Origin of the sequence: Pseudomonas sp. GM21, from assembly GCF_000282215.1 — a bacterium.
In the GTDB taxonomy this organism is placed as follows: Bacteria; Pseudomonadota; Gammaproteobacteria; order Pseudomonadales; family Pseudomonadaceae; genus Aquipseudomonas.
In genome coordinates, this window is sequence record NZ_AKJS01000088.1 from 1 (window position 1) to 56,901 (window position 56,901).

Consider the following 56,901-nt stretch of genomic DNA (forward strand, 5'->3'; position numbering starts at 1 on the left):
TATCCTGACACCGGGGGATACCGTGCAGTCGCAAGATCTGACGGTTTCATTTCATAAGTGCGGGTTTGGCCGTCCTCGGGAATGTCGCCCGGCACATACAGATCAATTCCTTTGAACTCGTATGGCTGGGAGCCAAGCCGTTGAGTTGCACCCAAATACCAAAAGTCTTTGTCTTTGTACAACTGCATTTCTAGTGGGTCACCCACGAAATCACCATCGACGTCACTTTTGGCTGTAAACGTGCCGGTTGTAGAGTGTTTTGATGCATCAGGTTTTGTAGTAGGCATGATGCTGCTCCTTGGCTAATGGATTCGGCAGGAAAAGGTGTCCTGCCTGCCCAAACCGATGCCAAGCGCCATCGCTGCGTAACTGTCAAAGATGACAGGTCTAAAGGAATGGTCTGCTATCGCATTTCAAAATCAATCATCAGAAAAGCCCCGCAGCGATGTTGATCGAAAACCCGAGAATCGCTGTATTGAACACAAAGCCGATTAACGACTGCGCCAGCACAATCTTGCGCATCTCCGGCGTCGCCACGCTGACATCCGAGGTCTGCACTGCAACGCCGAGGGTGAAGGAGAAGTACAGGAAGTCCCAGTAATCAGGGTTTTCCAGGCCCTCCGGAAAGCGTAGCGCCAAGCCTTTGCCATCCCACGTGTAAAACAAACGGGCGTAATGCACGCTGAAAATCACCCCGATCAGTAGCCACGAACCGATGACGCTTAGTGCGGTAAAACCGTAATGCAGCCATTTGCGGGTGGTGTCCAGGTCTGTGTTGCCAGCCAGTTCGTAGGTGATGGTGGCCAGGCTGGCAAGCGCTGCGATGCACACCACAAACAGGACCAGCCCGGCGTTTTCGTCTTCGATCTCGGCGATGCGCTTCACGTCTGGCGCCTCGGAGCGGGCGGCGAGCCACAGCATCAGGATCAGATACGTCCAGACCCCGGCATTCCAGCCGACAAGAATTTTACCAACGACCGTATCGGCAGGAACCAGAATGGCTGTCGCCACGCCCAGGACGGTGGCGGCAGACAGGCGAGGGTGGGTGCGGGCGAGGAAAGGCATGGAGGCTCGATGCGTCAGGGCTTTGCAAATACCTTAGCCCAGTGCAGTCGGTTGTGACCACAAAGGTCAATGCAACACGACCCCATGTGGGAGCGAGCCTGCTCGCGATGAGGCCATCAGACTCACAATAATGTTGTCTGAAAGACCGCTATCGCGAGCAGGCTCGCTCCCACAGTTAGTCCGTGTGGTGGGTTACAGGTCCTTGTGCCGTTTGCGCACCAACTTCATTACCACCACAAAAAACACCGGCACAAACACCACCGCCATTGTTGCCGTGATCATTCCGCCAATCACCCCCGTACCAATCGCTTGCTGACTCGCCGAGCTGGCCCCGGTGGCCATTGCCAGCGGCACCACGCCGAGGATAAACGCCAGCGAGGTCATCACAATCGGTCGCAGTCGCAAGCGCGCGGCTTGCAGCGTTGCATCGATCAGGTCATGGCCTTCGTCGTACAGGCTCTTGGCGAATTCAATAATCAGGATCGCATTCTTCGCGGACAGGCCAATAATGGTGATCAGCCCGACTTTGAAAAACACATCATTGGGCATTCCGCGAAGGGTCACGGCCAATACCGCACCGAGCACACCCAGTGGCACCACCAGCAGCACCGAGGTCGGAATCGACCAACTCTCATACAGCGCCGCCAGGCACAAAAACACGATCAGCAGCGACAAGCCGAGCAGAATCGGCGCCTGACTGCCGGACAAGCGTTCCTGCAACGACAACCCCGTCCACTCCTGGCCCAATCCCGCCGGGCCCAGTGCGACCAGTCGCTCGATTTCAGCCATGGCTTCGCCGGTGCTGTGCCCCGGTGAGGGTTCACCTGAAATGGCGATGGCCGGGTAACCGTTGTAGCGGGTCAGTTGCGCCGGGCCCTGGGTCCATTTGGACTGGACAAAGGCCGACAGGGGCACCATTTTTTCGGCGTTGTTGCGCACGTGCATCTTCAACAGGTCGGCCACCTGGCTGCGTTGATCGCCTTCGGCCTGCACCACCACCCGCTGCATGCGCCCCTGATTGGGGAAGTCGTTGATGTAGGCCGAGCCGACGGCGGTGGACAGCACGTTACCGATGTCGGCAAAGGACACACCCAGCGCATTGGCTTGTTTGCGGTCGACTACCAATTGCACTTGCGGCGCTTCGGCCAGGGCGCTTTCGCGCACGTTCATCAGGATCGGGCTTTTCTCGGCAGCGGCGAGCAGTTCACTGCGTGCCTGCATTAGCGTGGCATGGCCGAGACCGCCTCGGTCCTGCAAGCGGAACTCGAAACCGCTGGATGTGCCGAGGCCGTCAACCGGAGGTGGCAGAACGGAGAAAACCACCGCGTCCTTGATCTGACTCAACGCGATGTTGGCCCGGTCGGCAATCGAACTGGCTGAATCGTCACTGCTGCGATCAGACCAATCCTTGAGGGTGGCAAACGACAGCGCGGCGTTCTGCCCGCTGCCGGAAAAGCTGAAACCGAGAATGATCGTGCTGTCGCCAATGCCCGGTTCCGTGGCGTTGTGCGCTTCAATCTGCTCAACCACCTGCACCGTGCGGTTCTTGCTTGCACCCGGTGGCAGTTGAATGTCGGTGATGGTGTAACCCTGGTCCTCGACCGGCAGGAACGAGGAGGGCAGGCGGCTGAAACACACCGCCAGTCCGATCAGCAGCACGCCATAGATCAGCAGGTAACGTCCGCTGCGTTTCAGCGCATAGGCGACCCAGTCTTGATAACGCTCGGTCAAACGGTCAAAGCCGCGATTGAACCAGCCGAAGAAACCGCTTTTCTCGTGGTGCTCACCCTTGGCAATCGGTTTGAGCAGCGTGGCGCACAACGCCGGGGTCAACGTCAGCGCAAGGAACGCCGAGAACAGGATCGAGGTGGCCATGGACAACGAGAACTGCCGATAAATCACTCCGACCGAACCCTGCATGAACGCCATCGGAATAAACACCGCCACCAGCACCAGCGTGATGCCGATGATCGCTCCGGTGATCTGCTTCATGGCCTTGCGCGTCGCCTCCTTGGGCGACAGCCCTTCGGTGGCCATGATTCGCTCGACGTTCTCCACCACGACAATGGCATCGTCCACCAGAATACCGATGGCCAGCACCATACCGAACATGGTCAGCACGTTGATCGAAAAGCCCAGCGCCAACATGGTCGCAAAGGTGCCCATCAGCGCCACCGGAACCACCAGTGTAGGGATCAGCGTGTAGCGGATGTTTTGCAGGAACAGGAACATCACTGCAAATACCAGCAGCATCGCCTCGCCAAGGGTGTAAACAACCTTGGTGATCGAGACCTTGACGAAGGGCGAGGTGTCGTAAGGGATTTTGTATTCCACGCCGGCCGGGAAGTAGCGCGACAGTTCGTCCATCTTCGCGCGCACCAGCGTGGCGGTGCTCAGGGCATTGGCACCCGGTGCCAGTTGTACGCTGACAGCCGTCGACGGTTTGCCGTTCAGGCGGGTAGAGAAGTTGTATTCCTGGCTGCCTATTTCGACCCGCGCGACATCGCCGATGCGCGCGGTAGCGCCATCGGGGCTGGCCTTGAGAACGATGTCGGCAAATTCTTGCGGCGTTGACAACTGGCCCTTCACCAAAATGGTCGCGGTGATTTCCTGGGTGGTACGGGTCGGCAGATCGCCGATGCTGCCGGCGGACACCTGAGCGTTTTGCGCGACGATGGCGGCGTTGACGTCGGCCGGGGTCAGGTTGAATCCGATCAGCTTCTGCGGGTCGATCCAGATGCGCATAGCCCGTTCGGCGCCATATAACTGCGCCTTGCCGACGCCGTCCAGGCGTTTGATCTCGTTCATCACGTTGCGTGCCAGGTAATCGCTGAGCGCTACGTCGTCGAGCTTGCCGTCGCTGGAAGTCAGGGTGACGAGCAGCAGGAAACCCGCGGAGACTTTTTCGACTTGCAGGCCTTGCTGAATGACTGCTTGCGGCAACCGTGACTCGACCACCTTGAGGCGGTTTTGCACATCGACCTGGGCCAATTCCGGGTCAGTGCCCGGTTGAAACGTGGCCTTGATGGTGGCGCTGCCAAGGCTGCTTTGCGACTCGAAGTACAGCAAATGATCGGCGCCGTTGAGTTCTTCCTCGATCAGGCTGACCACGCTCTCGTCCACGGTCTGCGCCGAAGCGCCCGGGTACACGGCGTAAATTTCGATTTGCGGCGGGGCGACGTCGGGGTACTGCGCCACCGGCAACTGCGGAATGGCCAAAGCACCCGCCAGCAGGATGAACAAGGCAACCACCCAGGCAAATACCGGGCGATCAATAAAGAACTGCGGCATAAAAAAGCGTCCTGCTTACTGACCAGAAACCTGGGCAAGTGGAAGAGGGGTACTGTCGATCTGGACCTGCTCACCGGGGCGCGCGTGTTGCAGGCCTTCGATGACAATGCGGTCGCCAGGCTTGAGGCCACCGGTGACGATCCAGCGATCATCCTGCACCGCGCCCAGTTCCACTGGTTGCAGGCCAACGCGCTCATCGGCGTCGAGTAGCAACACTTGCGCAATGCCAGCGCTGTCACGCTGGATCGCCCGTTGCGGCACGCTGATGCCTTGCTGGTTGACCGCTTGTTCCAGGCGTACACGGACGAAACTGCCGGGTAGCAGGTCGAGGTCCGGGTTGGGGAATTCGCTGCGCAGGACGATCTGGCCAGTGCCCGGATCCACGGTAATGTCGGTGAACAGCAGCTTGCCCGGTAGTGGATAGAGGCTGCCGTCATCCTGGATCAACGTTGCTCTGGCTTGACCCTGACCGACTTGCTGCAAGTGGCCGGAGCGGAAGGCCCGGCGCAGGTCGTTGAGTTCGCGGGTCGATTGGGTGAGGTCGGCATGGATGGGGTCCAGCTGTTGAATCAGCGCCAGTGGCGTGGTTTCGTTCTGGCCGACCAGCGCACCTTCGGTGACCAGTGCGCGGCCGATGCGGCCGGAAATCGGCGCGGTGACCGTGGCGTAACCGAGATTCAATTTCGCTCGCTCCACGGCCGCTTTGCTGGCGGCGACGTCGGCTGCGGTTTGCCGCACGTTGGCCCGGGCATTGTCGTAATCCTGGCCGCTGATGGCGTTGCCTTCGATCAACCGGGCATAACGCTGTTCTTGCAGCCACGCCTGGAACGCATTGGCCTCGGCCTTGCGCAACGCGGCTGCGGCGCTGTCCAGGTCGGCCTTGAACGGGGCCGGATCGATACGGAACAGTACGTCGCCTTTTTTCACATCGCTGCCTTCATTGAAGGTGCGTTGCAACACGACACCCGCGACACGGGCTCGGACTTCAGCCATCCGGGGCGCGGCAATCCGCCCGCTCAGTTCGCTGGTGATCGACAGTGGCCGTGCTTCGATGGTTTCGATGCGCACGGTGGCCGGAGGTGGCTGTTCTTCGGCGTGGGAGGACTTGTCACAGGCGCTCAGCGTCAGCGCCAGTGCAAGCAGGCCAAGCGCGGCAAGTAGATTCTTTGACATGGAAACACCCCAATATTGACCCCCCGCATCCTACGGGGAGCCGACGAGGGTAGCGGTGAAGCTTTGTTGGTGCTGTGTGAAATTGTGTAAGGGTTTTACTCAGGCGGGGGTGAGGGCGTATATCCTTTGCAGCTTGAAACTTTTTGCGACGGTCAGGCCGCTTTCGCGAGCAGGCTCGCTCCCACAGTAGTTTGGTGTGAGCACAGATTTTGTGAACACCACCGGCCACTGTGGGAGCAAGCCTGCTCGCGAAAGCGATCTATCGGTCGCCACTGCACTTTCTGGAAGCACCCATGCCCAACATCCTCCTGGTCGAAGACGACACCGCGCTCTCCGAACTGATCGCCAGCTACCTGGAACGCAATGGCTATTCGGTCAGCGTGATCAGCCGTGGCGACCACGTGCGCGAACGCGCGCGGGTCAATCCGCCGGACCTGGTGATCCTCGACCTGATGCTGCCGGGCCTCGACGGATTGCAAGTCTGCCGCTTGCTGCGGGCCGATTCGGCCACGCTGCCGATCCTGATGCTCACCGCCCGTGACGACAGCCACGATCAAGTCCTGGGCCTGGAAATGGGCGCCGATGATTACGTCACCAAGCCCTGCGAGCCCCGGGTTTTGCTGGCCCGCGTTCGCACGCTATTGCGCCGCAGCAGTCTTGGCGAGCCGCAGACCGTCAACGACCGCATTGTTATGGGCAACCTGTGCATCGACTTGTCCGAACGCACCGTGACCTGGCGCGAGCAATTGGTCGAACTGTCCAGCGGTGAATACAACCTGCTCGTGGTGTTGGCTCGACATGCCGGTGAAGTGCTGAGCCGCGACCAGATCCTGCAACGCCTGCGCGGCATCGAATTCAACGGCACCGACCGCTCGGTGGACGTAGCGATTTCCAAGCTGCGGCGTAAGTTCGACGACAATGCGGGCGAGGCGCGCAAGATCAAGACCGTATGGGGCAAGGGTTATCTGTTCAGCCGTTCCGAGTGGGAATGCTGAGACGATGTTCAGAATTCTGTTTCGCCTGTACCTGGTGACCATCGTCTCGTTCAGCGCGGCGATTTACCTGGTGCCAGACCTGGTGGTCAGGGTCTTCCACGAGCGCTTTGTCACCTACAACCTTGATTATTCACGCGGCTTGCAAACCCTGATCGTCAAGCAATTCCACGCCGTGCCCGAAGCACAATGGCCGGCAATGGCGGTTGAAATGGACAAGGAGTTCGCCCCGCTGCACATCGTGTTGACGCGCAACGACGATCCTGATTTCACCCTGTTCGAGCGCGAAAGCCTGCAGCGCGGCGAGAACGTGGTGCGCATCGGCGACTGGGGTTGGCGCACCTTGGCCGTAGCACCGCTCAATGAGCAAGCCGTGGTGAAAATGATCGTGCCACCGGACCCGATGGACGTCAGCCTGCTGTACTGGAGCATCAACGTGTTGATCGGTGCGACCATGCTCGCGTGTCTGCTGCTGTGGCTGCGCCCGCACTGGCGCGATCTGGAACGCCTTAAAGGTACCGCCGAGCGTTTCGGCAAAGGTTATCTGAGCGAGCGCACGCAGATTTCCCGACATTCCAACATCGGCAGCCTGGCCAACGTCTTCGACACCATGGCCGGCGACATCGAAAACCTGCTGAACCAGCAGCGCGACTTGCTCAACGCGGTGTCCCACGAACTGCGCACACCGCTGACCCGCCTGGACTTCGGCCTGGCCCTGGCACTCTCCGACGATTTGCCCGCAGGCAGTCGCGAGCGCTTGCAAGCGTTGGTCGCACACATCCGCGAACTCGATGAGTTGGTCCTGGAGTTGCTGTCCTACAGCCGCTTGCAAAACCCGGCTCAGTCGCCGGAGCAGGTTGAAGTGGCGCTGGATGAGTTTATCGACAGCATTCTGGGGAGCGTTGATGAAGAGCTGGAATCGCCGCACATCGTCATGGATGTGCGGCTTCACGGCCAACTCGAACGCTTCACGCTTGACCCGCGTCTGACCGCCCGCGCGATTCAGAACTTGTTGCGTAATGCCATGCGCTACTGCGAAAAGTGCATTCAGATTAGCGTGCAAGTGTCCGCGAAGGGCTGTGAGATCTGGGTGGATGACGATGGGATCGGTATTCCGGATGACGAACGGGAACGGATTTTCGAGCCGTTTTATCGGCTGGATCGCAGTCGGGATCGGGCAACGGGTGGTTTTGGCCTCGGACTGGCGATCAGTCGTCGGGCGCTGGAAGCACAAGGCGGCACGCTGACTGTCGAAACGTCACCGCTGGGCGGTGCACGGTTCCGTTTGTGGCTGCCCACCCAAACCTGACACGTTCTTTGTAGCAGCTGCCGAGCCTGCGAGGCTGCGTTCGAGGACGCAGTCCTCGCATGTTCGGAGGGCGTGGTTTTTCTGAAAGAACCGGTTGCCTGATTTTACGAGGACTGCGTCCTCGAACGCAGCCTCGCGGGCTCGGCAGCTGCTACAGAGCTAGGTGCTAACCCGGGTTCGTATCAATTTCGCCATGCCTTCGAGCTCTGCCACAGGGTTATGTCCGATCAACATCCACGCATGCTCCATGTCGGCCCAGTAGACAACATTCATTCCGTGCCGACGCTCATGGGCGAAATGTCGACTGCCGCTGTTGGAGCGCGTGACGCACAGGGCCATCGGGCCATGCGCCGGGTCGAGGTAGGTGATCTGGGCAATCGGTACGCCATCGTATTCGAGGATTTGCGCACGCTTGAATTCGGAGCGGGGCAAAGTCAGCTGTGCAGACGCAAGGTTCAGGCCCAGGCGCGCATCGATAACCCGCAGTTGGGCCCGTTGGCTGGCTTCATCGCTGGGCAGGTGCTCCAGGGTTTCTGGCACGTAGAGCGACATGTAATCCGCGACTAACCCACGCCAGTTGGGTTTTTGCTGACTCGATTGCCAACCGAGGAACAAACGGTCCGCCACCACGCTGCCGACCACCAAAGTGGCCGCGGCCGCGAGAAACCAGCGGCGATTCATTGATGGTCGTTCGGGGGAAGGCAAGGTGGCGAGCATGAACTGCAATCGGTCCAGGGGCGCCTGTTGGCCCATTTCGGCATAAGCCTCTTTGAACGGCAGGTTGCTGCGGGCCAGCCATTGCAGGCGCAGGTTTAGCGTCGAGTCTTCGGCGATGGCCGTGTCGATGCGGGTGCGTTGTTCGGCATCGAGTTGGTCGTCGAGATAGGCCACCAGTTGCTCGTCTGAGGGTGTGGCGCGATCGTTCATCGACGTTCTCCCGTGAAAGGGTTCGGTACAGCATGCAGCGGTGGGTATTCGGCCAGTTTTACCCGGGCAGCGGCCAGCCGGCTCATGACCGTGCCCATGGGCACTTGCAGTACTTCGGCGACTTCGCGGTACGACAAACCTTCGACGTACGCCAGATACACCGTTTCGCGTTGGGCTTCGGGCAACGCGTCGACACGCCGGATCACTTGAGCCGCCAGCACGTGGGTTTGCGCCGCGTGTTCGCCGTCAAACGACAACTGACTGTCGCCATCCACCAATCCCTGACCCTGGCGCACCCGCCGCGCACGCACCTCATTGAGCCAGATCGAGTGCAGTATGCTCAGCAGCCAGCGGTCCATGCGCGTGCCGGGAACAAACTGGCCTGCACGTTCAAGCGCCCGCACGCAGGTCGCCTGCACCAGGTCTTCGGCCACATGCCGTTGCCGGGACAACAACAAGCCGTAACGCCACAAACGCGCTAAATGCTGGCCCAGTTCGGCCCTGATTGTTTGATCGCTGGCGATGGCGACCTCCGTCTGTACAGGTGTCAGGTTTTCGATGAGTCGTTAATGGCTTCGGCCAGGTCCCGGTATTCCTCGCAGGTGCTGCCGCAGATCGATTTGATGTGCTGCAACTGTTCTTGCGCCAGGTCCAGTCTGCCTTTGATCACATACGCTTCACCGAGGTATTCGCGCACTTGCGCATACTGCGGGTCGAGTTTGACCGATTGCAGGTAATAACCAATGCCTTCGTCGGTACGCCCCAGCTTACGCGTGGCGTAACCGCGATAGTTTAAAGCTTTGGCCGTGTTCGGCTGCTTTAGCGTATCGAGCAGGGCCAAGGCTTCTTCGTAGCGATCGTCCTTCGCCAGGCGATAGGCATAATTGATACGGTCTTCGTCGGGCACCAGGCTATTGCTTTGCTTGAGGCATTTCTGCGATCTGGAATCGAAGACCTGGCCTTTGGGGCAGCTGGGTTTGGCGGGTGCATCATCGTCGCCATTGGCCTGGGCCAGCGAGCTGCTCAGTGCTGCCGCCAGACAACCGGCAAGCAGCAGCGGGGCGGTGAAAACAGCAAAACGCACGTTCATGGGCCAGGCTCCAAGGGTTGCGGGTTTCGGTTAAAACCACGATCGTTTTGGGTCATGAAATAAGAACACCGCAGCGTGCACAATTATTCATTTCTTTCTGGGGAACTTTTCAAAGAAAGTACAAACCTTGTGCTCTGTTGGAAATTCAAAAAAAGCCAGTCCCGTTTTTGGCCGAACCACTGCCTTACTCCCCCCACCCATGCCTTGTTATAGTCCGGGCCTCATTTTTTGCCCGGTAAAAGGATCACTGCCATGTCTCAGTACACCGCGTTCACCGTCGAACTCACCGACAACATCGCCCATGTGCAGATAAACCGTCCGGAAAAGATCAACTCGATGAACGCCGCGTTCTGGAGCGAGATCATTGAGATTTTCCAGTGGATCGACGACACCGATGAAGCTCGCGTCGTGGTCCTCAGTGGTGCCGGCAAGCATTTCTCCTCCGGCATCGACCTGATGATGCTGGCCGGTGTGGCCAATGAACTGGGCAAGGATGTCGGTCGCAACGCGCGCCTGCTGCGCCGCAAGATCCTCGCCCTGCAAGCGTCCTTCAATGCTGTCGACAATTGCCGCAAACCGGTGCTGGCGGCGATTCAGGGTTATTGCCTCGGCGGTGCCATCGACCTGATTGCCGCCTGCGACATGCGTTACGCCGCCGAAAACGCGCAATTCTCGATCAAGGAAATCGACATCGGCATGGCCGCCGATGTCGGCACGTTGCAACGCTTGCCGCGCATCGTCGGTGACGGCATGCTGCGTGAACTGGCTTACACTGGTCGCACGTTTGGCGCCGACGAAGCGCGCAACATCGGCCTGGTCAATCGCGTCTACAGCGACAGCGCGAGCCTGCTGGATGGCGTCATGGGGATTGCCCGCGAAATCGCCAGCAAATCGCCGATTGCGGTTACCGGCACCAAAGAAATGATCAGCTACATGCGCGACCATCGCATCGACGACGGCCTCGAATACGTCGCCACCTGGAACGCCGCCATGCTGCAATCCACTGACTTGCGCGTGGCCATGGCCGCCCATATGAGCAAACAGAAACCCGAATTTCTGGACTGATTAAACATGACTTCACGCTGGACCACCGCAGTACTGGACACCGATCAACCTGGGGGTTGGGCCGTGGCCCGCAGCCCGGACGGCTTCCTGTTCGATGACAATGGCGCGCTGTTCCCGCGTGAGTGGCTCAAGCGTCAGGATCTGCCGATTCTCGCCGAGCACGGCATCGGTCACCTTGATGGTGAGCCGGTGTATCTGCTGGAGCTGCGCAGTCCCGGTGAAGTGCCTGGTTGCAATTGGAAAGGTCTGCGGGCGTTCATGCTTGAGGGCGATCACACGGTGTACAAGGTGCTCGGCTATGCCGCGCAAATTGGCACCTGGTACCGAGAGCATCGCTTTTGTGGCAACTGTGGTCAGGCGGCAACGCAGATTCCACGCGAGCGGGCGATGTACTGCGAGCCGTGTAATTTGCGCTATTACCCACGGATTTCGCCGAGCATGATCGTGCTGGTCACCCGTGGCGATGAGATCCTGCTGGCCCGTTCGCCCCGTTTCGTCAGTGGGGTCTACAGCACATTGGCAGGGTTTGCCGAGCCGGGAGAGTCGGCCGAGGATTGCCTGATTCGCGAGGTTCGCGAGGAGGTGCAGATCGAGGTCAGGAACATCCAGTACCTGGGCAGCCAGTGCTGGCCGTTCCCGCACTCAATGATGCTCGGCTTCCATGCCGAGTACGCCGGTGGCGAGATTGTCTGTCAGGAAGACGAAATCGAAGACGCCCAGTGGTTCAGCGTTCATGCGCTGCCGCCGTTGCCGGCGTCACGCTCGATTGCCCGTTACCTGATCGACGTCTATGTGGCGCGGCGCTTAGGCCACGCTGAACCAGTGCTGCCAGGCTAACCGCACGGTCAAGCCCAGCACCACGGTGATGAATACCGGTCGAATGAACTTCGCACCGCCACTGATGGCGGTGCGTGCGCCAAAGAAAGCGCCGACCATCACCGACAGGCCCATGCTCAGGCCGATGATCCAGTCCACCTGCCCGGAAAATACAAACACCGACAGCGCCGCAATGTTGCTGACGAAGTTCATGCTGCGTGCCACGCCGCTGGCCTTCACCAGGTCGATGGGGTACATCAGCAACGTGCTGACGGTCCAGAACGCGCCCGTGCCGGGGCCGGCCACGCCGTCGTAGAAACCGAGGCTGAAGCCCTGGGTCGATTGCCACTTTTTCTTGATCGGCGCATCGCTGTCCAGTGGTGCCTTGGGCGTGCCGCCGAACAACAGGTACAGGCCGCAGGCGAAGACGATCACCGGAAGCATTTTATTCAGCCACTCGGCCGGCAAATAATGCGCGACCACCGCGCCGGTCAATGCGCCGACCAGTGTGCCAACGATGGCGTGCATCCACTGGCGGGGATGAAATAGCTTGCGACGGTAGAAGGTGAAACTGGCGGTGGCCGAGCCGAACGTCGAACTCAACTTGTTGGTGCCCAGTACCAGGTGCGGCGGCAAGCCGGCGGTGAGCAGGGCCGGGGTGGTCAGCAGACCGCCGCCACCGGCAATCGCGTCGATGAAACCGGCAATGAAGGCAACAACGGCCAGAATGGCCAGGGTGGTGAGGTCAACACTGAGTTCGAAAGGCATGGAATCGGCTTATTCGGCGGGGTGCAGGACAGGGCTGCGGGGAAGGGTCGGTATCTTACCTAGATCCAGACTTTGCGGCGACCCGTCTGGCCTCATCGCCAGCAGGCTCCCACATTGGATGTGCGTCGAACATAAGCCCCCTGTGGGAGCGAGCCTGCTCGCGATGGCTGAGTATCAGTCGATACATCCAGTGACTGTTACACCGCCATCGCCAGCAGGCTGGCTCCCACATTTTGGATTTAGGTGAATATTAGAGACCGAGGTCGGACAGCCCCGGGTGATCATCCGGGCGACGCCCCAGCGGCCAGTGGTACTTGCGCTCGCTTTCCTTGATCGGCAGGTCGTTGATGCTGGCAAACCGATTGGCCATCAGTCCGTTCTCGTCGAACTCCCAGTTTTCGTTGCCGTAGGAACGGAACCAGTTGCCCGAGTCGTCGTGCCATTCATAGGCATAACGCACGGCGATGCGGTTGCCGGTGAAGGCCCAGAGTTCCTTGATCAAGCGGTAATCCAGTTCCTTGGCCCATTTGCGGGTCAGGAACGCTTTGGCTTCTTCGCGGTTGTTTGCGAATTCGGCGCGGTTACGCCATCGGGTATCCAGTGTATAAGCCAGCGACACTCGCTCGGGGTCGCGAGAGTTCCAGCCGTCTTCGGCCAGGCGAACTTTTTCGATGGCAGATTCGCGGGTGAAGGGGGGCAATGGCGGACGAACTTCAGCGTTAGACATGTAAAGTCTCCCAGTAAAAGTACAGTTCAAACACGTAGCGGGTCATTTTGTTCGTGTTGCAAAACAGTAGAACGTTCGTTGTCCTTGGTCAGCAGAAGTTTTCTTCGCCTGTCATGCCGCCATCGCGAGCAGGAGACAGGTATACCAATGCGGTAACAAGACCCAAACCCATCCATGGTGTAAGCTCATGAATTCTTCGGATTCGACCCACTGCGAGCCCTATGCCGTCGCTTTTCAAACGCTCTCTGCTGCCCAAACTGCGCAGTTTTCCGCTGACCGCCGATGCCGTCACGATCCTTTCCGGTGCCGCCGAGTTTCGTCGTTGCCTGCTGGAGAAGATCGCCCAGGCCACGCACCGCATCTATATCGTTGCGCTGTACCTGCAACAGGATGAAGCCGGCCAGGAAATTCTCGATGCCTTGCACGCCGCCAAATTGGCGCGTCCGCAGCTGGACGTGGTCGTGGTGGTCGACTGGCTGCGCGCCCAGCGCGGCTTGATTGGTGCCGGCAAGCAACCGGGCAACTCGGCGTGGTATCAGGAAGCGACCCGCACCCACGCCAGTGAAGTGCCGGTGTATGGCGTACCGGTGCAGACGCGCGAACTGTTCGGCGTGCTGCATCTGAAGGGCTTTGTGATCGATGATTGCGTGATTTACAGCGGCGCGAGCCTGAACAATGTTTACCTGCACAAGTTCGACAAATACCGCTTCGACCGATACCACGTACTGCAGAACCAGGCGCTGGCCAATTCGATGCAGCACCTGATACAGCACGGTTTCCTTGAGTCCAAAGCCGTACACCGCCTCGATTTGCCGAACCTGCCGACCACCCGCAGCCTGCGCCATGACATCGGCGATTTGCGCAGCCGTCTCAAGCACGCGGCCTATGACACCACGGCGGGCAGCACGCTGAAGTCCGATCTGTCAGTCAGCCCGTTGCTCGGTGTCGGCAAGAACAACCCATTGAACAGGGTGATTTGCGAGTTGATCGCCAGCACCCGGCACCAACTGACGATCTGCACACCGTACTTCAACCTGCCACTGGCCGTGACCCGGGAAATCAACCGGGCGCTAGGGCGAGGGGTCAAGGTCGACATTGTAGTCGGCGACAAGACCGCCAACGATTTCTACATCCCGCCGAGCGAACCGTTCAAGGTGATCGCAGCGCTGCCTTACCTCTACGAGATCAGCCTGCGACGCTTTGCCAAAAAGCATCAGCACAGCATCGACAGCGGCAAACTGAACCTGCATTTGTGGCGTGATGGCGACAACACCTATCACCTCAAGGGCATGTGGATCGACCAGCGCTATACCTTGCTGACCGGCAACAACCTCAACCCTCGGGCATTCCGTCTTGACCTGGAAAACGCGCTACTGATCGATGACCCGAAAGGCGAACTGCTTGAGCAACGCAACGCCGAGCTGGTAGAGATTTTTCAGAACACCAGCCGCATCGAGCGTTATCAGGAGCTGGAAACGCTGCTGGATTACCCGCCAGCGGTGGCCAAGTTCCTCACGCGCGTCAGTCGTGTGCGGATTGAGCGGCTGCTCTATCGGATTCTGTAATGCTTGACGCTGCCGGGGGGTTTGGCCACAGGGCCACTAGCAGCAATAGCGCGGCGGCCACCAGATAGGGCAAGCGTGGTTCCAGGTCATAGATCAGCGTGGCCGCCAACGGCCCGATGACGACGCCAAACCCTTGCGCGGCACCGATGGAGCCGGCGGTGGCGCCTTGCTCGGAGGCGTCCACGGCATTGGCGGCCAGTGCGGCGAAAGAGGGGAAAATCAGCCCCATTCCGCCCGCTGAAACGAAGAAGCACAGCCACAAGCCCCACGCAGTATTGGCGAGGATGCTGCCGGCAAATCCCACGGACGCCACCACCGCGCCGGCGCGGATCAAGCGCAGCGGCGGCCATTCGAGCCGGCGCACCACCAGTTGCGAGCAGATCAAGGCGAAACCGACCATGGTCAAGGCAATGCCCGCCGTTTGCGCGGCGTCGGCCGGGTTCATGCCGAGCCGGTCGAGGGCAAAGAAACCGACGGTGATTTGCGCAATTGATACACACAGCATCGCCACAAACGCGACCGCCATGGGCCGGCGCAGACGTGGGTCGTTCAGGCGCACCTTGCGCGGTGCTTGCCGCAGGTGCAGTTCCTGGCCCTTGAGCTTGAAGCGCAACACCACAAAGGCCAGCAATGGCAGCACGGCCATGGCGTAAAACGGCAGGCTTAAGCTGAAACGCGACAGTAACGCGGCGATGGCCGGCCCGATCACCAGGCCACACGCATTGGCGGCACCCAATGCCGCCATGGCTTTGGCACGGTGCTGCGGTTCGATGTTGTCGGCGATCAGTGCGTTGCCACCCACCGGGATGGCGGCGTAGAACACGCCGATCAATCCACGCCCGATCATCAAGCCGATGAACCCCAGCAGCGCCGACGGCAGAAGTCGCAAGGACACGTCGATGAACAGGCACAAGGCCCAATAGGCGAGGGTGAAACCCGCGGTGGCGATCAACAGGATGCGTCGCCGGCCATAACGGTCACTGGCCTGGCCCCAAGGCCGGGCGAGCAGCATCCAGATGACCCCGGACACCGTCACCGCCGCACCGGCCTGCCACGTGGCAAGGCCCAACACCCGGGCAATCGGGCCGATCAGCGAGACAAACGCCATCATCGACATGGAGCAGGCCATGTTGGCAACCATTAACGGGCGCAAGTCGAAGGCGGGAGTGGTCATGGGTGAGTCTTCCGTGAGCTTTTATAGTTTGCGGGAGATGGTAGCTCGGGATATGTGCAAGCAGCAGGAATATCGGTGGCAGTGATAATGCAATCGTCGGAACGCCGCCCGGAGCCGGCTCACTCCCACAAGGGATCTGCACCCGGCAAGCGGCTGCGGTAAGATGCCGACACTCCAAAAAACAACAAGGCTTGCCGCGCTCAATGTCGGAAAAAGACACCATCTCCATCCAACTGGTGCGCGAAGCGCTGCTGCAGAGTTGCGCCCCCGGTCAGGCCACCGATGAGGTGTTGAACAAAGTCGGAATCGATCCAGCGCTGCTGCAAACCCACGATGCCCGCGTCCCGGCCACCGCGTATGCCCGGCTCTGGCGCTTGTTGGCCCGGCGCCGGGATGATGAGTTTTTTGGCATGGACCCGCGCAAGCTCAAGTCCGGCAGTCTGGAGTTTCTGTGTCGCTGCTCAATGGTCCAGCCGAGCCTCGCCGCCGGGCTGACGTCAGGTTTGAGCTTTCTGTCGTTGATGCTTGAGCACCTGCCCGCGCAACTGGTCCGCCAGCAAAGCCTGGCCGAAATCGTTCTATTGGAAGACGATCAGGACCCGCGTCGAGCCTTCACCTATTTCACCTATTGGATGATCGTTCATGGCGTTGCCTGTTGGCTGGCAGGACGGCGGATACCGATCCTGGCGGTGGAATTACGCTGCGCGGCACCGGATTTTTGCGATGATTATCAGGTGATGTTCTCCGAGAACCTGCGCTTCGACCGGCCGCGTACACGGATGATTTTCTCCGCCGACTGCCTGGATTTGCCGATCAAGCGCAGCGCTGAAGAACTCAAACGGTTTCTGGCCATTGCGCCGGCCAATATCCTGGTCAAGTACCGTGATCCAGATAGCCTGGCGAACCGTATCAAACAGAATTTGCGCCAACTGCCTGCCCAGCAATGGCCGGAAACCGAGCCGCTGGCGCAGCAACTGTGCATGTCGGCCTCGACCTTGCGCCGGCGTCTGGCGGAAGAAGGGCAGACCTATCAGGGGCTCAAGGACAGCGTGCGCAAGGAGCTGGCCATCGTTTGGCTGGCTGAGCCAAGTATCAGCTTCGCCGAGATTGCCACGCGGTTGGGGTTTGCCGATGCGAGTTCGTTCTACAAGGCGTTTCGCAAGTGGGCGGGGTCTAATCCGGGGCATTACCGGAGTTTGATTCTGAACGAGGCCCATTGATCCGAGGCCCTTGGTGACTGCGCTGACGCTATCGCGAGCAGGCTCGCTCCCACAGTGGTTTTGTGGTGTGAATGCAATCTATGCCATACCCGGAACCCCTGTGGGAGCGAGCCTGCTCGCGATGAGGCCCGAACGGGCACCACACCTCTGGAACCTTGGCCAAACCAGTCAAGCAACTTGATAACTTTGACCATTGCCCCGTACTGCCCACAGAGCGACTATTTCTCTGGCTTTACGGTTCCCCCAGCCCAATAAAAATACAAAGGGATTCTGGCAATGCGCGATTACCTGTCTGCCACATCACAATTCAACTATCAGCACACCGTCGACGCCGCCCTCAGCGGTTCCCTGCAAGCGCTCAACGCCTGCGTCGAGTGTTGCGACCGCCATGCTTTGCCAGGGCGCATCGCGCTGTTCTGGGAAGGCCGCGACGGCGCCAGCGCTACGTACACCTTCAGCGACTTGCAGGATAAAGCTGCGCGGTTTGCCAATTTCCTGCTGGCCCAAGGGGTGAAAAAAGGCGACAAGGTCGCCGGGCTTCTGCCTCGTAACTTCGAATTATTGATCACCGTGTTTGCCACCTGGCGCATTGGCGCGGTGTATCAGCCGCTATTCACTGCGTTCGGCCCCAAAGCCATTGAACATCGCCTCGGCACCTCGGCTGCCAAAGTCGTGGTCACCGACGCGGTCAATCGCTCGAAACTCGCTGAAGTGGCCGACTGCCCGACCATCGTCACCGTCGGTGGCGCCAAAGGTCAGGGGATCGTGCGTGGCGATTACAGTTTCTGGGCCGAACTGGCCAATTATTCCCCTGCGTGCGAACCGGTGCTGCTGACCGGCGAAGACCCGTTCCTGCTGATGTTCACCTCGGGCACCACCGGCCCGTCGAAAGCCTTGTCGGTGCCGCTCAAAGCCCTCGTCGCGTTTCAGAGCTATACCCGCGATGCCGTGGATCTGCGGCCCGAAGACGCGTTCTGGAACGTTGCGGATCCGGGTTGGGCCTACGGCATCTATTACGGTGTTACGGGGCCGATGTCGATGGGTCATCCGATCACCTTTTACGATGGTCCGTTCACCCTTGAAAGCACCTGCCGGGTGATCAACAAGTACGGGATCACCAACCTCACCGGGTCGCCGACCGCCTATCGTCTGCTGATCGCGGGCGGCGACGAGTTCGCCAAATCGATCAAGGGCAGGCTGCGCATCGTCAGCAGCGCCGGCGAGCCGCTCAATCCGGAAGTGATCCGTTGGTTCGCCGACAACCTCGGCGTGGTCATCCACGACCATTACGGACAGACCGAACTGGGTATGGTTCTGTGCAACCACCACGCACTGGAACACCCGGTCCACGTCGGCGCCGCCGGTTTCACCTCACCAGGGCATCGTATCGTGGTGCTGGACGACGAATACAAGGAACTTGGTGTCGGGCAGCCAGGCATTCTGGCCCTCGACCGCACCCAGTCGCCAATGTGCTGGTTCAATGGCTACGAAGGCGCGCCAACCAAAGCGTTCGTCGGTAACTATTACCTGAGCGGCGACACCGTGGAGTGGAACCCGGACGGCAGCATCAGCTTCGTCGGACGCAGCGATGATGTGATCACCACATCGGGCTACCGCGTCGGCCCGTTCGACGTGGAAAGTGCGCTGATCGAACATCCGGCGGTGATCGAGGCAGCCGTGGTGGGTAAACCCGATCCGGAGCGTACCGAACTGGTCAAGGCTTTCGTGGTGATTTGCGAACAATACCGCGCCACTCCGGAGCTGGCTGAAGAGCTGCGCCAACATGTGCGCAAACGTCTGGCGGCGCACTCTTACCCACGTGAAATCGAATTTGTCAGTGAGTTGCCGAAAACCCCAAGCGGCAAATTGCAGCGCTTTATCTTGCGCAATCAGGAAATCGCCAAGGCTCAAGAGGCCGCCGCGAAGAACGTTTCAGCTTGAATCCAAGGAAACAATGATGCAGATCGAAAACAAGGTTTTTCTCGTCACCGGCGGTGCTTCCGGTCTGGGTGCCGCCACGGCTGAATCGCTGATTGCAGCCGGCGCCAAAGTGATGCTGGTTGACATGAATGCCGAGGCGGTTGCGGCGCAGGCCCAGCGTCTGGGCGCGCAAAGTGTGGTGGCGGATATCAGCAACGAAGCGGCTGCCGAGGCGGCGGTGCAGGCGACGGTCAAAGCCTTTGGTGGCCTCAACGGTCTGGTCAATTGCGCCGGTATCGTGCGCGGCGAGAAAATCCTCGGCAAGAACGGCCCGCATGCGTTGGCCAGTTTCAGCCAGGTGATCAACGTCAACCTGATCGGCAGCTTCAACATGCTGCGTCTGGCGGCGACTGCCATTGCTGAAACCGAACCGGATGCCGACGGCGAGCGCGGCGTGATCATCAACACCGCTTCGGCTGCAGCCTACGACGGCCAGATCGGCCAGGCCGCTTATGCCGCTTCCAAAGGCGCCATTGTCAGCCTGACCTTGCCCGCCGCCCGTGAATTGGCGCGTTTTGGCATCCGCGTGATGACCATTGCCCCGGGCATTTTCGAAACCCCGATGATGGCCGGCATGACCCAGGAAGTGCGCGACTCGCTGGCTGCTGGCGTGCCATTCCCGCCGCGTTTGGGTAAACCGGGCGAGTACGCCGCACTGGTGCGGCATATCATTGAAAACAGCATGCTCAATGGCGAGGTGATCCGTCTCGACGGTGCCTTGCGCATGGCCGCCAAGTAAGGAGTTTTGTCATGACTATTGCCAACGATCCCATCGTAATCGTCAGCGCCGCCCGCACCCCGATGGGCGGTTTTCAGGGCGAACTGAAAAGTCTGACGGCACCGCAACTCGGCGCAGCCGCGATCCGTGCGGCGGTCGAGCGCGCCGGCATCAACGCTGAATCGGTCGAAGAAGTGCTGTTTGGCTGTGTTCTGTCCGCTGGCCTCGGCCAGGCACCGGCGCGTCAGGCTGCGCTGGGAGCCGGGCTCGATAAGTCGACCCGTTGCACCACGCTGAACAAGATGTGCGGTTCGGGCATGGAAGCGGCGATTCTGGCCCACGACATGTTGGTGGCCGGCAGCGCTGACGTGGTGGTGGCGGGCGGCATGGAAAGCATGTCCAATGCGCCATACCTGCAGGACCGTGCGCGCAGCGGCTATCGCATGGGCCACGGGCGTGTGCTCGATCATATGTTCCTCGACGGGCTGGAAGATGCCTACGACAAGGGTCGCCTGATGGGCACCTTTGCTGAGGATTGCGCCGAAACCAACGGTTTCAGCCGTGAAGCGCAGGACGGGTTCGCCATTGCCTCGACCACCCGCGCACAGCAGGCGATCAAGGACGGCAGCTTCAACGCCGAGATTGTCCCGGTGTCGGTGATGGTCGGTAAAGAACAGGTGCTGATCAGCAACGACGAACAGCCACCGAAAGCCAGGTTGGACAAGATTACGTCGTTGAAACCGGCGTTCCGCGACGGCGGCACGGTGACGGCGGCGAACTCCAGTTCCATTTCCGACGGCGCGGCGGCACTGGTGTTGATGCGCCGTTCCGAAGCCGAGAAACAAGGGCTGAAACCGCTGGCATTCATTCACGGCCACGCGGCGTTTGCCGATACTCCGGGCTTGTTCCCGGTAGCGCCGGTGGGCGCGATCAAGAAGCTGATGAAGAAAACTGGCTGGTCGCTGGACCAGGTCGATCTGTTCGAAGTGAACGAAGCTTTCGCCGTGGTCAGCCTGGTAACCATGACCAAACTGGAAATCCCCCACGAGAAGGTCAACGTTCACGGCGGTGCGTGTGCCTTGGGTCATCCGATTGGTGCATCGGGGGCGCGTATCCTCGTGACCCTGCTTTCGGCCCTGCGCCAGAAAGGCCTGAAGCGCGGCGTTGCAGCGATCTGCATCGGCGGCGGCGAAGCCACGGCCATGGCGGTTGAATGCCTCTACTGAAGCCCGCTCCCACAGGTTTTGCGCCGTAATCAAATTAAGGACTTGGCATGATTCCCAATGACGAACAACTGCAGATCAGCGAAGCGGCCCGGCAGTTTGCCCAGGAACGGTTGAAACCGTTCGCCGCCGAGTGGGATCGCGAACATCGCTTTCCCAAGGAAGCCATCGGTGAAATGGCCGAGCTGGGCTTCTTCGGCATGCTCGTTCCAGAGCAGTGGGGCGGTTGCGACACCGGTTATCTGGCGTACGCCATGGCCCTGGAAGAAATCGCCGCCGGTGATGGCGCGTGCTCGACCATCATGAGCGTGCACAACTCGGTGGGTTGCGTACCGATCCTGCACTACGGCAACGACGATCAGAAAGAACGCTTCCTCAAGCCACTGGCCAGCGGCGCGATGCTCGGCGCCTTTGCCCTCACCGAACCGCAGGCCGGTTCCGACGCCAGCGGCCTGAAAACCCGCGCGCGACTGGAAGGCGATCACTACGTGCTCAATGGCTGCAAGCAGTTCATCACCTCCGGGCAGAACGCCGGGGTGGTGATCGTGTTTGCAGTGACAGACCCGAGCGCCGGCAAGCGTGGTATCACCGCCCTGATCGTGCCGACCGATTCGCCGGGCTATAAAGTCGCCCGGGTCGAAGACAAGCTCGGTCAGCATGCATCCGATACCTGCCAGATCCTCTTCGAAGACGTCAAAGTACCGGTGGCCAACCGCTTGGGCGAGGAGGGTGAAGGTTACCGAATCGCCCTGGCCAACCTCGAAGGCGGCCGCGTCGGCATCGCTTCGCAATCGGTGGGCATGGCCCGCGCCGCGTTTGAAGCAGCCCGCGATTACGCCCGTGAGCGCGAAAGTTTCGGCAAGCCGATCATCGAACATCAGGCGGTTGCGTTCCGTCTGGCCGACATGGCCACGCAGATTGCCGTGGCCCGGCAGATGGTGCATTACGCGGCGGCCTTGAGGGACAGCGGCAAACCGGCACTGGTCGAAGCGTCCATGGCCAAGCTGTTCGCTTCGGAAATGGCCGAAAAGGTCTGTTCTTCGGCGTTGCAAACCCTAGGCGGTTACGGTTACCTCAACGACTTCCCGCTGGAGCGGATCTACCGCGACGTGCGGGTCTGCCAGATCTACGAAGGCACCAGCGATATTCAGCGCATGGTTATTTCGCGCAATTTATAAGAAGGAGTCCACTTGTGAGCTACGAAACGATTTTGCTGGAAACCCACGGCCGCGTCGGCCTGATTACCTTGAACCGTCCGCAAGCGCTGAACGCGTTGAACGCGCAGATCGTCAGCGAACTGAACCACGCCCTCGATGGCCTGGAAGCCGATTCGAACATCGGCTGCATCGTGCTGACCGGCTCGAAAAAAGCCTTTGCTGCCGGTGCCGACATCAAGGAAATGGCCGAGCTGACCTACCCGCAAATCTACATCGACGACCTGTTCAGCGACAGCGACCGCGTGGCCAACCGCCGCAAACCGATCATCGCCGCGGTCAACGGTTTTGCCCTGGGCGGTGGCTGTGAACTGGCGTTGATGTGCGACTTCATCCTGGCCGGCGACAACGCCAGATTCGGTCAGCCGGAAATCAACCTCGGTGTGCTGCCGGGCATGGGCGGCACTCAGCGCCTGACTCGTGCCGTGGGCAAGGCCAAAGCCATGGAAATGTGCCTGAGCGGGCGTTTGATCGATGCGGTGGAAGCGGAGCGTTGCGGTATCGTCGCGCGGATCGTCCCGGCGGATGAGCTGCTGGAAGAAGCGCTGAAAGTCGCGGCGCTGATCGCGAACAAATCGCTGCCGATTGCAATGATGGTCAAGGAAAGCGTTAACCGCGCATTTGAAGTGAGCCTGTCCGAAGGCGTGCGCTTTGAACGTCGGGTGTTCCATGCGGCGTTTGCGACGCAGGATCAAAAAGAAGGAATGGCGGCGTTTATTGCCAAGCGTGAGGCGCAGTTCCAAGGGAAGTAATGCGCTACTTTGACTGACGCCATCGCGAGCAGGCTCGCTCCCACAGTTGATCTCCAGTGTTCAGGAGATCCCCTGTGGGAGCGAGCCTGCTCGCGATGCTTTTTAGCCTTTAGACCAGATAATTTTTGAGTTCCCGGGCAATCACCATCCGCTGTATCTCGCTCGACCCTTCATATATCTGCGTGATCCGCGCATCCCGGTAGTACTTCTCCACCGGATAGTCTTCCAGATACCCGTAACCGCCATGAATCTGAATCGCGGACGAGCACACCTTCTCGGCTATTTCCGAGGCGAATAGCTTGGCCTGTGACGCCTCTGACAGGCAGGGTTTGCCGGCTGTGCGCAGGCGTGCCGCATGCAGGATGAGCAATCGCGCGGCGTTCAACTGCATGTGCATGTCGGCGAGCATATTGGCGATGCTCTGGTGTTCGATGATCGGCTTGTCGAACTGCACTCGATCCCGCGCATAGGCCAGCGCCGCTTCGAACGCGGCACGGGCAATGCCCAAGGCTTGCGCGGCGATGCCGATACGGCCGCCTTCGAGGTTGGACAGGGCGATGGCCAGGCCCTTGCCGCGTTCGCCCAGCAAATTGGCTTCGGGAACGGTGCAGTTACTCAGGGTCACCGCGCAGGTGTCTGACGCGCGGATGCCCATCTTGTGTTCAGTGCGGTCCACGATAAAACCGGCGGTGTCGGTCGGCACCAGGAATGCCGAAATACCGCGCTTGCCCAAATCCGGATCGGTCACGGCAAACACAATCGCCAGTTTCGCCCGCTTGCCGTTACTGACAAATTGCTTGGCGCCGTTGATCACCCATTGCCCGTCGCGCAGTTCGGCACGGGTGCGCAGGTTGTGCGCTTCGGAACCGGCTTGCGGTTCGGTCAGGCAGAAGCAGCCAATGGCCTGGCCGCTGGCGAGATCCGGCAGCCAGGTCTGTTTTTGTTCTTCGGTGCCGTAGTTGAGGACCGGCCCGCAGCCCACCGAGTTGTGGATGCTCATCAGTGCACCGGTAGCGCCATCACCAGCGGAAATCTCTTCCACCGCCAAGGCGTAGGCAACGTAGTCGACGTAGGTGCCGCCCCATTCTTCCGGCACCACCATACCGAGCAGGCCCAGTTCACCCATTTTCGCTACCAGACCGTCATCGATCCAGCCGGCCTTTTCCCAGGCCTGGGCGTGAGGCGCGATTTCACCACGGGCAAAATCCCGGGCCATGTCGCGGATCATGATTTGTTCTTCGCTCAATTCGATATCGTGCATGGCTCAGTTCCCGCTCTCATCAAGGCCCGTGAAAAAACTCGCGACGTGCTCGGCGTCCAGCGCCTGCAAGGTCGGCGGGTTCCAGCGCGGGCGCTTGTCTTTGTCGATCAGCAAGGCGCGCACGCCTTCGATCAGGTCGCCGCGCTCGAACCATTGACGGTCCAGGTGCAGCTCAAGGGCGAAGCAGTCTTCCAGACTCAAGTGCCGACCACGACGGAGCATTTCCAGGGTCACGCCCATGGCCAGCGGCGAACGGCTCTCCAGCAGGTCGGCGGTCGTAATCGCCCACTCACGGCCATCGGGAATCGTCACTTCACGCAGTTGTTCAACAATACTCGGCACATCGGGCAAGGCGAAGAAGTGGTCGATGGCCGGACGCAACACCTCTAACGGTGCGTCGGGCAGGTGCTGCACCGCGAGTTTAGCCAGCAAACCCTGGAGGTCTTTGAGCGGCGTGTCGCGCCATTCGAGTTGATCGAGCTTTTCATCGAGCGCGGTCAGTTTTTCACTATCCAGGTACCAGTCGGCAAGCCCGCAATAGAGCGCGTCCGCCGCGCGAATCTGCACACCGCTGACGCCGAGATATATCCCCAGTTCGCCCGGAATGCGCGGCAGGAAATAGCTGCCGCCGACGTCCGGGAAGTAACCGATGCCGACTTCCGGCATCGCCAGTCGGCTTTTTTCGGTGACCACCCGCAAATCCGCACCTTGCACCAGGCCCATGCCACCGCCCAGTACGAAACCGTCCATCAAGGCGAGCACAGGTTTGCGGTAGTGGTGAATGGTGAGGTCGAGGGCGTACTCCTCGACAAAGAAATCCTCGTGCAGCGTGTCGCCGCTTTTGAAGCTGTCATACAACGAGCGAATATCGCCACCAGCACAGAAGGCTTTCTCGCCGGCACCGCGCAATACCACGGCGTGAATGTCAGAATCCTGGGCCCAGGCGTCAAGCTGACGCTGCAGATTGCGCACCATGTCCAGGGTCAGGGCGTTGAGGCCGGCGGGGCGATTGAGGGTCAGGTGACCGATGTGGTTGCGAACCTCGGCCAGCACGTCGTTTTGCGTGGCATCCATGGACGAAGTCCCCTTCGATGAAACCTGAGCAGTCATCGATAACTCCCTGCTTTTATTGTTCTTTATAGAGGTGCTCGCACGCGAGCGATGCAGGATCGTACCAGTGCAAATTTGTGATGTACAAGCGGGATATGTGCAGGCTGTCTTTGCATTTATGCATGGGGTCACTGGGGTGCGGGGCGACGCAATGGCCGGATGGATCTACGCGCTACGGGACAGTACCTCACCGATGCTGCGCCGCTTGGCGTGCATTTCACTGGCATGGATCAACTGTTCGAGGTCTTCAGGCGTGACGTCGAAGAACGCCTCCATGTCCGCCAATGCCATTTTCAGGTCCTGGGCAGTGATCGCCTGAATCTCGATGGGTGGGTGGTCGGCGGGGATCATGGCCACCGGCTCGCTGGTGCCTTTTGGGTAGCGGATGCGCGTCAGGTTGTTGAAGGCCAGAGCGCTGAGCAGCATCGTCGATGCGCCTAGCATCACCGGGCCGAGGGCTTTCCAGTCCATGGCGATGGTGGCGGGGTCGGCCAGCACCAACAGCAGCGCCAACGCCCCCGCCGGTGGATGCAGGCAGCGCAGCCAGCACATCAGAATCAGCGCCATGCCCGCCGCGAGGCAGGCACTGCCGAGGGTGCGTCCGAGCACGTGGGCAACCAGCAGTGAAATCACACCGGCGCTCAAGTAGCCGCCAAGAATCGACCACGGCTGGGCGAGCGCGCCGGAGGACACAGCGAACAGCAACACCGCCGAAGCGCCCAGTGGACCGATCAGATGCAGTGCCACTTCAATACTGAACACTTGCCCGCATACCCAGACGCTGAGCATCGTGCCAAGGGCCATGCCGATGGCAGCGCGACTCCATTCGGAAGGACGGGTGTTAATGGCGGCGGGCAACCAGCGAGCAAGCATGTTCAAATCAATCCGTAGGCAAAAACTTGAGCAAAAAAAAGGCTTGGCTGGGATACCCAGAAAGCCCTTGAAGATGTTCCAACTATTGGGGGAGGAACGTGGCACAGTCTGCCGATGATTCCACGCCCTGACAAATTCATATAAATGAAGGTTGAATGCATTAATTTTGAAGTACTGCAACGATGCCCAGGATCAATGCCAGTAAAGCCAGCCGCCGAGCGGTAAAAAATCCATCAAGCAACAACCGAATCAGCAGGCCATTGCAGATGCGGAATCGGCAGGTTGCGTGACTCGCCACGGCCCATCGGGAAGTATTTGAAACCGCTGCGATCCAGGCGGTCCGCATCGTACAGGTTACGCCCGTCGAAAATCACCGGCGCGTTCAGACGCTGCTGGATCAGGTCGAAATCCGGTGCCTTGAACTGCTGCCACTCGGTGCAGACGATCAGGGCATCGGCGCCTGACAGGACGGATTCGGGTGTGCCCATCAGCATCAGTTTCGATTCGTCAGGGTACAGCCGCTGGGTTTCCTGCATGGCTTCCGGATCGTATGCACGCACGTTGGCCCCGGCTGCCCACAGCGACTCCAGCAGGACCCGGCTTGGCGCATCGCGCATGTCATCGGTATTGGGCTTGAACGCCAGCCCCCATACGGCAAAGGTCTTGCCGCTCAGGTCGCCACGGTAGAACGCGTTGATGCGCTCGAACAACTTGTGCTTCTGGCGCTCGTTGATCGCTTCCACCGCTTGCAGCAGGTCGCTGGAGCAGTGGGCTTGCTGGGCGCTGTGAATCAGTGCGCGCATGTCTTTGGGGAAACACGAACCGCCATAACCACAACCGGCGTAGATGAAGTGGTAACCGATGCGCGAATCTGCGCCGATGCCCAGGCGCACGGATTCGATGTCGGCGCCCAGGTGCTCGGCCAGTTCGGCGATCTGGTTGATGAAGCTGATCTTGGTGGCCAGCATGCAATTGGCAGCGTACTTGGTCAGTTCGGCGCTGCGCAGGTCCATGAACATAATGCGATCGTGGTTGCGATTGAACGGGGCATAGAGGTCGCGCATCACTTCGCGCACTTCGTCACGTTCACAGCCAATGATGATCCGGTCCGGGCGTCGGCAATCGGCGACAGCTGAACCTTCTTTGAGAAATTCAGGGTTGGAGACGATATCGAACTGCAGCACGCGGCCGGTCTTGATCAGGCAATCGTCGATATGCGCGCGCAACGCATCTCCGGTGCCCACCGGCACCGTGGACTTCTCAGCCAGAATCACCGGCTGCTGGCGATACCGCGCTACGGCATCTCCGACCGACATCACGTAACTCAAATCTGCCGAACCATCGTCCCCGGACGGCGTGCCGACCGCAATAAACAGCACCTGGCCATGCTGCACGGCGAGTTTCTCGTCGGTGGTGAATTGCAGTCGTTTGGCTTCCAGGCTTTCGCGTACCAGGCTGGCGAGCCCCGGTTCAAAAATGCTCACGTGGCCTTGTTGCAGCAATGCGACTTTCTTCTCGTCAATGTCCATGCAGATCACATCGTGACCGACTTCAGCCAGGACGGCTGCCTGGACCAGGCCTACATAACCGCTACCAAATACACTGATTTTCATGCTGCATCCCTGAGTTCCGTCGCGTGAACTGAACGAGAGTTGATGATGATAACCCCGAGCATGACCAGCGCCACCCCGAGGGTTTTTGAAAGGCTGAGCGTTTCGTTGAACAGCGGCAGGCTGGCGGCCAGCAAGTACACCAGCGCATAGCTGATGCTCAGCAGCGAATAGGCCCGGCCCAGCGGCAGGTCACGAAGGGCGACCAGCCAGCAGAGCATCGAAAGGGCGTAGGCGACAATGGCGCTCAGCACGACCACCATCGCGACCGGGTCGATGCTGGCTGATAACCAATGGTCGGGTGAGGGCAGGCGCGTCATGCTCCAGCGCATGCCCAACTGCGCGGTGCTGACCAGCAGCACGCTACCCATGGCGAAGGTGATTCCGCGACGAAGGCTCATGCTTGTTGCCCCAGCAGAACCACGCCACCGATCACCAGTGCCACACCCAACCAATGTTGGCGGTCGATGGTTTCATGGAAGACAAAACGGGCGACCAGCGTGACCAGCACAAAATTGAGACTCAGCATCGGGTAGGCAATGCCGACTTCCAGACGCTGCAGCACCAGCAACCAGACCAGCAAACCCGATCCCAGCGCGGCGAGCGCCAGCCACAGCCATGGCGAGCGCAGTTTTTCGGTCCATGTCGAAGCCTGGCCGCGCCAGCTTTCTACTGCGTATTTTTGGGCGATCTGACCCAGGCACGTCAACAGGCACGCGAGCAGAACCAGTAACAGGCTCATGACGGTACCTGAGGGAAGATCAGAATCACCAGGTTGCCCTGTTCATAACGTTTACCGTCCTTGGGCAACAGTTCGAGCTCGCTTAACTCTTGTTCACCCTTGACCCGCATGACCACACCGACAGAGCCGGTGCGGCGGGCGTCGAGCATCCACCCCTCAACCTGGCCGACGGTGACTAGCTGCTGTGCCGAATCGGGATAAGCAAGACCGTATTTCAACTCGCCTACAGAGCTGTACAGAAACACGTCCGGGTGTTTCATGCGCCAGGCCAGTGCCGCCGCGGCCCCGAGATCGTTACTCAGCAGTTTGCCAGTTTGCGACAGCTCATCCATGTGATGGAGGATGAATTGGTCGGGTGTCTTGTTGGCGACCACCGAATTGGGCAGGCCGGCCGGTATCAAACTGGCGAACATTAGGCTGCCGAGCGCCGGTGCGGCCCAGCATTGCAGCGGCCTGAAAGCTTGCATCAAGTTGGCCATGATCCAGCCGATCAAGGCAATGAACACCAGTACCAGGTTGTGCAGCTCATGGTCGTACAGCGGCTTTTTCAGTTGCAGGTAAACCAAGGCAATCAGGACAATCAGACCCAGCACCAGGTTGAGCCAACCGTTGAGCCCCAGCACCCGTCCCTGTCCCAGCTTCAGTCGGTCGGCCAGTGCATGCCCCAGTATCAAGGCCAAGGGCAGCAGGCACGGCAGAATGTAACTCGGTAATTTGCCTTTGCTGAGGCTGAAGAACGCCAGTGGCATCAGCATCCACAGCAGCAGGAAGCCGATATTGGCCTGGCGTCGGGTTTGCCAGGCCTGTTTCAGTGCCGACGGCAACAGCACCGCCCACGGCAGACTGAAGGCCACCAGCAGGGGCAGGTAGTACCACCACGGCTCGTCATGCTGAGCCTTGTCACCGGCAAAGCGCTCAATGTGCTCTTGCCAGAAGAAGTAGTGCCAGTAGTCGGGCTCTTGCAAGTGAACCGCCCACGCCCAAGGCAGACACACCGCAATGGCCACGACAATCGCTATAGGGCCGAAAACCAGCAGTTCTTTCCAGCGTTTTTGCCAGATCATATAGGGTAGCGCCACCAGTACCGGCAGCAACCAGGCGAGAAACCCCTTGGTCATGAAACCGATACCGCAGGCCAGTCCCAGTACCGCCCAACTGATGAGCTTCTGGCCACGACTGGTGCTGTCCAGAGCGAACCATAAAGCCACCAGACTCAGGTTGACCCAAAAAGTGAACTGCGGATCAAGGTTGGCATAACCGGCATGTGCGGTGATGACGATGAAACTTCCGTAGAGCAATGCACAGGCAAAACTCTTGCGCGGGTCGTTCCACATCCGGCGGGCGATCAGGAAGCACAGCAATACACTCAGGCCCATGCTCAGGGCCGAGGCAAACCGCACGCCAAACAGGTTTTGACCGAACACGGCCTGGCTGGCAGCGATCATCCAGTAACCCGCCGCCGGCTTCTCGAAATAGCGCACGCTCATGAAGTGCGGCGACACCCAGTTGCCGCTCAGGAGCATGTGCTGGCTGATCTGCGCGTAGCGGGTTTCGTCCGGGATCCATAAACCATGGGTGCCCAGTGGCAGCAGATAGGCCAGGGCGAACAGGACCAGCAGGAGGGGAAATGCCCAGCGTTTGCTCATGCGCCTTGCACTCCCAACCAGCCCTCGCGGCCTTCAAGGGCGCCGCGCACGACACGTCCTGTGGGCAAGGTGTCGGGGGCGTCGGGCAGTAGATCACCCAAGGGCTGGAAATGAATGTCCCGCCGGCGTGCATCGGCCAGCAGTTGACAGAAATCGTTGGCCATCAGAATCCCTTCTACTTCAGCATGAATGGTGTAGACATTGAGTTTTTCGGGGGAAAAGCGCTCAAGAATGAACGCGTTGAAGTCCTGGGCGGCGACCGTTGGACCGACCACCTCATCAAAGGTCGGCAAGTCCACCGGAATCTGCGGTGCACCTAATCCACCACCGACTAATGTCGGCTGAAACAGACTGCGCCCGCGGCAATCGCTGTTGTAGCGAAAGCCGAACGCTTCTTTGGCTTCGATCACCCGCTCATCCGCGCGCCAACCGGCTGCGGCCGAACAGTCGACCTTTTGCCCGAGGATGTCGCTGAGCGTGTCCACGCCCCGGCGGATCTGTTCGATCAGCTGTGCGTCGCTCCAGCGTCCGGCGTTGGCCTGCCAGCCATGGTGATCCCAGGCGTGCAGACCGACTTCATGTCCGGCCGCCTGCGCCTGGCGCATCAAGTGCCCCAGATCCCGGCCGATGGGTTTGCCTGGCCAGGCGGTGCCGGCCAGCAAAATGTCCCAGCCGTACAGCCCGGCTGCATTGGAACGAAGCATTTTCCAGAGGAATTGCGGACGGATCAGGCGCCACAGGTGGCGCCCCATGTTGTCCGGCCCGACGCTGAAGAAAAACGTCGCTTTGACTTGAGCTTCATCGAGGATTTCCAGCAGCCGAGGGACACCCTCAAGGGTGCCTCGGTAGGTGTCGACATCGATTCGAAGGCCTGCCTGCATTAGCGTGCTTTTTCGGTAGAGTGATCCGCGATTTCGAGCATGGCCTCGCGCAGGAAAAAGTCCAGCGTGTTGCCGATGGTCTCGCTCATCTCCACGGTGGGCGCCCAGTCCAGCAGGCGCTTGGCGTTGGCGATGCTTGGTTTGCGGTGGGACACGTCCTGGTAGCCGGCGCCGTAGAACGCTTTGCTTTCTACGTCGCGGAAACCGGCGAACGGCGGGAAGTTGTCGCGCAGTGGGTGAGCTTCGAACTGGCGCAGCAATTCTTCGCCCAACTGGCGAATACTGGCTTCGTTGTCGGGGTTGCCGATGTTGATGATCTGACCGTTGCAGGCGTCGTTTTCGTTGTCGATGATTCGCGCCAGGGCTTCTACGCCATCTGCAATGTCGGTGAAGCAGCGCTTTTGCTCGCCGCCGTCGAACAGGCGAATCGGTGTGCCTTCCACCAGGTTCAGGATCAACTGGGTAATGGCCCGGGAGCTGCCGATACGGGCCGAATCCAGACGGTCCAGACGTGGGCCCATCCAGTTGAAAGGGCGGAACAGGGTGAAGTTCAGGCCTTTCTGGCCGTAGGCCCAGATGACCCGGTCGAGCAATTGCTTGGAGATCGAGTAGATCCAGCGTTGCTTGTTGATCGGGCCGACGACCAGGTTGGAGGTGTCTTCGTCGAAGTTCTTGTCCTGGCACATGCCATAGACTTCCGAGGTCGACGGGAAGATCACGCGCTTGTTGTATTTGACGCAGTAGCGAACCAGCTTCAGGTTTTCTTCGAAATCCAGCTCGAAGACCCGCAGCGGATTGCGCGTGTATTCAATCGGCGTGGCGATGGCCACCAGCGGCAGGACCACGTCGCACTTCTTGATGTGATACTCGATCCACTCGGAGTGAATGCTGATATCGCCTTCGACGAAGTGGAAGTGTGGATGGCTGCGCAATCGGTCGATGGCGTCCGAACCAATGTCCAGGCCGTATACCTCGTATTGATCGTCACGCAGCAGGCGCTCGGACAAGTGATTGCCGATGAAGCCGTTGACGCCGAGAATCAGCACGCGGGTGCGGCGTGGCTTACGCCCGGATTCTGCGCCGCGCAGTACGGAGCCGTCGACCAGGCCCAACTCGTTGGCCAGTTGCGGGCCGCTCAGGTACAGACCGTTGTCATTGCGTTGACCGGCGGTGATCACCAGAGAGTCTTCGCCGCAAGCGATGCGCAGTGGATCGACGCTGATTACTCGGCCGGGTGCCAGGCCTTCATTGCCCTTGGCAACTTCGGCAGTCCAGACAATCAGCTTGTGCTCGCCCACGTCACAGAAAGCGCCCGGGTAAGGCTGGGTCACGGCGCGGACCAGGTTGAACAGTTCTTCTGCCGGTTTTTTCCAGAGTAGCTTGCCGTCGGCTGCCGTGCGGCGACCAAACACGGTGGCTTTGGATTCGTCCTGAACCGTTTCGGTGACTTTGCCTTGCAGCAGGGCGGGCAGGGTGTCGCGCAACAGGTCGGTGGCGGCCACGCGCAGTTTGCCATGCAGGGTCAGCGCGGTGTCGCTGCGCTCGATGGCAACCGTTTGCTGGGCGATGATCGCGCCGGCGTCGGCTCGTTTGACCATGCGGTGCAGGGTCACGCCGGTTTCGGTTTCACCGTTCACCAGTACCCAGTTGGCCGGTGCTCGGCCACGGTAGCGTGGCAGTAACGAACCGTGCAGGTTGAATGCGCCTTGGCGAGCGGTGGCCAGCAGCGGCACGGACAACAGGTGGCGATAGTAGAACGAGAACAGGTAATCGGGGTTGAGTTTGGCGATGCGCTCGATCCACAGCGGATGGTTGGCATCTTCCGGGGCATGCACCGGGATGCCCTTTTGGGCACACAACTGCGCAACGGAACCGTAAAAGGCGTTTTCTTTCGGGTCATCGGCATGCGTAAACACGGCGGCAATTTCAAAGCCGGCCGTGAGCAGGGATTCGATACCCGCACAGCCAATATCGTGGTACGCGAAGACAACAGCTTTTACGCTCATGAGAGAACCTGATCGGAAGAAGTGGAAGTGAGGCCGTCAACGGTGACAACGGGAGCGGGCGTGGCGGGTTGGCTACGCAAGACCTTTTCGACAAAGAAACGGGGGCGGGCGCGGACGTCGCTGTACATGCGTCCCAGATACTCACCCAGCAGGCCCATGCCGATGAATTGCCCGCCGGTGAAGACGAACAGCACGGCGAACAGTACAAACGAACCGTCGCCGGCCCATTCGGCGCCGAATACCAGGCGCAAGAAAATCAACGTGATGGCGAACACTACGCCCAGAGCGGCCATGGCAAAGCCGACGATGCTCAGCAGACGCAACGGTGTGGTGGTCATGCAGGTGATCAGATCGAACATCAGGTTGATCAGGCGCATGGGGCTGTATTTGGATTCGCCGTGTTCACGCTCGGCATGTAACACCGGTATTTCCGTGGTGTGCCGGGCGAAACTGTTGGCCAGGATCGGGATGAAGGTGCTGCGTTCACTGCAGGCCAGCATCGCATCGACGATGGTGCGGCGATAAGCGCGAAGCATGCAGCCGTAATCGCTCATGGCAACGCCGGTCGAGCGCTGCACGGCCAGATTGATCAGCTTCGACGGCCAGCGACGCAGGGCGGAATCCTTACGGTTGTTGCGCACGGTGGCGACCACGTCGTACCCGAGTTCTGCCTGGGCGACCAGTCGCGGAATTTCTTCGGGCGGGTTTTGCAGATCGGCGTCGAGGGTGATGACGACATCACCTTTGCAGTGTTCGAAACCGGCCATGATCGCCGCGTGCTGGCCATAGTTGCGATTGAGGATGACCGCGACCACCGGGCTGCCTTCGCGATTGGCGGCATCTTCGAGAATTTGCGCCGAATTGTCGCGGCTGCCGTCGTCCACCAGGACGATCTCGTATTCATGGTGCAGCTGCTGGCACGCCGCTTCGGTACGCCTTAGCAACTCGGGCAGGCTGTCTTGCTCGTTGTAGACCGGGATAACAATCGATACACAACGGATTGGGTAAGGTTTCACTGAGCTCTGTCCATAACGTTTTTCAATGGCATCGACCACGGGATTGGCATCATCGGTGGTCATGTCGGGGAACAAGGGAATCGAACACCGGCGCGTCGAATTCCATTCGGTGTCGGGCAGGTAAAAGTTCGGGACATGTTGACGATAATACGTGTGCAAGCGGGTAGCGACAAAGTGGATGCCGGTGCCTGCACCTGCAAAACCGTCATGAAGGCGTCACGTTCCAGCCCGCAGCGCTCGGCGTAGTGAAGGGGGGTGATGGGAAGAAACGCCTGACTCATCGGGGCCTCGGGCAGGAATTGACACTCAGCGATACTGACATGCTTGATCTAAAAACAGCGTAGTCGATAAAAAACCAGCAGGTTCAATCGGTTACACAAAATACGTGATAAATCGCATTAATTGACTTTTTCTGCTCCGGTGGGCACGTTGCTGGCTTGTGAGGGACAGGCTTGTCTCATAGAGGGTAAGCTCAATTTCGTGAAAGAAACATGAAAACCCGGTGGGCGAATTGTTTATCCGAACGTCATACAGCCGGTGTTCAGACTCCTGCCGCTTACCGCGACCAGACAAGAAAACTCCTACAGAAGTCTTGGCTTTGTAGGAGGGCTGTTCCCATCCAAAGTTGCATTACTGAATTGTTTTCACTCAAGGCCGTTTCGTTTGATTGACTTACCTGTTACCCAACCTGTTGCTTCAACAACCAACCCGTTGACCTTGTATCTGGCCCGGCTCGCACCTTCCAGTCAGCTGACCATGCGTTACGTTTTGCAGGATGCCGCCGACCGCTTGGGTTTCGACGACATGAATCTCGAGGACATTCCCTGGCATCAGCTTCAGCCAGAAAATGTGATTGCGCTGGTCGCGGCGTTACGCGAAGACGGCTATGCGCCCAATACCTCTTCGCTGTACGTCAATGCGGTGCGCGGGGTGATGAATGAGGCGTGGCGCATGAGCCTCATCAGTCAGGATCATCTGCTGAAAATGCGCTCGGTCAAAGGGATCGCCGGTACCCGGTTGTCCCAGGGGCGCAACTTGCGGCGTACGCTGATCCAGGAGTTGATGGCGGTGTGTGCCGCCGACCCAAGGCCACAAGGATTACGGGACGCGGCAATCATCGGGATTTTGTACGGTTCGGGCATGCGCAAGTCCGAGTCGGTGAATCTGGACCTGTCACAGGTCGATTTTGCCGAGCGCAGCCTGCGGGTCACGGCCAAGGGCAACAAACAATTGATCAAGTACGCGCCGGCCTGGGCCCTGGCCAAACTGGAGGAATGGCTGGCGTTTCGTCGATCACAGCTCAAGGAAGGCGAGGTGGACGACCCGTTTCTGTTCAACCGCATCCGTCGTGGCAGCCATATCACCCGCGAGCGCATTACCAAACATGCGATCTATTACATTGCCCGCCAGCGAGGGACCGAAGTCGGAGTGAAGATCATGCCGCATGATTTTCGGCGTTCGTTCATCACCCGCGTCATCGAAGAACACGATTTGTCGATTGCCCAGAAACTGGCGCATCACAGCAATATTCAGACGACCGCCAATTACGATGTGCGCGATGACAATGAGCGGCGTCGCGCAGTGGATCGCTTCGATCTTTAACGTGGCGACTCGCTGAACACGTGCGCATGGCCGATGGTCGAGACGTGGACCGCGCTGCCGGCAGGGGGGGCATACATGCCTGACCCGCGTACGGTTAATGACCGGCCGGACTGTTTGCCCGAGGCGGGGGCCTGAAGTTCCACGGTCAATGTGCAGGTGTTGCCACTGAAGTCGCGATCAGTCACCACGGCGCGGCATCCGGCCATTTCGGTGGGGCTCGGCTGGATGCTGACGAGCTGCAATTGTTCGGGACGCAGCATGATCTGCGCTGAATGGTTGTTGCGGTGGTTGTTCACCGGGATCCGGCCGAGTTCGCAATGCGCCCAGCCGGCTTCGATTTTGGCGGGCAAGACCACGGCATCCCCGAGAAACAGCGCGGTTTGCTCGTCGTCGGGGTAACGGTACAGATCCAGTGGATGGCCAGATTGCACGAGCCGACCGTCACGCATGACCGCCAGTTGATCGGCAAACGACAGGGCTTCGCTCTGGTCATGGGTGACGAGGATGGTGGTGACACCGGCATCGGACAGCAGCCGGGCGACCATCTTGCGCATGGCGCCTCGCAGGCCGGTATCGAGGGCGGAAAACGGCTCGTCCAGCAGCATCAGGCGTGGTTGTTGCGCTAACGCCCGCGCCAGCGCCACCCGCTGTTGCTGGCCGCCGGAGAGTTCATGGGGCCAACGCTGGGCCATGCTTGCATCCAGGGCCACGCTGTCCATCAGCTCAGCGATACGATGGTTTTTTTCGCCGCCCTTGACCGAAAGCCCGAAGCCTATATTGGCCGCCACCGTCATGTGCGGGAACAAGGCGCCGTCCTGGGGAACGTAGCCAATCAGGCGCTGATGCGCCGGCACCTCATGAGTGGCGTCGGCGAGCGTCTGGCCATTGAGTGAAACACGGCCGGTGTCCGGGAACTCGAAGCCGGCGATCATCCGCAACAAGGTGGTTTTACCCGAGCCGGAAGGGCCGACAATCACCGTCCGGCTGCCAGCGGGCACCGACAGGCTGATGCTCTCCAGCGCCTTTTGGTCGCCGTAAGACTTGGATATGGCATGCAGTTCAAGAGCGTTCATCGGCCAGCCGTTCGTTTGGATTGGTGATAAAGAAGTCCGGTCAACGGGAGCGACAGCAGGATCATCAACAGTGCATAAGGGGCTGCGGCGGCATAATCGATTTCGCTGGTCATGGCCCAGAACCCGGTGGCCAGGGTGCGCGTACCATTGGGCGCGAGCAACAGGGTGGCGGTTAGCTCATTGGTGATGGCCAGAAAGACCAGCGCCGCCCCGGCGGCTGCCCCCGGCGCGGCCAGGCGCAAGGTGATCAGCCACAATGCCCGGCCAGGCGATCGGCCGAGACTGCGCGCGATGTTTTCCAGTTCCACCGGTGCCTGGGCGATTCCCGCCCGCAGACTCACCAGGGCTCGGGGCAAAAACATCAGCAGATACGCCAGCAGCACGGTCAGCGTAGTCTGGTAGATCGGCCGGGCGAAATGGATGGTGAACGTGACCAAGGCCAGGGCGACCACAATCCCGGGCAACGAACTGGTGATGTAGTTGCAGCTTTCCAGTAGCCGTTGCAAACGGCCTGGAGAACGAATCGACAGCCAGGCAATCGGGATCGCGGCGCAGGTGGTGATAACCGCGCCCATTGCGCCGAGCTGCAGTGTCTGTTGCAGCGCCGGCATCAATTCGTCCAGTTGCCAGACCTCTGAGCCGCCCGCGATCAGCCATTTGCCCACGGTGATCAACGGCACACCCAGCGCCAATGCGCAGGTGAAGACTTGCAGCGCCAGGCCAAGCATTTTTGCTTCCCAGTACAGGCGCACAACCCGCTGTGTACGAGCGCTGCCCGACCCGACTCGGGCGTAACGCGCCGTGCCGCGAGCGGCGGACTCGACTGTCAGCATCGCCAGGCAACACAGGGCCAACACACTGGCCAGCATGTTGGCGGCCGGGCCGTTGAAGGTGGATTTGAACTGGTCGAAAATCGCCGTGGTAAAGGTGTCGAAGCGAATCATTGCGTACAGGCCATATTCGGCCAGCAAATGCAGGCCCACCAATAAGGCTCCGCCGCAAATGGCCAGGCGCAGTTGCGGCAGCACCACACGGAAAAACACCGCCCACGGCTTGAGCCCCAGTGATTCGCCAACGTCCTCGATGGCCGGGTCGAGCCGGCGCAGCGTGGCAGCAATCGGCAGGTACAGGAACGGGAAGTAGGCGATGACCGAGACCAGGACGCCTGCAGGCAACCCGTGAATCGAGGGCACCAGGCTCACCCATGCATAGCTGTGCACGAAGGCCGGCACGGCCAGCGGCGCTGTCGCCAGTAGTGCCCATCCGCGTCGGCCCGGCAGGTTGGTGCGCTCTGTCAGCCAGGCCAACGCCAGGCCCAGCATGATGCACAGGGGAATGGTGATCACCACCAGCAATACGGTGTTGATCAGTAACTCAGCGACACGAGGTCGAAAAACCAGCGGCACCATGGCCGCCCAGCCTGTCTGAATGGACACGCCGATCACGAAAGCAATCGGTAGCAGCGACAGAAGCGAGACCAGTACGGACAAACCGATCACCCACGCGCCACCGCGACCGGCGAAGAGACCCCGGGAACGTCTTCGCAAGTTCGAGGGTAACGCCGTGGCGACACCCCCTGGCAGGGTTTCTGGCATCAATTAGAGCAGTCCCGCCTGAGTCATCAGCTCCACGGCTTTTTTACTGTCGAGTTTTGAGGCGTCGACTGTCGGCGCGTCGAGCTGCTGCAAAGGCACCAGTTTAGGGTTGGAAGGTGCGTTCTTGCCCACGGCGTATTCGAACGATTTACCGGTTTCGAGGACTTTCTGGCCTTCTTTGCCGGTGATCCACTTCAGCAATGCTTGAGCGTCGTCCTTGTGTTTGCTGGACGCCAGAACACCGCCCCCGGAGACGCTGACAAAGGCGCCCGGGTCGTTGTGTTTGAAGTAGTGCAGGGCGGTGTTCTTGCTGTTTTCGCCAGTCTTGGCCTGGTCGCCGTAGCTGTAATAGTGATAGATCACGCCACTGTCGACCTGGCCGGCATTGACCGCCTTGAGCACCGAGCTGTTGCCACGGTAAGCCGTGTAGTTGGCTTTCATTCCTTTGAGCCATTCAAGGGTGGCCGCTTCGCCCTTGAGCTCAAGCACTGCGGCGACGATGGCCTGGAAATCGGCACCGGCGGGGGACGCGCCCCAACGGCCTTTCCAGTTTGGCCCGGCCAGGTCCATCAGGGATTTTGGCAGATCGGCTTCAGGCAGTTTGCTCGGGTTGTAGACGAACACGGTGGAGCGCGCAGCGATCCCGACCCATTTGCCATCCGCCGGACGATACGCCGCGTCCACTTGCTCAAGCGTTGACGGCGCTACTGGTGCAAGCAGGCCCGCTTTGTCCACCAGCACCATGGCCGGAGAGTTTTCGGTCAGGAATACGTCGGCCGGGGAGGCGGCACCTTCCTGCACGATCTGATTGCCCATCTCGGTGTCGTCGCCGTTACGCACGGTGACTTTGATCCCGGTTTCCTTGGTGAATCCCTCGACCCAGGCCTTGGTCAGGCTTTCGTGTTGGGCGTTGTAGACCACAATGCCGTCAGTGTCGGCGGCATAGACGTGGCCGGCGCTCAGCAGTGCAGTGGACAGCAGTGCAGATTTGAGGAACGAAGGGATAGAGGGCGTCATTCTTGGGGGCAACTCCTGTTCTTTTTAGAAGTCATGCACGCCGATTCACTGGAGAAACAATGCGAACCATTTGCATGTTTTGAGGGGCAAGGAATTTAGAACGCAAAATGAGAAAAAAACGTGAAAGAAACCGTTAATACATGTCATTTTCATTCAGGTTAGCAGGCCTTCGGCACCTTGCCTGAGGATTTGAAGACGCTCGGTGAGTGTCGTTAGGCGGGGGTTGAGTCCAGCGGAGGCAGGGCACCGCTGAACACTACCGGGGGGGCGAAAAAAGAAACGTTAGCCAGAGGGCGGGCAGCTCTGTTGTGTCCCCTTGGCCGCCTGGCCGATCAGCGCAGCCAGGCGCTTGACGTTATTTTGCTGGGCCAAGGCCAGATCTTCGATGCTATCTCCCGATGGCGTTTGCAAGATGCTGCGACAGGTGGCAGACGCGCCATTGATGTCATTGGCGGGGCGCAAGCGCCAGGTCACATCAATCAGCCCGTATTGCCCCGGAAAGGAGTCAAAGCGCAGTACATCGAGGCGCAACGACAGCTTGCGCTGGGGATTGACGCTGGCAAGTTGATCCATCAGGGCACTGCGAAACTCCTGTCCCAGCGATGCCCCCCACCATTCGGATTCGAGCAGCACCAGGCCGCTGTTGCCTTGGCGAATAACCACCTGTTGCCGGTCGACCTGCGCCGGCACACTGAGGCTTTCAATCTCTATGAACTCCGCGCTACTGCGCGTTGCCCCCCCTGTGTGTGCTGGCATCAGGGTGTGGTAGTGAACAGGATCGCTGCGGCAGGCCGCGAGCAGCAGGAGCGCAGCGACCAAGGTGAGCTTCGGCGAAAAAGCCATGGATGTTGCTCCTTTCTTCTGCTGCGCGGTCATTGTTTGTAATCCTTTCCTGCGGGATTTTCAGGTCGACCACGAAGCAGCGATTCGGGATGCCGGATCAGGTAATCGGCCAGCTCACGCAATGCTCGCGATGTGCGTTCCAGTTCTTCCAGGGTCTGCCCGAGCTTTTCCCGTGAGGGCGAACCATCGGAAATGGTAGCGTTAGCCGATTGCAGGGTCGTGTTCGCCGACAGCAACGTCTTGCTGACGTCCGACAGGGCGGTATCGACGCCGGGCAGTGTCTTGCTGTTGAATTTCCCCAGCCCTTTGCGCAGTTCCACCAGGTTGCTATCGAGGTTGCCGGCAATGCGTTCGATCGGCAGGTTGTTGACCTTGTCGACCATGGATTCGAGTTTTTCCTGCAATTGTTCGAGGCTTCCCGGAACCGTTGGAATCACGACCGGGCGCGCGGTTGTATCGAAGACCACCTTGTCTGCTTTAGGGTAGAAGTCCAGGGCGATGTACAACTGGCCGGTCAACAAGTTGCCGGTGCGGGCCTGGGCGCGCAGGCCGTTTTCGATGAAGGTGCCAATCATCCGGACACCAGCCGCTTCGTCATTGGGATCATGATTGAGCGACTTGATCATTTTGGTGTGGGCCTGACCCAGTCGTTGCGGGTAGATCACGATGCCGACACTGATCGGAAAACTGCGTTTTTTCTCGTCGAAATCCAGATTGACCGACACCACCTTGCCGATTTCTATGCCCAGGAATTCGACCGGCGCATCAACCTTCAGCCCACGCATGGCCTGATCGAAACGCAAGGCCAGGAACTGTGCCTTGCCATTGGGTGGGGCGAGGGCGGTTTGCTGATCCTCGAACAGCTCGTAGGCATACTCTTCGGGGGCAGGTTTGTCGTCCGGGTTGTATTCCGGCGCACGGAAGGCAATACCGCCCACCAACAAGGAAGACAACGATTCGGTTTTGACATCAATGCCGTTGGCATCGAGGCTCACGTCCACACCGCTGGCATTCCAGAACCGGGTGTTTTCAGTGACGTACTGGTCATTGGGCGCGTGGACGAACAGGTCGATGTTCACCCCTTTGCCATCCGGGTCCAGGGCATAGGCCACTACCTGACCGACCGGAATCTTGCGGTAATACACCGGCGAGCCGACGTCCAGCGACCCCAAATCCTGCGTGTGCAAGGTGAAACGCTTGCCCGGTTCGCCATAGGTGATGGCCGGCGGGATTTCCAGGCCCTTGAAGTTTTTCGCGCGGCCATTGGCCTGACCGATATCAGCGCCGATGTAATCCCCGGACAGCAACGTATCGATCCCCGACACCCCACCGGCACCGATACGCGGACGCACGACCCAGAACTGCGAGTCTGAACGGGTGAAACCTTCGGCTTGTTTGGTCAGTTTGATCGTGGCGTTGACACTCTTCTGGTCGTTGCTCAGCTCCACATCCGAAACATGGCCGATGACTACACTGCGGTATTTGACCTCGGTCTTGTTGGCTGTCAAGCCGTCACCGGTCTTGAACATGACGGTGATGGTCGGGCCTTCCTGCAAGATGGTGTGGACCACCAGTGACAAACCCACCAATACCGCAACGATGGGGACGATCCAGACCAGTGAGACGCTACGACCGGTCTTGATTGGGGCCTGGCCTGGGGCTTGTGGCCCTTCAGTGGCTTGTGACTTCATCCATGACCTCCTCGTTTTGTGGGTTTTCCCGCTTTTTATCCCAGATCAGGCGCGGGTCGAAACTCATCGCCGACAGCATGGTGAACACCACCACCAAACCAAAAAACAGAATGCCCGCGCGCGGTTCGATGTCGGCCAGGGCTTTGAACTTCACCAGTGAGGCCACCAGTGCCACCACGATCACATCCAGCATTGACCAGTAACCGATGACCTCGACGAAGCGGTACAACTGTGACCGCTCCTTGCTCGCCCAGAGACTGCTGCGATGCACGGACATCAGCAAAAACGTAAGGGCTACGAACTTGACGCCCGGCACCGCGATGCTGGCGATAAAAATGATCAGCGCAATATCCCAGGCACCGGCCGCCCAGAACTCCAGTACCCCGCTCATGATCGTGCTGTCGGCGCCATTGCCGAGCATCTTGGTGTTCATGACCGGCAATAGATTGGCCGGGACGTAAAACGCCAGGGCCGTGAACATAAAGGCCCACGTACGGGCCAGCGAATTGGTTTTACGCCGATGCAACGGAGCGCCACAGCGTTCGCATTCGTGCGGTTGATCGGTGAAGTCGCAGGCCATGCCGCAGGTATGGCACAGACACAGGTTGAGATCGGCGGCGGCCGGGGGCGTGTTCATAAGATGTCCCATAATTCACGGATATCGCGCCCGGCGATGCGGATCACCACCAGGCTGAGCACGGCCAGGGCAAACAGGCCGATACCCGGCAGCACGTCGAGAAATCCGGCGAGTTTGATCACAGCGACCATCGCTCCCAGAAAGCAGACCTCCAGCATGCTCCAGGGCCGGAGGGCTTCGAGCCAGCGCATGCAGAATTTAAAACCGGGTGATCGACGATGGGTGAGCGCGAAACTCAGGACCCAGATCAGCAGCAACAGTTGGGAAATCGGCGCGAGGATCATTGCGATGGCCGCGACCAAAGCGATAAAGGTGATCGGCCCCTGGCTCAAGGCCAATACCGAATCCCACAATGTTGCGCTGTTTCTAACGCCTTTGAGGCTGATGGTCATGACGGGATAAAGGTTGGCGAAAATCCATAGCATCAAGGCCGCGCAGGTCAACGCCAGTCGTTGCTCCACCGTCATGCGGTTATGGCGCTGCAGCACGGCGCCGCAGCACGTACACAGGGTTTTCTGGTGTTCAACGAGCGTGACTTTTTCAAACACACAGTCGCAGTGCTCGCAGATGATCAATTGATCAGTAGTTGCCATGGGCCAAGGCTCTACAGGAGGCAGGAAATTCAGAGCACCCCCTCAATATAGAAGTGCCTTGCAATTGAGCAAATCGAAAGTCGAAACGGTGCGGATCTCTATCGCCGGTCGGTGGTATCGCCCTGTCGATTTCACAGCGACCCGTTCGACTATCCTTCAGGGAACTCGCGGTTAACCCTTGACGTTCCCTGTACGAGTACTCACTGGGAGAAGGCTATGCGCAAGCTCACCGTTGCCGCATTCATGAGTCTGGATGGCGTTATGCAAGCGCCCGGCGGGCCTGAAGAGGACACCAGCGACGGATTCCTCTATGGCGGCTGGATCGTGCCCTACGCCGACAACGTCTCCGGCCAGGCCATCCAGGACCTGTTCGCGAAACCGTTCGAATTGCTGCTGGGGCGGCGTACCTACGACATTTTTGCCGCTTACTGGCCGTACCGGGAGGCCGATGCAAACAGCCACGCCATCGCTGACCTGTTCAACAGCGTGCCCAAGCATGTGGCTACGCATCACCCCGATTCGCTGGATTGGCACAACAGCCATGCCTTGCAGGGACACCTGGTCGACGCGATACGCACACTCAAGCGCGGGGAGGGCGCCGATCTGTTGACCCAGGGTAGCGGCGATCTGGTGCGCCAACTGCTTGCCGCCGGGTTGGTGGACGAGCTCAGGCTTATGATTTTTCCCGTGGTACTGGGCCGTGGCAAGCGCTTGTTCGACGACACGGCGCAAGCGTTGGCGTTCACGTTGGCGCATTCGGTCAGCACGCCTGGCGGTGTGCTGATCGCCCGCTATGTCAGCCAGGGCGAGGTGCGCACAGGAACGTTTGAATAGATTGGCGTCAAGCTTGAATAAGCGCCTCAAGTTCGGCTTATTCAGCCGGCTGACCCATGCGGAAAATATCGACACGCTTCGCTCAAACCGGGCTTTACTGAAATAGGTCTGCAGTGTGCCGTGGGCTGCATTTTTTCGGCATCAGGCAAGTACCGTCAAACCTACTCCCGTTGAGGTTGAGGACGAGCCCCTTGTCCATGTCCTGGTTCTTCCCCACGCTGTTGTTCGTATTGCTGGTTGCCGGCTGCGCCACTACGCCCTTGCCCCACGAGTTCAGCGAGACACTACCCGCCAGTGATTCGTCGTTCGGGCGCTCCATTCAGGCCCAGGTCGCCCCGCATGAGGGGCGCTCGGGTTTTCGCCTGTTGCCTAACAGCAGTGAAGCGTTCCGGGCGCGCGCCGAGTTAGTCCGCAATGCGCAGAAAAGCATCGATTTGCAGTATTACATCGTACATAACGGTCTCAGCACCCGGGTACTGGTGCATGAATTGTTGGGGGCTGCCGATCGCGGTGTACGGATACGCATATTGCTCGATGACACAGCCAGCGACGGCCAGGAAGAAGTCATCGCAACCCTGGCCGTGCACCCGAACATTTATATTCGGGTCTTCAACCCTTTGCATCTGGGCCGCAGCACCCTGGTCACCCGAACCATGGGCCGCCTGCTTGATCTTTCCCAACAGCATCGGCGCATGCACAACAAACTGTGGCTGGCCGACAACAGCGTGGCTATCGTCGGCGGACGCAACCTGGGGGATGAATATTTCGACGCCAAGCCCGATCTCAACTTCACCGACATGGACGTGATGTGCTTCGGCCCGGTCGCCGAGCAGCTGGGCCACAGTTTCGATCAGTACTGGAACAGCACCTTGAGTCAGCCCATCAGTGACTTGGTGCTCAACAAGCCAACCGCTGAAGACTTGCTAAAGAGTCGCCAAGACCTCGAACAATCGCTCCAAAGCGCACGTAGCGAGAACAAAGCCTTGTACGACCACCTCATGACCTACCGGTCTAAACCGCAACTCAATACGTGGCGCAAGCAGCTGATCTGGGCCCATGGTCAGGCGATGTGGGATGCCCCGAGTAAGGTCCTGGCCGACGACGAACCAGCCCGTTCACTGTTGATGGCCACCCAACTACGACCTCAGCTCGACAGCGTCAGCAAGGAATTCATTTTGATTTCGGCTTACTTCGTCCCGCAAAAACCGGGCATGAGTTACCTCACCGGTCGTGCCGATGCTGGTGTTGATGTGCGCCTGTTGACCAACTCACTGGAAGCCACCGATGTACCAGCCGTGCATGGCGGCTATGCGCCTTACCGCAAGACCTTGCTCGAACATGGCGTGAAGCTCTATGAACTGCGGCGCCAGCAGGATGACCCCAGTGGCGGTTCTGGGAGTGGCTTCAGTGGTGGCTCGGATTCCAGTTTGCACACCAAGGCCATGATTCTGGACAAGCAGAAGGTGTTCATCGGCTCCTTCAATTTCGACCCGCGCTCAGTGTTCTGGAACACTGAAGTCGGGGTGCTGGTCGACAGCCCTGAATTGGCCGGCTACATGCGCGAGCTGGCGCTTGAGGGCATGGCGCCAGCCGTGAGTTACCAGGCTCGTCTGGAAAACGGCGAAATTGTCTGGATCGCCGAAGACGACGGCGTTCGGCATACCTTGCATGAGGAGCCCGGAGGCAAATGGCGCGGCTTCAAAGCCTGGCTCAGTGACAAGATCGGCCTGGAGAAAATGCTCTAGTCAGAAGTTCGAACAGGCTCTCCCCCCCGTTGCTCGGCCACCAACAGCAGCGACTGCGGCACCGGACTTTGCGGGTGCTGTGGCTCTTGCAAGCCGATCAGCCGAAAGCCAGCCATGTCCAACGCATTCAGCCAACTGGACAACGTGCGGAAGTACCACGGCATGGGTCGCCATTGCCCCTCGAACCCGGCGAAGGTCTCTTCCCGCCAACCATCCTGATAGTCATCCGCCGCAGCGGTCCACGGATGCAGCGTCTGGATCACCAGACTACCGCCAGGGGCGAGCAGGGCGTTCATGGCGGCAAGCAGGGGAATGATGTCCTGGTGCAACAGCGCGAAGTTGGCGCAGATCAGGTCGTAGTCGTGGCCGACGATCACTTTCGCTTCCACCAACGCGTCATAGCTCGCCAAATGCACCGGTGAAGCGCCCGCTGCCCGCGCCGCCTCGACCAGTGTCGCGTCACCATCCACACCGATCGCCTTGATGCCCCGTTCAGCCAGCGCGCGCAATAACCAACCCTCGCCACAGCCGAGGTCAAGTACGTGCTCGGGCTGGCGACCCATCACCGCCAACAGGATGGCTTGGTTGGTGACCCTCAGGCGGCTTTCAATGGCGCCGGTGCGGATGGCTTCGATCCAGGATTGGGCGTTGTGGTGCCAACTTTGCATCAGTGTGAGTTCGGGGGCAGATAGATCGATGTCCGGCGTTGTCTGTTGGATCGGCTCCATCACTCTTCTTCTCTCAGCACGTTGATCCGCCCTGATTTTTCCGCGGCCACCAGCGCGGCATGGTCTTTCTCATTTTGATCGGCATAGGCGATGGCAAATGTTCCGATGGCCTGGTCAAAGGAATCGGTCTTGCCCAGGTAGCCACTAATGAGTGCCGCATCCCCTGATTTGGCGTGAGCACGGGCCAGGGTAAGACCGCACCACTCGGCGTACATTTTCATCCGTGCAGCGGATATGCCTTCAATGGGCGCCGACATTTTCATGTCCCGCAACTGACGCACAAAGAAGTACCGGCCGTTTTGGCCGCGTGTCCAGCCCAAAAAAATGTCGCTGGACGACTGGGTCAGGCGCTGTCCTGTGACGACACGCTGTCCCTGGTTCTCGTAGGCGCTCTTGCCTGCATAGGGCGCCAGCACCGAGGGGCAGGCTTCCTTGAATTGCAGGAGCAATGGATGGTTTTCTGCTGAGAAGAACAGGCCGACGAAACAATAGGTCCCGACACTGCCGATCCCGACAGCTTTGACGGCAATGTCTTCGAGACGGTAGCGATCGAAGAGCACACGCCGTTCATGGGGCAGCGACAATCGATAGTCCTGCAGCGCCAGATTGACGCTGCGCGCGAAGCCCTTTTCATACACATGAAACAGTATGGGGGGTTGATCGATCAGGCGTCGCCGCCCTCCGACTTCGCCGCTGATCTTGGGAAACAGGTAATCGCCGACACGCATCCTGGCTTTTGCGACCAGTTGTTCGCGGATTTTCTTGATCTCGGCATTGGGCGCCATATCAATGATCGCCTGGGCATCCAGGCGGTCATACCAGACATCCATCGGGCTCATCTTGGAAAACTTGCGCAAGTACACGCGGTAAGCACGAACGCATTCGGCAGCTATGCCCCGTGCACTTTTATCGCTGAGGCGGTTATCGCGTGCGGCCACGGCAAAACTGATCGCCAGGCGTTTGACATCCCACTCCCAGGGAGCGGGGAGCGTTTCGTCGAAATCGTTTATGTCAAAAATCAGATTGCGCTCAGGGGTCGCGAACAACCCGAAGTTCATCAGGTGACAATCCCCGCAGGCCTGCACCTGAATGCCGGTGGAAGGGAGCATGGCCAGGTCATGGGCCATCAAACCCGCAGAACCGCGTAAAAAGGTGAATGGACTGCGCAACATGCGGCCGTACCGCACAGGCACCAGATTGGGCAGTCGATAGCGGTTGGACTCTTCGAGGAGTTTGATCGGGTCACGGTGTTTGCGCCCCGGTTTCCATTCGGCGTGAACGGCATGGGGCAGACGCGAGCGTAATAGCTCACCTTCGTACAGACGTTCCTTGCGCGAGTGAAAGACTCGTTCGTCCCCGTGGTCTTGCGATTGCCCTGTCATGCGGTTGGCAAGCCTGTTTTTGCGGGGGGCCATGTCCACTCCTTTGCTCAACGAAATATGACTCGCTTGGGCACAGGATCGGGTAATTCGACTGTTCCTTCAGCCACGGAGAACACGTGCGCCAGTAGGCTGCAAAGCACCACAGCTACTGTTTCCAGCGTAGCAGTTCTGATCCGGGATGCTGCAGGGTGCGTGTTGATGGTTGAACTTTGCGCGCACAATTTTTATCTAAAATAAATGTGGGAATACTTCCCGCTCAACGTTGCTGACTGGCTCTGAAGGATCGTGCGGAAACCGCAGTTGCTTGTTCTTGATATTGCTGCAGATAAATGACCGCGCCGGTTGGCTGGCCGCTCCAATGGGCGGCCGGGAACTCATTGGTGATCGCGTTCCATACGGAGATTACGACGCAACGCCAAGCGGAGGTGCATCATGCTGCTCAAGCAATGTGTATTGGCGCTCGCCATTGGCGGCGTCCTCTCGGCATCGACTGTTCTGGTGCCCGATTACATCAGTAGTTTCTCCAGCGTGTATGCCAAAGATGGCGGCAGTGGCAGCAGTGGCGGCGGCGGTAGCGGCGGAGGCAGTGGTGGTCACGGTGGTGGCTCCGGCAGCGGAGGTTCCGGAGGCAGTGGTCACGGTGGCGACGGCGGCGGTGGAGGCTCCAACAGTGGCGGCTCCAGCGGCGGTCACGGTAACAGCGGCCATGGAGAGGGCGGCGGTCACGCTGCCGGTCATGACGGTGTCGCCGGCAACAGAGGTCCCGGTAATGCGCATGACAACGACGCTAACAACAATGGCGCCGATGCGGCCAGGGATGCTGCCAAAAATGATGCAGATGCCGCCCGAGATACGGCGAGAGCCACTGCAGATGCCAACAGAAATGCTGCCCGAGCTGAGGCCGATGCGGCTAGGGATGCTGCAAAAGCTGCCGGTGTAGCGGGCGCGGACGCAACCAGAGACGCGGCAAGGGCCGCCGGCGATGCGACCCGGGACGCCGCCAAGGCTGACGCAGATGCCACCAGAGATGCGGCGAAGGCTGCTGCAGATGCGAACAGAGATGCAGCCCCGCAAGCATAAAGGACGGTTAAAAGTCGCAATCCCCGGAAAGACACCGGGGTTGCGACTTTCTTTCAAAATGGGGAAGCGACGGAATCGGGCAGGGGAGTCTTACGCGACAGGCGGAAATCAACACCCTTGTAGGACCGCCCATGTCGTCTATTGTTAAACACCACATTCCGAGGCTTTAAATTCGGTGTGCGTTGTCATCTCGAGCCAGTCAGCCTGTGCGGTGATCGGCAAGAGCACGAAGTGATTGAATACTCTGGTAGGAGGAAGTTCATGATGCGCAAACATTATTTGACTGTCCTGGCCACACTGGCCATCGCAACTGGCGGCATCTGGGGGTCGACGCTGGCCCATGCGACCGATCAGGCTGACCAACGACAGGAGTCCCGCGATGTCAAGCAGGAAGGGCGCGAGGGTTCCCGGGAAGCCAAGGAGGAATGCAAGGAGGGTGATGAAAAGAGTCGCAACGATTGCCGTCAGGACAAGCGCGACACCAAACAGGACTCGCGCGACACCGCTCGTGATGTGAAATATTGATAATTAACCCGTTTCAGTCCATCAACGGGTCAATTATCCGAGAGTCGGTCAAGGGGGCAGGAAGACGTCGCAACGGACTTTTCCGTCCGACAGAAGCCCTCACTTGACTGGTTGCTGGCTCCGTGTAGGTAAAAAGCACCAGTACAACCCGGCTGCGTTCGATCCATTTCCTTTCAGATGAACGCAGCGTGCTCAGCTAGACGGTGTTACAGCAACGATATCGGGTAGTTGATGAAGATGCGGTTTTCGTCAAACTCGTTGGTGCTGAAGTTTTTCCGAATACTTGCATTTCGCCATTTGACGCTCAGGTTTTTCAAAGCGCCAGACTGAATGGTATAGGCCAACTCCGATTCGCGGCCCCATTCCTTGCCATCGGTGATAGTGCCTGTGTGCACGTTGTCGCCACTGATGTAGCGGTTCATCAACGTCAGCCCCGGGACACCCATTCCGACGAAGTTATAGTCATGGCGAACCTGCCAGGAGCGTTCTTGGGCGTTGTCATAGCTAGAGTTGTAGCTGTCGTTCGCCAATGTGCCGCCACTGGAACCGTTGACCCGCATCCACGCGTTTTCACCAGTGAGCTTTTGCAGGCCAACATAGAAGGTGTTGCCACCCAGTTTGGCGGAGAACAGGCCAAAGGCTGTCTTGTTGTCCAGATCACCGGCCAGGCTGGCGCCGTTTTCCTTGCCCGTGAAATAGCCCATATTGGCGCCTAGAACCCAGTCACCTACAGGTTGGCTGTGGTTCAGGCTGAAATATTGCTGCTGGTAGATATCTTCAAGTTCGTCGTACCACAGCCCAACCGTGGTGCGCTTCTCATTGAAGTTGTATTCACCGCCGGCGAAGTTGAAGCGGTCGGAGGTGAACGCCGCTTTGCCGTTCATGGACATGTCTTCCATGCTGGCGTCATTGCGCGGGCTGTTCTGGCGGATTTGACCGCCATACAACGACAACCCACCGATTTCCTGCGAGGTGATCTGAGCACCTTGAAAGGTCTGGGGCAACGAGCGACCGTCATCCGAACGCAGAATAGGCAGGGTACTGACCCATTCGCCCACTTTTACAACCGTCTTTGAAACCTTGGCCTTGGCGGCAACCCCCAGCCGTCCAAAGTTGTCAGCAGGCTCTCCATCACCATGGACAGGCAACAGCTGCGTGCCGGCAGTGCCTTTGCCCCCGTCGAGCTTCTGCGAGTAAAGACCCAGAACATCAACGCCGAAACCTACCGGGCCTTGGGTATAGCCGGAACGGGTATCGAGGATAAAGTTTTGCGTCCATTCCTCAGCTTTGTTCTGTGGATTGGCAGCATTCGGGTAGGCGGGATTGACGAAGTTGCGATTGATGTAGGCGTTGCGCAGATTGAGCGTGGAAGTCGCGCCCTCGATGAAACCGGCGTTTTCATCGGCATGAACAACCGTCGCCGAGCCGGCACTGATTGCCAGGGCCAGGCCAATCAAGGAGTAATTTGCGGGCACGTTACGGCGAAAAACAGTGGGATGCATATTGGTTTTCTCGCATTCAATTATTTTTTTTTTTGGCGGTGTTTGCAGCCGACGCCTGAATTTCAGACGCAGGCGGCTCTGGCAAACATCTGCCGAGAGACCGCCGTTCAAGCGTTTAGCGAAGAGGGGTGTCAGCTGTTGGAAGCCTGACGACGCAGCAGGTCATCAATGGCCCTGATGGCGAGGGGATAACCGTCGGCCCCCATGCCGCAAATCACCGCATTGACCGCGCCAGACATGATCGAGTGGCGATGCAGTTCATCACGTGCATGGATGTTCGACAGATGCAGCTCAATCAGCGGTGTGCTGAGCAGCTTCAAGGCATCGAGCACCGGAATCGAGTGAAACGAAAAACCGGCCGGGTTGATGATCAAGGATGCGCCTTGTTCAAAAGCCTCTTGAATCCAGTCGACCATCACGCCTTCGTGGTTGGTCTGGCGAAAGTCGCATACCAGGTCAAGTTCCTCAGCGAGCCTTTCACTGCGTTGACGAATCTGATCGAGCGTGGTGTGGCCATAGATGTGCGGCTCACGACGACCCAGCAGGTTCAAGTTCGGGCCGTTAAGGATGAAGACGGTGCGGTTCATGATCGTCCTGCTGCGTTATTTGGAAAGAATGGCTGAAGCGCGAGTGTCGACCGCATCGTCTTTGGCGACGGCGTTAAGGTCGATACCACGGGTTTCACGACCCATGCGGATCATGGCCAGCGAAATCAGGTTGATCACGACACACAGGGTTACCAGAGGCCATGGCGAGTTGTTCGACTGGGCAAACAGATAAACCGCGATCATTGGCATTGGGCCGCCGATCACCAGGTTGGCGCCGGTGTAAGCCAGTGCGGAACCCGAATAACGAACCTCGGTAGGGAACGCTTCGGCGAAGGCCACCGGCTGAATGCCGCTCTGAAACTGAACGAAGCCCAGGAACAGGCCCATGATCGCCATGATGGCGGCGACGTTTAGCGTGTTGAGGATCGGGAAGTAGACGAACAGGATCAGCAAGGTCATGCAGGAACCAAAGGTCAGTGCCTTTTTACGGCCCCAACGGTCGGACAGATAACCACCGGCCAGCGCACCGAAAATCGCGCACATGTTAGCCACCATCAGCGACATGAAGCCGGTCGATTGGCTAAAGCCCAGGTGCTTGGTCAGGTAGCTGAGGGAGAAGATCACGATCAGATAGAACAGTGCAGCGGGCGAGCAGAAGAAAAACATCAAGCGCAGGATGGTTTTGTAGTGGCTGCCGACAGCGGTTTTGAGCGGGCTTTTTTCCTGCTTGGCCGGGGTCTTTTTCAAGGCGACGAATGCTGGGGTTTCATCGACTTTCAGTCGGATGAAGATCCCGACTACCACCAGTACGAAACTCATCAGGAACGGGATCCGCCAGCCGAAGCTTTCAAATTGTTCGCTGGAAAGTGTCGCGGCCAGGCCCATCAATACGCCGTTGGCCAATATCTGACTGAGTGGCGAGCACAAGCCGAGCATGCCGGAATAGCGCCCGCGACGGTCTGGGGATGCGTGCTCCAGCGCCATCAGTTGCGCACCGGTGGACTCGCCGCCCAGCGCGAAGCCTTGAATGATCCGCAGCAGCACCAGAAGGATCGGCGCCCAGATACCTACCTGACCATAGGTGGGCAACAAGCCCATCAATACCGAAGCCAGACCCATCAGGGTCACGGTGGCCAGCATCAGGTTGCGGCGGCCCACTTTGTCACCGAGGTAACCACAGGTAATCGCGCCCAATGGGCGAGCGGCCAGACCCACACCGAAGGTTGCCAGCGAGGCCAGCAGGCCGGCCGTTGGTTCCATCGCCGGGAAAAACAGCTTAGGCAGAATGGTTGCCGAAATCGCGCCATACAGCGTGAAGTCAAACCACTCCAGGGCAGTGCCAATGGTCGCGGCGGTCACCGCTTTGCGAGGCATGCGCGAATCATGAGTCTCGTGACTGGTTGTGCTCATTGATGTGCTCGTCGTTGTTTTTATGGTTACGGAATACCCACACGATTCCACTAGGGCCCAGGCTCTGGCAGGAAACGTCGAAGTGAGTAGACGTTAACGCATCTTGCTTGCAGAATAATTATCGAAATCCAGACAAATAGATAAGCTAGCCTTATGAGTGAGGGTTAATGGAACTGCGTCACCTAAAAGCCTTTGTGGTCGCCGCCGACCTGCAACACTTCAGCCGGGCGGCCGAACAGTTGGGTATTGCGCAACCGGCACTGAGCCAATTGATGCGAACGCTTGAGTCCGAACTGGGGCTGGCTCTGTTCCGGCGGGAAAATCGCGGGGTGGCGTTGACCGCCGCCGGCCTGGCATTCCTGCCGCATGCGCGCCAGTCCATCGAGTCCAGTGAACTGGCAACCGCCGCGGCCCAGCGTGCCCGGCGCGGGGAGGTCGGCGAGATCAACATCGGCTATCACTCAGCCTTGTTCGAGGCCAATCTGCCGCAATTGCTGCGTTACTATTTCAGCACGTTTCCCGAGGTGAACGTATCGCTGGTAGATGCCGGTATTCGTGCGCAGTTTGACATGTTGCTCGACCACAAGCTGGATCTTGCCTTTGCCCGGGTGTTCAAGGATCACCTGCCAGACCGTTTGCGCACCCATCATTTCAGTGAGTCCAACCTCGTTCTGCTCATGCCGGACAACCATGAGCTGGCAGAGAGCTTTACCGGAGAGTTGGCGACGCTTCGGCACGAGAAGTTTGTTTTTCTACACGACACCGCGGGTATCGGCTTGACCTCACACACCCTTCAGGCCTGCCGCCAAAACCAGTTGCATCCCAAAAACATCATGTATGTTCCATCGCTGATGAGCATTCCTGGATTGGTTGCCGCGGGCATCGGCTTGAGCATCGTGCCTGAAACGATGACTCGGTTGACCATGCCGGGCATACGGATTGTGCCGTTGGCTCAACCGGAAATGGTCAGTGAACTGTCGCTGATTTCACGGATCGATGAGCGTTCAAGCGCGGTGTTGCACTTCATCGAGGAGGCACACGGGTGGGGATAGCCCCATAACGCGATCTGTAGATACCGTTTTGAACCTCACCAGGCAATCGCGTTTTGTCAGACAAATCCCAGACGCAGCCTCGCGTTGCTCCTCAGCTGCTACGGGGTGGGTGGTGAGTCAGAACTGGTTGAGGGGATTTGTAGCAGCTGTCGAGCAGCGCGAGGCTGCGTCCGGCTGCGAAGCAGTCGTAAAGCCTGGGATTGCGGTCTTCCTGAAACACCATATCGTCTGATATCACGACTGCTGCGCAGCCGAACGCAGGCTTCGCCAGCTGCTACAGGTCGTGTTGCGGCTTAGGGGATCGGCATTAGCGAAACGTGTTGTACACCTGATTCGATAGTAAAGTGTCGAGCATCGTCGCAGCTAAACAGGGATGACCGATGTCTCAACGCCGCTCAACATTGATCGCCCTGTTGGTAGCGGTCACGTTCTTTATGGAGAACCTCGACGCGACGGTGATCGCCACCGCGCTGCCGGACATGGCCAGGACGTTTGGTGTGCCGGCGGTGGATGTGAGCATTGGAATGAGCGTGTACATGCTCGCGGTTGCGGTGTTCATCCCCATCAGTGGCTGGCTGGCGGATCGCTTTGGCTCACGCCTTGTATTCAGCGCGGCGATCGTACTGTTCAGCCTGTCTTCGTTGATGTGTGGGTTGAGTGAGAGCCTGGAAACCTTTGTCGCCGCGCGCGTGCTGCAGGGTATCAGCGGCGCGATGATGGTACCGGTCGGGCGTTTGGCGGTGCTTCGCACGACCGAGAAGAAAGACCTCGTGCGGGCAATTTCTTTTATTACCTGGCCCGGTCTCGTTGCTCCGATACTCGGGCCCCCCTTGGGCGGTTTCATCGTCACCCACGCTTCCTGGCCGTGGATTTTCTACCTCAATCTTCCGCTAGGCGTGCTGGCCTTGATAGCCGCGCTGGTGTTGATTCCCAGGCAGGACCACGTCATTGCCCGGCCATTCGATTTCACTGGCTTTCTGCTCGCGGGCGGCGCCAGCGCTGCATTGTTGTTCGGTGTGGAAATGCTGGGGCAAAGTCATGCCAATGTGTTGCCGGCACTCTCACTCAGTGGTGCAGGCGTAATACTCGGTGTTTTTGCCTGGCGGCATCTGCGTCGGCATGCGCAACCCTTGCTGGCGCTGGGTGTTTTGGAAATTCGTACCTTTAGTGTCTGCCTGTGGGGCGGCTCGATTTTCCGGATCGCCATCAGCACCTTGCCATTTCTCCTGCCGTTGATGTTCCAACTGGCCTTCGGTCTTTCGGCATTGGATGCGGGGCTACTGGTATTGGCCGTCTTTGCCGGCAATCTGGCGATGAAGCCGTTCACCACGCGAGTGATGCATCGTTGGGGATTTCGTCCGGTGCTGATGTTCAACGGCATCCTCGGCGTTCTGGCGATAGCCGCTTGTGCATTGCTCGATGAGCACATGAGTCGGGCGCTGGTTCTGTTGGTTCTGTTTGTCGGTGGCTTGTCGCGATCCATGCAGTTCACCGCGTTCAACACGCTGGGCTTTGCCGATGTCCCTAAAGAGCAGATGAGCGATGCTTCCACCTTGTTCAGCATGTTTTTCCAACTGAGCATGGCGATGGGGATTGCCACGGGTGCGTTGCTGTTACGTTTCTCCATGAGCATCCACGGCAACACCGCGCACGCAGAGACGGCGGACTTTCAGCTGACGTTCCTGTGTGTTGCCGTGCTGGCGGGAATCGCATTGCTGGATAACCTGAGACTGCCACCGAAGGCGGGTGAGTCGGTGTTGCAGCGAGCATAAGTTCGGGTGTTGAGCACTTGCGTCTCAACACCGTGCCTGGGTCGTTAGAAGTCGAAGAACACTGTCTCCGCTTCGCCTTGAATATGGATATCGAAGCGGTAGGCCAGCTTCCCGTCAACCATGCAACGCGTGGCGATCAGGGATTCGCGCCGATGGGGTTGTTCGATCAGATTCAATACGGGATCCACAGCATTCGCCTCTGGTTCGTCGTCGAAATACAGACGGGTCTGCAAGTGGATGTTGATGCCCCGGGCAAACAGCGACACGTTGATATGCGCGGCCATGGGAACGCCCGAGGCATTTTTCAGCACGCCGGGCTTCACGGTTTTGATCGTCCATTCACCGACATCGGTCGTGGCGGTACGCCCAAAACAGTTGAACGGTTTTTCCAGGTCGTAACCGGTGTCGTAGACACCCTCATGATTCGCCTGCCAGAACTCCAGAAACGCGTCACGAATCAAGTGGCCATTGCCGTCATAAACGTGGCCCATCACAAGAATGTGCTCACCTGGCGCGCCAGGTTTGGCCATGTCGCTCCAGATTTCCTGTTCCCTCGGTGGGTTGCCGGCAGCCTCCAGCGCCAAGCCGATATGGACATAGGGGCCGGCGGTTTGCGACGGGGTTTCAGGCAGAAGTTGAACGGGCATACGCAGGCCTCCTCAGCGGTTTTCGAAGTGGGTCTTGCGCTGACCGCGCAGGACGATGTCAAAACGATAAGCCAGGCAATCCATAGGATTGGCCATGCTCATATCCAGTTTGGCGATCAGACTCTGCACCGCCTCCTGATTCGAGATTGACTTGACGATCGGGCACATGGGGATGAGCGGGTCACCTTCGAAATACAGCTGAGTAATCAAACGCGTGGCAATTGACGGGCCACTGATCGAGACATGGATATGGGCCGGGCGCCAATCGTTGGGACCGTTGCGCCATGGGTAGGGGCCAGGTTTGACGGTGCGGAAGCTGTAGTTGCCATCGCGGTCAGTCAACGCACGGCCGACACCGCCGAAATTCGGGTCAAGGGGGGCAAGGTAGCTGTCTTTTTTATGCCGGTAACG

52 protein-coding genes and 1 pseudogene (1 of these 53 only partly in view) are annotated in these 56,901 nt (G+C 59.2%); 18 read left to right on the top strand and 35 right to left on the bottom strand.

Translation table 11 applies throughout. The annotated features are described in order from the left end of the window. The 4 genes from PMI22_RS14780 to PMI22_RS14765 all read right to left on the bottom strand — a co-directional run. Window positions 1-287: hypothetical protein (locus tag PMI22_RS14780; protein ID WP_007945920.1), on the bottom strand; the 287-nt coding region annotated here is incomplete at its 3' end. Between the two features lie 139 nt (window positions 288-426). Next, window positions 427-1,065: a DUF1345 domain-containing protein gene (locus PMI22_RS14775; protein WP_007945921.1), complete on the bottom strand. Its 639-nt coding sequence runs from the start codon at window positions 1,063-1,065 to the stop codon at window positions 427-429. Window positions 1,066-1,257: 192 nt separating this feature from the next. Further along, window positions 1,258-4,356 (bottom strand): efflux RND transporter permease subunit, encoded by a 3,099-nt coding sequence (locus PMI22_RS14770; RefSeq protein WP_007945922.1) that lies wholly within the window; start codon window positions 4,354-4,356, stop codon window positions 1,258-1,260. A gap of 15 nt (window positions 4,357-4,371) precedes the next feature. Continuing rightward, entirely contained in the window at window positions 4,372-5,529 is a 1,158-nt protein-coding gene (locus PMI22_RS14765) for an efflux RND transporter periplasmic adaptor subunit (RefSeq protein ID WP_007945923.1), read from the bottom strand. Window positions 5,530-5,822: 293 nt separating this feature from the next. On the opposite strand from PMI22_RS14765, the gene PMI22_RS14760 reads away from it, so the two are divergent. Continuing rightward, window positions 5,823-6,524, top strand: coding sequence for a response regulator transcription factor (locus PMI22_RS14760; RefSeq protein ID WP_007945925.1), 702 nt, complete (start codon window positions 5,823-5,825; stop codon window positions 6,522-6,524). Between the two features lie 4 nt (window positions 6,525-6,528). Then, a complete protein-coding gene (locus PMI22_RS14755; protein WP_007945926.1) occupies window positions 6,529-7,830 on the top strand; it encodes an ATP-binding protein in 1,302 nt (433 codons plus the stop codon). Between the two features lie 159 nt (window positions 7,831-7,989). On the opposite strand, the gene PMI22_RS14750 is transcribed toward PMI22_RS14755, so the two are convergent. The 3 genes from PMI22_RS14750 to PMI22_RS14740 are packed head-to-tail and all read right to left on the bottom strand — an operon-like array spanning window position 7,990 to window position 9,847. After that, window positions 7,990-8,757, bottom strand: coding sequence for an anti-sigma factor family protein (locus PMI22_RS14750; protein WP_007945927.1), 768 nt, complete (start codon window positions 8,755-8,757; stop codon window positions 7,990-7,992). Then, window positions 8,754-9,251, bottom strand: a complete 498-nt coding sequence (locus PMI22_RS14745; protein WP_081502788.1) for an RNA polymerase sigma factor — start codon at window positions 9,249-9,251, stop codon at window positions 8,754-8,756. The genes PMI22_RS14750 and PMI22_RS14745 overlap by 4 nt, the downstream gene beginning before the upstream one ends. Before the next feature lie 53 nt (window positions 9,252-9,304). After that, complete coding sequence (locus tag PMI22_RS14740; protein WP_007945930.1) at window positions 9,305-9,847, bottom strand: tetratricopeptide repeat protein; 543 nt, start codon at window positions 9,845-9,847, stop codon at window positions 9,305-9,307. 252 nt (window positions 9,848-10,099) lie between these two features. Here PMI22_RS14740 and PMI22_RS14735 point away from each other — a divergent pair, with 252 nt between their 5' ends. Then, window positions 10,100-10,912, top strand: coding sequence for a crotonase/enoyl-CoA hydratase family protein (locus tag PMI22_RS14735; protein ID WP_007945931.1), 813 nt, complete (start codon window positions 10,100-10,102; stop codon window positions 10,910-10,912). 6 nt (window positions 10,913-10,918) lie between these two features. Then, on the top strand, window positions 10,919-11,749 hold the full coding sequence (gene nudC / locus PMI22_RS14730) for an NAD(+) diphosphatase (protein WP_007945933.1): 831 nt from the start codon (window positions 10,919-10,921) through the stop codon (window positions 11,747-11,749). On the opposite strand, the gene PMI22_RS14725 is transcribed toward nudC, so the two are convergent. Then, on the bottom strand, window positions 11,717-12,496 hold the full coding sequence (locus tag PMI22_RS14725; protein WP_007945934.1) for a TSUP family transporter: 780 nt from the start codon (window positions 12,494-12,496) through the stop codon (window positions 11,717-11,719). The genes nudC and PMI22_RS14725 overlap by 33 nt on opposite strands. A gap of 250 nt (window positions 12,497-12,746) precedes the next feature. Further along, the gene (locus tag PMI22_RS14720) at window positions 12,747-13,223 is read right to left on the bottom strand and encodes a nuclear transport factor 2 family protein (RefSeq protein ID WP_007945935.1); all 477 of its coding nucleotides are present in this window, start codon (window positions 13,221-13,223) and stop codon (window positions 12,747-12,749) included. Between the two features lie 221 nt (window positions 13,224-13,444). Here PMI22_RS14720 and pssA point away from each other — a divergent pair, with 221 nt between their 5' ends. Beyond that, window positions 13,445-14,788, top strand: a complete 1,344-nt coding sequence (gene pssA / locus PMI22_RS14715) for a CDP-diacylglycerol--serine O-phosphatidyltransferase (protein ID WP_007945936.1) — start codon at window positions 13,445-13,447, stop codon at window positions 14,786-14,788. Here pssA and PMI22_RS14710 read toward each other — a convergent pair. After that, on the bottom strand, window positions 14,745-15,962 hold the full coding sequence (locus PMI22_RS14710) for an MFS transporter (RefSeq protein WP_007945937.1): 1,218 nt from the start codon (window positions 15,960-15,962) through the stop codon (window positions 14,745-14,747). The genes pssA and PMI22_RS14710 overlap by 44 nt on opposite strands. A 203-nt stretch (window positions 15,963-16,165) precedes the next feature. On the opposite strand from PMI22_RS14710, the gene PMI22_RS14705 reads away from it, so the two are divergent. From PMI22_RS14705 to PMI22_RS14680, 6 genes are all read left to right on the top strand, one after another. Further along, window positions 16,166-17,182: an AraC family transcriptional regulator gene (locus tag PMI22_RS14705; protein WP_007945938.1), complete on the top strand. Its 1,017-nt coding sequence runs from the start codon at window positions 16,166-16,168 to the stop codon at window positions 17,180-17,182. 276 nt (window positions 17,183-17,458) lie between these two features. Beyond that, window positions 17,459-19,123, top strand: coding sequence for an AMP-binding protein (locus tag PMI22_RS14700; RefSeq protein WP_007945939.1), 1,665 nt, complete (start codon window positions 17,459-17,461; stop codon window positions 19,121-19,123). 16 nt (window positions 19,124-19,139) lie between these two features. After that, window positions 19,140-19,901 carry an SDR family NAD(P)-dependent oxidoreductase gene (locus PMI22_RS14695; protein ID WP_007945940.1) on the top strand — a complete coding sequence of 254 codons (762 nt, stop codon included), beginning with the start codon at window positions 19,140-19,142 and terminating at the stop codon, window positions 19,899-19,901. 11 nt (window positions 19,902-19,912) lie between these two features. Beyond that, window positions 19,913-21,106, top strand: a complete 1,194-nt coding sequence (locus PMI22_RS14690) for an acetyl-CoA C-acyltransferase (RefSeq protein ID WP_007945941.1) — start codon at window positions 19,913-19,915, stop codon at window positions 21,104-21,106. A gap of 47 nt (window positions 21,107-21,153) precedes the next feature. Then, window positions 21,154-22,281 carry an acyl-CoA dehydrogenase gene (locus tag PMI22_RS14685; protein ID WP_007945943.1) on the top strand — a complete coding sequence of 376 codons (1,128 nt, stop codon included), beginning with the start codon at window positions 21,154-21,156 and terminating at the stop codon, window positions 22,279-22,281. A 14-nt stretch (window positions 22,282-22,295) separates the two neighbouring features. Continuing rightward, window positions 22,296-23,069 (top strand): enoyl-CoA hydratase, encoded by a 774-nt coding sequence (locus tag PMI22_RS14680; protein WP_007945944.1) that lies wholly within the window; start codon window positions 22,296-22,298, stop codon window positions 23,067-23,069. Window positions 23,070-23,178: 109 nt separating this feature from the next. On the opposite strand, the gene PMI22_RS14675 is transcribed toward PMI22_RS14680, so the two are convergent. The 11 genes and pseudogenes from PMI22_RS14675 to PMI22_RS32495 all read right to left on the bottom strand — a co-directional run. Then, the gene (locus PMI22_RS14675) at window positions 23,179-24,330 is read right to left on the bottom strand and encodes an acyl-CoA dehydrogenase family protein (RefSeq protein WP_007945945.1); all 1,152 of its coding nucleotides are present in this window, start codon (window positions 24,328-24,330) and stop codon (window positions 23,179-23,181) included. Between the two features lie 3 nt (window positions 24,331-24,333). Continuing rightward, on the bottom strand, window positions 24,334-25,440 hold the full coding sequence (locus PMI22_RS14670) for an enoyl-CoA hydratase/isomerase family protein (RefSeq protein WP_007945946.1): 1,107 nt from the start codon (window positions 25,438-25,440) through the stop codon (window positions 24,334-24,336). Window positions 25,441-25,605: 165 nt separating this feature from the next. Next, window positions 25,606-26,313, bottom strand: a complete 708-nt coding sequence (locus PMI22_RS14665; RefSeq protein ID WP_007945948.1) for an HPP family protein — start codon at window positions 26,311-26,313, stop codon at window positions 25,606-25,608. Between the two features lie 233 nt (window positions 26,314-26,546). Then, on the bottom strand, window positions 26,547-27,926 hold the full coding sequence (locus PMI22_RS14660) for a UDP-glucose dehydrogenase family protein (RefSeq protein WP_007945949.1): 1,380 nt from the start codon (window positions 27,924-27,926) through the stop codon (window positions 26,547-26,549). After that, a complete protein-coding gene (gene arnF / locus PMI22_RS14655) occupies window positions 27,923-28,324 on the bottom strand; it encodes a 4-amino-4-deoxy-L-arabinose-phosphoundecaprenol flippase subunit ArnF (RefSeq protein ID WP_007945950.1) in 402 nt (133 codons plus the stop codon). The genes PMI22_RS14660 and arnF overlap by 4 nt, the downstream gene beginning before the upstream one ends. Further along, window positions 28,321-28,665 carry a 4-amino-4-deoxy-L-arabinose-phosphoundecaprenol flippase subunit ArnE gene (gene arnE, locus PMI22_RS14650; protein ID WP_007945951.1) on the bottom strand — a complete coding sequence of 115 codons (345 nt, stop codon included), beginning with the start codon at window positions 28,663-28,665 and terminating at the stop codon, window positions 28,321-28,323. Before arnE ends, arnF begins: the two co-directional genes overlap by 4 nt. After that, window positions 28,662-30,311 (bottom strand): lipid IV(A) 4-amino-4-deoxy-L-arabinosyltransferase, encoded by a 1,650-nt coding sequence (gene arnT, locus PMI22_RS14645; protein WP_007945952.1) that lies wholly within the window; start codon window positions 30,309-30,311, stop codon window positions 28,662-28,664. The genes arnE and arnT overlap by 4 nt, the downstream gene beginning before the upstream one ends. Next, on the bottom strand, window positions 30,308-31,192 hold the full coding sequence (arnD, locus tag PMI22_RS14640) for a 4-deoxy-4-formamido-L-arabinose-phosphoundecaprenol deformylase (RefSeq protein ID WP_007945953.1): 885 nt from the start codon (window positions 31,190-31,192) through the stop codon (window positions 30,308-30,310). The genes arnT and arnD overlap by 4 nt, the downstream gene beginning before the upstream one ends. Then, window positions 31,192-33,198, bottom strand: a complete 2,007-nt coding sequence (gene arnA, locus PMI22_RS14635; protein WP_007945955.1) for a bifunctional UDP-4-amino-4-deoxy-L-arabinose formyltransferase/UDP-glucuronic acid oxidase ArnA — start codon at window positions 33,196-33,198, stop codon at window positions 31,192-31,194. Before arnA ends, arnD begins: the two co-directional genes overlap by 1 nt. Beyond that, complete coding sequence (gene arnC, locus PMI22_RS14630; protein ID WP_033049252.1) at window positions 33,195-34,214, bottom strand: undecaprenyl-phosphate 4-deoxy-4-formamido-L-arabinose transferase; 1,020 nt, start codon at window positions 34,212-34,214, stop codon at window positions 33,195-33,197. The genes arnA and arnC overlap by 4 nt, the downstream gene beginning before the upstream one ends. An 84-nt stretch (window positions 34,215-34,298) precedes the next feature. Beyond that, window positions 34,299-34,373: pseudogene (locus PMI22_RS32495) on the bottom strand (hypothetical protein); the annotation flags it as partial. A gap of 504 nt (window positions 34,374-34,877) precedes the next feature. On the opposite strand from PMI22_RS32495, the gene PMI22_RS14625 reads away from it, so the two are divergent. Further along, a complete protein-coding gene (locus tag PMI22_RS14625; RefSeq protein WP_033049245.1) occupies window positions 34,878-35,816 on the top strand; it encodes a tyrosine-type recombinase/integrase in 939 nt (312 codons plus the stop codon). On the opposite strand, the gene PMI22_RS14620 is transcribed toward PMI22_RS14625, so the two are convergent. From PMI22_RS14620 to PMI22_RS14590, 7 genes are all read right to left on the bottom strand, one after another. Beyond that, window positions 35,813-36,889 carry an ABC transporter ATP-binding protein gene (locus PMI22_RS14620; protein ID WP_007945959.1) on the bottom strand — a complete coding sequence of 359 codons (1,077 nt, stop codon included), beginning with the start codon at window positions 36,887-36,889 and terminating at the stop codon, window positions 35,813-35,815. The two genes, PMI22_RS14625 and PMI22_RS14620, sit on opposite strands and share 4 nt — an antisense overlap. Beyond that, entirely contained in the window at window positions 36,886-38,484 is a 1,599-nt protein-coding gene (locus tag PMI22_RS14615) for an ABC transporter permease (protein WP_007945960.1), read from the bottom strand. Before PMI22_RS14615 ends, PMI22_RS14620 begins: the two co-directional genes overlap by 4 nt. A 3-nt stretch (window positions 38,485-38,487) precedes the next feature. Further along, entirely contained in the window at window positions 38,488-39,501 is a 1,014-nt protein-coding gene (locus tag PMI22_RS14610) for an iron ABC transporter substrate-binding protein (RefSeq protein WP_007945961.1), read from the bottom strand. A 282-nt stretch (window positions 39,502-39,783) separates the two neighbouring features. Continuing rightward, entirely contained in the window at window positions 39,784-40,344 is a 561-nt protein-coding gene (locus tag PMI22_RS14605) for a PqiC family protein (protein ID WP_007945962.1), read from the bottom strand. A gap of 29 nt (window positions 40,345-40,373) precedes the next feature. After that, on the bottom strand, window positions 40,374-42,035 hold the full coding sequence (locus PMI22_RS14600) for a PqiB family protein (RefSeq protein WP_007945963.1): 1,662 nt from the start codon (window positions 42,033-42,035) through the stop codon (window positions 40,374-40,376). Continuing rightward, complete coding sequence (locus PMI22_RS14595; protein ID WP_007945964.1) at window positions 42,016-42,672, bottom strand: paraquat-inducible protein A; 657 nt, start codon at window positions 42,670-42,672, stop codon at window positions 42,016-42,018. The genes PMI22_RS14600 and PMI22_RS14595 overlap by 20 nt, the downstream gene beginning before the upstream one ends. After that, window positions 42,669-43,265 (bottom strand): paraquat-inducible protein A, encoded by a 597-nt coding sequence (locus tag PMI22_RS14590; RefSeq protein ID WP_007945965.1) that lies wholly within the window; start codon window positions 43,263-43,265, stop codon window positions 42,669-42,671. The genes PMI22_RS14595 and PMI22_RS14590 overlap by 4 nt, the downstream gene beginning before the upstream one ends. Before the next feature lie 216 nt (window positions 43,266-43,481). Between PMI22_RS14590 and PMI22_RS14585 the strand changes: the two genes are divergently transcribed. Further along, complete coding sequence (locus PMI22_RS14585; protein WP_007945966.1) at window positions 43,482-44,099, top strand: dihydrofolate reductase family protein; 618 nt, start codon at window positions 43,482-43,484, stop codon at window positions 44,097-44,099. Between the two features lie 197 nt (window positions 44,100-44,296). Next, window positions 44,297-45,844 carry a phospholipase D family protein gene (locus PMI22_RS14580; RefSeq protein ID WP_007945967.1) on the top strand — a complete coding sequence of 516 codons (1,548 nt, stop codon included), beginning with the start codon at window positions 44,297-44,299 and terminating at the stop codon, window positions 45,842-45,844. On the opposite strand, the gene PMI22_RS14575 is transcribed toward PMI22_RS14580, so the two are convergent. Together PMI22_RS14575 and PMI22_RS14570 are read right to left on the bottom strand one after the other, a co-directional pair. Further along, window positions 45,841-46,572, bottom strand: a complete 732-nt coding sequence (locus PMI22_RS14575; protein WP_007945968.1) for a class I SAM-dependent methyltransferase — start codon at window positions 46,570-46,572, stop codon at window positions 45,841-45,843. The genes PMI22_RS14580 and PMI22_RS14575 overlap by 4 nt on opposite strands. Further along, complete coding sequence (locus PMI22_RS14570) at window positions 46,572-47,987, bottom strand: DUF2252 domain-containing protein (protein ID WP_007945971.1); 1,416 nt, start codon at window positions 47,985-47,987, stop codon at window positions 46,572-46,574. The genes PMI22_RS14575 and PMI22_RS14570 overlap by 1 nt, the downstream gene beginning before the upstream one ends. A 399-nt stretch (window positions 47,988-48,386) precedes the next feature. On the opposite strand from PMI22_RS14570, the gene PMI22_RS30570 reads away from it, so the two are divergent. Continuing rightward, window positions 48,387-49,034 (top strand): hypothetical protein, encoded by a 648-nt coding sequence (locus PMI22_RS30570; protein WP_007945972.1) that lies wholly within the window; start codon window positions 48,387-48,389, stop codon window positions 49,032-49,034. Between the two features lie 261 nt (window positions 49,035-49,295). Beyond that, window positions 49,296-49,559, top strand: coding sequence for a hypothetical protein (locus tag PMI22_RS14560; RefSeq protein WP_007945973.1), 264 nt, complete (start codon window positions 49,296-49,298; stop codon window positions 49,557-49,559). A 206-nt stretch (window positions 49,560-49,765) separates the two neighbouring features. Here PMI22_RS14560 and PMI22_RS14555 read toward each other — a convergent pair whose 3' ends face one another. The 3 genes from PMI22_RS14555 to PMI22_RS14545 form a co-directional block, all read right to left on the bottom strand. Beyond that, window positions 49,766-51,061, bottom strand: a complete 1,296-nt coding sequence (locus tag PMI22_RS14555; RefSeq protein WP_007945974.1) for an OprD family porin — start codon at window positions 51,059-51,061, stop codon at window positions 49,766-49,768. A gap of 131 nt (window positions 51,062-51,192) precedes the next feature. Beyond that, window positions 51,193-51,648: a type II 3-dehydroquinate dehydratase gene (locus tag PMI22_RS14550; protein ID WP_007945976.1), complete on the bottom strand. Its 456-nt coding sequence runs from the start codon at window positions 51,646-51,648 to the stop codon at window positions 51,193-51,195. Window positions 51,649-51,663: 15 nt separating this feature from the next. Then, on the bottom strand, window positions 51,664-53,019 hold the full coding sequence (locus PMI22_RS14545) for an MFS transporter (protein WP_007945977.1): 1,356 nt from the start codon (window positions 53,017-53,019) through the stop codon (window positions 51,664-51,666). 167 nt (window positions 53,020-53,186) lie between these two features. Between PMI22_RS14545 and PMI22_RS14540 the strand changes: the two genes are divergently transcribed. Both PMI22_RS14540 and PMI22_RS14535 read left to right on the top strand, forming a co-directional pair. Continuing rightward, entirely contained in the window at window positions 53,187-54,071 is an 885-nt protein-coding gene (locus PMI22_RS14540; protein ID WP_007945978.1) for a LysR family transcriptional regulator, read from the top strand. A gap of 380 nt (window positions 54,072-54,451) precedes the next feature. After that, entirely contained in the window at window positions 54,452-55,843 is a 1,392-nt protein-coding gene (locus PMI22_RS14535) for an MFS transporter (protein WP_007945979.1), read from the top strand. Between the two features lie 44 nt (window positions 55,844-55,887). Here PMI22_RS14535 and pcaG read toward each other — a convergent pair whose 3' ends face one another. Together pcaG and pcaH are read right to left on the bottom strand one after the other, a co-directional pair. Next, entirely contained in the window at window positions 55,888-56,490 is a 603-nt protein-coding gene (gene pcaG / locus PMI22_RS14530; protein WP_007945980.1) for a protocatechuate 3,4-dioxygenase subunit alpha, read from the bottom strand. A gap of 12 nt (window positions 56,491-56,502) precedes the next feature. Next, on the bottom strand, window positions 56,503-56,901 hold the 3' portion of the coding sequence (pcaH, locus tag PMI22_RS14525) for a protocatechuate 3,4-dioxygenase subunit beta (RefSeq protein WP_007945981.1). 321 nt of this gene lie beyond the right edge of the window; 399 of the gene's 720 nt are visible here — the last part of the coding sequence; the start codon falls outside the window, past its right edge; its stop codon occupies window positions 56,503-56,505.

Excerpts from the sequence above, each read along its gene's own strand:
- nudC (WP_007945933.1), top strand. The coding sequence starts at position 10,919 with ATGACTTCACGCTGGACCACCGCAGTACTGGACACCGATCAACCTGGG.
- PMI22_RS30570 (WP_007945972.1), top strand. The coding sequence starts at position 48,387 with ATGCTGCTCAAGCAATGTGTATTGGCGCTCGCCATTGGCGGCGTCCTC.
- PMI22_RS14610 (WP_007945961.1), bottom strand. The coding sequence starts at position 39,501 with ATGACGCCCTCTATCCCTTCGTTCCTCAAATCTGCACTGCTGTCCACT.
- PMI22_RS14720 (WP_007945935.1), bottom strand. The coding sequence starts at position 13,223 with ATGTCTAACGCTGAAGTTCGTCCGCCATTGCCCCCCTTCACCCGCGAA.
- PMI22_RS14545 (WP_007945977.1), bottom strand. The coding sequence starts at position 53,019 with ATGAGCACAACCAGTCACGAGACTCATGATTCGCGCATGCCTCGCAAA.
- pcaG (WP_007945980.1), bottom strand. The coding sequence starts at position 56,490 with ATGCCCGTTCAACTTCTGCCTGAAACCCCGTCGCAAACCGCCGGCCCC.
- PMI22_RS14760 (WP_007945925.1), top strand. The coding sequence starts at position 5,823 with ATGCCCAACATCCTCCTGGTCGAAGACGACACCGCGCTCTCCGAACTG.
- PMI22_RS14725 (WP_007945934.1), bottom strand. The coding sequence starts at position 12,496 with ATGCCTTTCGAACTCAGTGTTGACCTCACCACCCTGGCCATTCTGGCC.
- PMI22_RS14555 (WP_007945974.1), bottom strand. The coding sequence starts at position 51,061 with ATGCATCCCACTGTTTTTCGCCGTAACGTGCCCGCAAATTACTCCTTG.
- PMI22_RS14705 (WP_007945938.1), top strand. The coding sequence starts at position 16,166 with ATGTCGGAAAAAGACACCATCTCCATCCAACTGGTGCGCGAAGCGCTG.
- PMI22_RS14585 (WP_007945966.1), top strand. The coding sequence starts at position 43,482 with ATGCGCAAGCTCACCGTTGCCGCATTCATGAGTCTGGATGGCGTTATG.
- PMI22_RS14615 (WP_007945960.1), bottom strand. The coding sequence starts at position 38,484 with ATGCCAGAAACCCTGCCAGGGGGTGTCGCCACGGCGTTACCCTCGAAC.
- PMI22_RS14770 (WP_007945922.1), bottom strand. The coding sequence starts at position 4,356 with ATGCCGCAGTTCTTTATTGATCGCCCGGTATTTGCCTGGGTGGTTGCC.
- PMI22_RS14690 (WP_007945941.1), top strand. The coding sequence starts at position 19,913 with ATGACTATTGCCAACGATCCCATCGTAATCGTCAGCGCCGCCCGCACC.
- PMI22_RS14685 (WP_007945943.1), top strand. The coding sequence starts at position 21,154 with ATGATTCCCAATGACGAACAACTGCAGATCAGCGAAGCGGCCCGGCAG.
- PMI22_RS14675 (WP_007945945.1), bottom strand. The coding sequence starts at position 24,330 with ATGCACGATATCGAATTGAGCGAAGAACAAATCATGATCCGCGACATG.
- arnD (WP_007945953.1), bottom strand. The coding sequence starts at position 31,192 with ATGCAGGCAGGCCTTCGAATCGATGTCGACACCTACCGAGGCACCCTT.
- PMI22_RS14575 (WP_007945968.1), bottom strand. The coding sequence starts at position 46,572 with ATGGAGCCGATCCAACAGACAACGCCGGACATCGATCTATCTGCCCCC.
- PMI22_RS14660 (WP_007945949.1), bottom strand. The coding sequence starts at position 27,926 with ATGAAAATCAGTGTATTTGGTAGCGGTTATGTAGGCCTGGTCCAGGCA.
- PMI22_RS14540 (WP_007945978.1), top strand. The coding sequence starts at position 53,187 with ATGGAACTGCGTCACCTAAAAGCCTTTGTGGTCGCCGCCGACCTGCAA.
- PMI22_RS14735 (WP_007945931.1), top strand. The coding sequence starts at position 10,100 with ATGTCTCAGTACACCGCGTTCACCGTCGAACTCACCGACAACATCGCC.
- PMI22_RS14620 (WP_007945959.1), bottom strand. The coding sequence starts at position 36,889 with ATGAACGCTCTTGAACTGCATGCCATATCCAAGTCTTACGGCGACCAA.
- PMI22_RS14710 (WP_007945937.1), bottom strand. The coding sequence starts at position 15,962 with ATGACCACTCCCGCCTTCGACTTGCGCCCGTTAATGGTTGCCAACATG.
- PMI22_RS14695 (WP_007945940.1), top strand. The coding sequence starts at position 19,140 with ATGCAGATCGAAAACAAGGTTTTTCTCGTCACCGGCGGTGCTTCCGGT.
- PMI22_RS14600 (WP_007945963.1), bottom strand. The coding sequence starts at position 42,035 with ATGAAGTCACAAGCCACTGAAGGGCCACAAGCCCCAGGCCAGGCCCCA.
- PMI22_RS14755 (WP_007945926.1), top strand. The coding sequence starts at position 6,529 with ATGTTCAGAATTCTGTTTCGCCTGTACCTGGTGACCATCGTCTCGTTC.
- PMI22_RS14595 (WP_007945964.1), bottom strand. The coding sequence starts at position 42,672 with ATGAACACGCCCCCGGCCGCCGCCGATCTCAACCTGTGTCTGTGCCAT.
- arnT (WP_007945952.1), bottom strand. The coding sequence starts at position 30,311 with ATGAGCAAACGCTGGGCATTTCCCCTCCTGCTGGTCCTGTTCGCCCTG.
- PMI22_RS14550 (WP_007945976.1), bottom strand. The coding sequence starts at position 51,648 with ATGAACCGCACCGTCTTCATCCTTAACGGCCCGAACTTGAACCTGCTG.
- pssA (WP_007945936.1), top strand. The coding sequence starts at position 13,445 with ATGCCGTCGCTTTTCAAACGCTCTCTGCTGCCCAAACTGCGCAGTTTT.
- PMI22_RS14700 (WP_007945939.1), top strand. The coding sequence starts at position 17,459 with ATGCGCGATTACCTGTCTGCCACATCACAATTCAACTATCAGCACACC.
- arnA (WP_007945955.1), bottom strand. The coding sequence starts at position 33,198 with ATGAGCGTAAAAGCTGTTGTCTTCGCGTACCACGATATTGGCTGTGCG.
- PMI22_RS14750 (WP_007945927.1), bottom strand. The coding sequence starts at position 8,757 with ATGAACGATCGCGCCACACCCTCAGACGAGCAACTGGTGGCCTATCTC.
- PMI22_RS14765 (WP_007945923.1), bottom strand. The coding sequence starts at position 5,529 with ATGTCAAAGAATCTACTTGCCGCGCTTGGCCTGCTTGCACTGGCGCTG.
- PMI22_RS14535 (WP_007945979.1), top strand. The coding sequence starts at position 54,452 with ATGTCTCAACGCCGCTCAACATTGATCGCCCTGTTGGTAGCGGTCACG.
- PMI22_RS14605 (WP_007945962.1), bottom strand. The coding sequence starts at position 40,344 with ATGGCTTTTTCGCCGAAGCTCACCTTGGTCGCTGCGCTCCTGCTGCTC.
- PMI22_RS14775 (WP_007945921.1), bottom strand. The coding sequence starts at position 1,065 with ATGCCTTTCCTCGCCCGCACCCACCCTCGCCTGTCTGCCGCCACCGTC.
- PMI22_RS14670 (WP_007945946.1), bottom strand. The coding sequence starts at position 25,440 with ATGACTGCTCAGGTTTCATCGAAGGGGACTTCGTCCATGGATGCCACG.
- PMI22_RS14740 (WP_007945930.1), bottom strand. The coding sequence starts at position 9,847 with ATGAACGTGCGTTTTGCTGTTTTCACCGCCCCGCTGCTGCTTGCCGGT.
- PMI22_RS14570 (WP_007945971.1), bottom strand. The coding sequence starts at position 47,987 with ATGGCCCCCCGCAAAAACAGGCTTGCCAACCGCATGACAGGGCAATCG.
- PMI22_RS14580 (WP_007945967.1), top strand. The coding sequence starts at position 44,297 with ATGTCCTGGTTCTTCCCCACGCTGTTGTTCGTATTGCTGGTTGCCGGC.
- PMI22_RS14560 (WP_007945973.1), top strand. The coding sequence starts at position 49,296 with ATGATGCGCAAACATTATTTGACTGTCCTGGCCACACTGGCCATCGCA.
- PMI22_RS14590 (WP_007945965.1), bottom strand. The coding sequence starts at position 43,265 with ATGGCAACTACTGATCAATTGATCATCTGCGAGCACTGCGACTGTGTG.
- PMI22_RS14665 (WP_007945948.1), bottom strand. The coding sequence starts at position 26,313 with ATGCTTGCTCGCTGGTTGCCCGCCGCCATTAACACCCGTCCTTCCGAA.
- arnE (WP_007945951.1), bottom strand. The coding sequence starts at position 28,665 with ATGAGCCTGTTACTGGTTCTGCTCGCGTGCCTGTTGACGTGCCTGGGT.
- arnF (WP_007945950.1), bottom strand. The coding sequence starts at position 28,324 with ATGAGCCTTCGTCGCGGAATCACCTTCGCCATGGGTAGCGTGCTGCTG.